The organism is Duganella sp. Root336D2 (assembly GCF_001425005.1).
In the GTDB taxonomy this organism is placed as follows: Bacteria; Pseudomonadota; Gammaproteobacteria; order Burkholderiales; family Burkholderiaceae_D; genus Rugamonas.
Window position 1 is genome coordinate 1 of record NZ_LMDB01000037.1, and the last position, 57,671, is coordinate 57,671.

48 protein-coding genes (1 of these 48 running past the window's edge) are annotated in these 57,671 nt (G+C 63.2%); 30 read left to right on the plus strand and 18 right to left on the minus strand.

Annotation, left to right across the window (positions count from 1 at the left end; translation table 11 throughout):
* The 4 genes from ASD07_RS31890 to ASD07_RS32430 all read left to right on the plus strand — a co-directional run.
* The coding region (locus ASD07_RS31890; RefSeq protein WP_229207278.1) for an RHS repeat domain-containing protein at nt 1-422 on the plus strand (422 nt) is incomplete at both ends.
* Between the two features lie 319 nt (nt 423-741).
* Nucleotides 742-965 (plus strand): hypothetical protein (locus ASD07_RS32420; protein WP_373922100.1); only part of this gene is annotated, 224 nt, incomplete at its 3' end.
* Between the two features lie 41 nt (nt 966-1,006).
* Nucleotides 1,007-1,321, plus strand: a 315-nt coding sequence (locus ASD07_RS32425) for a hypothetical protein (protein WP_373922101.1), incomplete at its 3' end; no start/stop codon positions are given.
* 316 nt (nt 1,322-1,637) lie between these two features.
* Complete coding sequence (locus tag ASD07_RS32430) at nt 1,638-2,786, plus strand: RHS repeat-associated core domain-containing protein (RefSeq protein WP_373922102.1); 1,149 nt, start codon at nt 1,638-1,640, stop codon at nt 2,784-2,786.
* Between the two features lie 52 nt (nt 2,787-2,838).
* On the opposite strand, the gene ASD07_RS24415 is transcribed toward ASD07_RS32430, so the two are convergent.
* The 3 genes from ASD07_RS24415 to ASD07_RS24425 form a co-directional block, all read right to left on the minus strand.
* Nucleotides 2,839-4,374 carry an IS66 family transposase gene (locus ASD07_RS24415; RefSeq protein WP_373922103.1) on the minus strand — a complete coding sequence of 512 codons (1,536 nt, stop codon included), beginning with the start codon at nt 4,372-4,374 and terminating at the stop codon, nt 2,839-2,841.
* A gap of 78 nt (nt 4,375-4,452) precedes the next feature.
* A complete protein-coding gene (tnpB, locus tag ASD07_RS24420; RefSeq protein ID WP_055936472.1) occupies nt 4,453-4,800 on the minus strand; it encodes an IS66 family insertion sequence element accessory protein TnpB in 348 nt (115 codons plus the stop codon).
* Nucleotides 4,797-5,177: a transposase gene (locus ASD07_RS24425; RefSeq protein ID WP_055936475.1), complete on the minus strand. Its 381-nt coding sequence runs from the start codon at nt 5,175-5,177 to the stop codon at nt 4,797-4,799. The genes tnpB and ASD07_RS24425 overlap by 4 nt, the downstream gene beginning before the upstream one ends.
* 417 nt (nt 5,178-5,594) lie before the next feature.
* Between ASD07_RS24425 and ASD07_RS24430 the strand changes: the two genes are divergently transcribed.
* Nucleotides 5,595-6,371, plus strand: coding sequence for a pseudouridine synthase (locus ASD07_RS24430; RefSeq protein WP_055936478.1), 777 nt, complete (start codon nt 5,595-5,597; stop codon nt 6,369-6,371).
* Here ASD07_RS24430 and ASD07_RS24435 read toward each other — a convergent pair.
* Nucleotides 6,297-7,193, minus strand: a complete 897-nt coding sequence (locus tag ASD07_RS24435; protein WP_055936480.1) for a 5'-nucleotidase — start codon at nt 7,191-7,193, stop codon at nt 6,297-6,299. The two genes, ASD07_RS24430 and ASD07_RS24435, sit on opposite strands and share 75 nt — an antisense overlap.
* Nucleotides 7,194-7,314: 121 nt before the next feature.
* Here ASD07_RS24435 and ASD07_RS24440 point away from each other — a divergent pair, with 121 nt between their 5' ends.
* Together ASD07_RS24440 and ASD07_RS24445 are read left to right on the plus strand one after the other, a co-directional pair.
* Nucleotides 7,315-7,542 carry a hypothetical protein gene (locus tag ASD07_RS24440; RefSeq protein ID WP_156398173.1) on the plus strand — a complete coding sequence of 76 codons (228 nt, stop codon included), beginning with the start codon at nt 7,315-7,317 and terminating at the stop codon, nt 7,540-7,542.
* Nucleotides 7,543-7,581: 39 nt separating this feature from the next.
* Complete coding sequence (locus tag ASD07_RS24445; RefSeq protein WP_055936486.1) at nt 7,582-8,595, plus strand: YafY family protein; 1,014 nt, start codon at nt 7,582-7,584, stop codon at nt 8,593-8,595.
* Here ASD07_RS24445 and ASD07_RS24450 read toward each other — a convergent pair.
* Nucleotides 8,590-8,910, minus strand: a complete 321-nt coding sequence (locus ASD07_RS24450) for a hypothetical protein (protein WP_055936489.1) — start codon at nt 8,908-8,910, stop codon at nt 8,590-8,592. The two genes, ASD07_RS24445 and ASD07_RS24450, sit on opposite strands and share 6 nt — an antisense overlap.
* Before the next feature lie 145 nt (nt 8,911-9,055).
* Here ASD07_RS24450 and ASD07_RS24455 point away from each other — a divergent pair, with 145 nt between their 5' ends.
* From ASD07_RS24455 to ASD07_RS24470, 4 genes are read left to right on the plus strand one after another with little or no spacing between them, the layout of a single operon-like run.
* Nucleotides 9,056-10,378, plus strand: a complete 1,323-nt coding sequence (locus ASD07_RS24455; protein WP_055936492.1) for a BNR repeat-containing protein — start codon at nt 9,056-9,058, stop codon at nt 10,376-10,378.
* 29 nt (nt 10,379-10,407) lie between these two features.
* Nucleotides 10,408-13,242, plus strand: a complete 2,835-nt coding sequence (locus ASD07_RS24460; RefSeq protein ID WP_055936495.1) for a TonB-dependent receptor — start codon at nt 10,408-10,410, stop codon at nt 13,240-13,242.
* Between the two features lie 14 nt (nt 13,243-13,256).
* A complete protein-coding gene (locus tag ASD07_RS24465) occupies nt 13,257-14,390 on the plus strand; it encodes a glycoside hydrolase family 88 protein (protein WP_055936498.1) in 1,134 nt (377 codons plus the stop codon).
* Nucleotides 14,391-14,401: 11 nt separating this feature from the next.
* Entirely contained in the window at nt 14,402-15,661 is a 1,260-nt protein-coding gene (locus ASD07_RS24470; protein WP_055936501.1) for a DUF2264 domain-containing protein, read from the plus strand.
* A gap of 9 nt (nt 15,662-15,670) precedes the next feature.
* Here the strand turns inward: ASD07_RS24470 and ASD07_RS24475 are convergent, their stop codons facing one another.
* The 11 genes from ASD07_RS24475 to ASD07_RS24525 form a co-directional block, all read right to left on the minus strand.
* A complete protein-coding gene (locus tag ASD07_RS24475) occupies nt 15,671-16,618 on the minus strand; it encodes a LysR substrate-binding domain-containing protein (RefSeq protein ID WP_055936504.1) in 948 nt (315 codons plus the stop codon).
* Between the two features lie 32 nt (nt 16,619-16,650).
* Complete coding sequence (locus ASD07_RS24480) at nt 16,651-17,520, minus strand: SMP-30/gluconolactonase/LRE family protein (protein WP_055936507.1); 870 nt, start codon at nt 17,518-17,520, stop codon at nt 16,651-16,653.
* Nucleotides 17,498-18,151: a 2-dehydro-3-deoxy-6-phosphogalactonate aldolase gene (locus ASD07_RS24485; RefSeq protein WP_055936509.1), complete on the minus strand. Its 654-nt coding sequence runs from the start codon at nt 18,149-18,151 to the stop codon at nt 17,498-17,500. The genes ASD07_RS24480 and ASD07_RS24485 overlap by 23 nt, the downstream gene beginning before the upstream one ends.
* A gap of 1 nt (nt 18,152) precedes the next feature.
* The gene (locus tag ASD07_RS24490; RefSeq protein ID WP_055936512.1) at nt 18,153-19,103 is read right to left on the minus strand and encodes a 2-dehydro-3-deoxygalactonokinase; all 951 of its coding nucleotides are present in this window, start codon (nt 19,101-19,103) and stop codon (nt 18,153-18,155) included.
* A complete protein-coding gene (dgoD, locus tag ASD07_RS24495; protein WP_055936515.1) occupies nt 19,097-20,245 on the minus strand; it encodes a galactonate dehydratase in 1,149 nt (382 codons plus the stop codon). Before dgoD ends, ASD07_RS24490 begins: the two co-directional genes overlap by 7 nt.
* 102 nt (nt 20,246-20,347) lie before the next feature.
* Nucleotides 20,348-22,720 carry a beta-galactosidase gene (locus ASD07_RS24500; protein WP_055936518.1) on the minus strand — a complete coding sequence of 791 codons (2,373 nt, stop codon included), beginning with the start codon at nt 22,718-22,720 and terminating at the stop codon, nt 20,348-20,350.
* A complete protein-coding gene (locus tag ASD07_RS24505) occupies nt 22,717-25,863 on the minus strand; it encodes a glycoside hydrolase family 2 TIM barrel-domain containing protein (protein ID WP_055936521.1) in 3,147 nt (1,048 codons plus the stop codon). The genes ASD07_RS24500 and ASD07_RS24505 overlap by 4 nt, the downstream gene beginning before the upstream one ends.
* Before the next feature lie 118 nt (nt 25,864-25,981).
* Nucleotides 25,982-28,075, minus strand: coding sequence for a TonB-dependent siderophore receptor (locus ASD07_RS24510; RefSeq protein WP_082507552.1), 2,094 nt, complete (start codon nt 28,073-28,075; stop codon nt 25,982-25,984).
* A gap of 68 nt (nt 28,076-28,143) precedes the next feature.
* Nucleotides 28,144-28,479 (minus strand): hypothetical protein, encoded by a 336-nt coding sequence (locus tag ASD07_RS24515; protein ID WP_055936524.1) that lies wholly within the window; start codon nt 28,477-28,479, stop codon nt 28,144-28,146.
* A 58-nt stretch (nt 28,480-28,537) separates the two neighbouring features.
* The gene (locus ASD07_RS24520; protein WP_055936527.1) at nt 28,538-29,035 is read right to left on the minus strand and encodes a hypothetical protein; all 498 of its coding nucleotides are present in this window, start codon (nt 29,033-29,035) and stop codon (nt 28,538-28,540) included.
* A 2-nt stretch (nt 29,036-29,037) separates the two neighbouring features.
* Nucleotides 29,038-30,135 carry a sialidase family protein gene (locus tag ASD07_RS24525; protein ID WP_055936530.1) on the minus strand — a complete coding sequence of 366 codons (1,098 nt, stop codon included), beginning with the start codon at nt 30,133-30,135 and terminating at the stop codon, nt 29,038-29,040.
* 197 nt (nt 30,136-30,332) lie between these two features.
* Between ASD07_RS24525 and ASD07_RS24530 the strand changes: the two genes are divergently transcribed.
* The 18 genes from ASD07_RS24530 to ASD07_RS24615 all read left to right on the plus strand — a co-directional run bounded on the left by ASD07_RS24530 (nt 30,333) and on the right by ASD07_RS24615 (nt 54,544).
* Entirely contained in the window at nt 30,333-32,984 is a 2,652-nt protein-coding gene (locus ASD07_RS24530; protein ID WP_055936532.1) for a TonB-dependent receptor, read from the plus strand.
* A 6-nt stretch (nt 32,985-32,990) separates the two neighbouring features.
* Nucleotides 32,991-34,343 (plus strand): MFS transporter, encoded by a 1,353-nt coding sequence (locus ASD07_RS24535; protein ID WP_055936535.1) that lies wholly within the window; start codon nt 32,991-32,993, stop codon nt 34,341-34,343.
* A 2-nt stretch (nt 34,344-34,345) separates the two neighbouring features.
* Nucleotides 34,346-35,290 (plus strand): family 43 glycosylhydrolase, encoded by a 945-nt coding sequence (locus tag ASD07_RS24540; protein ID WP_055936538.1) that lies wholly within the window; start codon nt 34,346-34,348, stop codon nt 35,288-35,290.
* Nucleotides 35,291-35,296: 6 nt separating this feature from the next.
* The gene (locus tag ASD07_RS24545) at nt 35,297-36,277 is read left to right on the plus strand and encodes an aldose epimerase family protein (protein ID WP_055936541.1); all 981 of its coding nucleotides are present in this window, start codon (nt 35,297-35,299) and stop codon (nt 36,275-36,277) included.
* An 86-nt stretch (nt 36,278-36,363) separates the two neighbouring features.
* A complete protein-coding gene (locus ASD07_RS24550) occupies nt 36,364-38,103 on the plus strand; it encodes an IlvD/Edd family dehydratase (RefSeq protein ID WP_055936544.1) in 1,740 nt (579 codons plus the stop codon).
* Between the two features lie 9 nt (nt 38,104-38,112).
* Nucleotides 38,113-39,105 carry an AraD1 family protein gene (gene araD1, locus ASD07_RS24555; protein ID WP_055936547.1) on the plus strand — a complete coding sequence of 331 codons (993 nt, stop codon included), beginning with the start codon at nt 38,113-38,115 and terminating at the stop codon, nt 39,103-39,105.
* Complete coding sequence (locus ASD07_RS24560; RefSeq protein ID WP_055936550.1) at nt 39,102-40,673, plus strand: aldehyde dehydrogenase (NADP(+)); 1,572 nt, start codon at nt 39,102-39,104, stop codon at nt 40,671-40,673. The genes araD1 and ASD07_RS24560 overlap by 4 nt, the downstream gene beginning before the upstream one ends.
* Nucleotides 40,674-40,715: 42 nt before the next feature.
* Nucleotides 40,716-41,483, plus strand: a complete 768-nt coding sequence (locus ASD07_RS24565) for an SDR family NAD(P)-dependent oxidoreductase (RefSeq protein WP_055936553.1) — start codon at nt 40,716-40,718, stop codon at nt 41,481-41,483.
* A 108-nt stretch (nt 41,484-41,591) separates the two neighbouring features.
* Nucleotides 41,592-43,121: an alpha-N-arabinofuranosidase gene (locus ASD07_RS24570; RefSeq protein ID WP_055936556.1), complete on the plus strand. Its 1,530-nt coding sequence runs from the start codon at nt 41,592-41,594 to the stop codon at nt 43,119-43,121.
* Between the two features lies 1 nt (nt 43,122).
* Nucleotides 43,123-44,664 carry a glycoside hydrolase family 43 protein gene (locus ASD07_RS24575; RefSeq protein ID WP_082507553.1) on the plus strand — a complete coding sequence of 514 codons (1,542 nt, stop codon included), beginning with the start codon at nt 43,123-43,125 and terminating at the stop codon, nt 44,662-44,664.
* A gap of 2 nt (nt 44,665-44,666) precedes the next feature.
* Nucleotides 44,667-45,668 carry an arabinan endo-1,5-alpha-L-arabinosidase gene (locus ASD07_RS24580; protein ID WP_055936559.1) on the plus strand — a complete coding sequence of 334 codons (1,002 nt, stop codon included), beginning with the start codon at nt 44,667-44,669 and terminating at the stop codon, nt 45,666-45,668.
* Nucleotides 45,665-48,028, plus strand: coding sequence for a glycoside hydrolase family 127 protein (locus tag ASD07_RS24585; RefSeq protein ID WP_055936562.1), 2,364 nt, complete (start codon nt 45,665-45,667; stop codon nt 48,026-48,028). Before ASD07_RS24580 ends, ASD07_RS24585 begins: the two co-directional genes overlap by 4 nt.
* Nucleotides 48,029-48,117: 89 nt before the next feature.
* Entirely contained in the window at nt 48,118-49,080 is a 963-nt protein-coding gene (locus ASD07_RS24590) for an ABC transporter substrate-binding protein (RefSeq protein ID WP_055936565.1), read from the plus strand.
* On the plus strand, nt 49,080-50,624 hold the full coding sequence (locus ASD07_RS24595) for a sugar ABC transporter ATP-binding protein (protein ID WP_055936569.1): 1,545 nt from the start codon (nt 49,080-49,082) through the stop codon (nt 50,622-50,624). Before ASD07_RS24590 ends, ASD07_RS24595 begins: the two co-directional genes overlap by 1 nt.
* The gene (locus ASD07_RS24600) at nt 50,621-51,640 is read left to right on the plus strand and encodes an ABC transporter permease (RefSeq protein WP_055936572.1); all 1,020 of its coding nucleotides are present in this window, start codon (nt 50,621-50,623) and stop codon (nt 51,638-51,640) included. Before ASD07_RS24595 ends, ASD07_RS24600 begins: the two co-directional genes overlap by 4 nt.
* Nucleotides 51,637-52,590: a galactofuranose ABC transporter, permease protein YjfF gene (yjfF, locus tag ASD07_RS24605; protein ID WP_055936575.1), complete on the plus strand. Its 954-nt coding sequence runs from the start codon at nt 51,637-51,639 to the stop codon at nt 52,588-52,590. The genes ASD07_RS24600 and yjfF overlap by 4 nt, the downstream gene beginning before the upstream one ends.
* Before the next feature lie 11 nt (nt 52,591-52,601).
* Nucleotides 52,602-53,558 (plus strand): glycoside hydrolase family 43 protein, encoded by a 957-nt coding sequence (locus tag ASD07_RS24610; RefSeq protein ID WP_055936578.1) that lies wholly within the window; start codon nt 52,602-52,604, stop codon nt 53,556-53,558.
* 44 nt (nt 53,559-53,602) lie between these two features.
* Nucleotides 53,603-54,544 (plus strand): LysR family transcriptional regulator, encoded by a 942-nt coding sequence (locus ASD07_RS24615; protein WP_055937505.1) that lies wholly within the window; start codon nt 53,603-53,605, stop codon nt 54,542-54,544.
* Nucleotide 54,545: 1 nt separating this feature from the next.
* On the opposite strand, the gene ASD07_RS24620 is transcribed toward ASD07_RS24615, so the two are convergent.
* Together ASD07_RS24620 and mdtH are read right to left on the minus strand one after the other, a co-directional pair.
* A complete protein-coding gene (locus ASD07_RS24620; protein ID WP_055936581.1) occupies nt 54,546-55,424 on the minus strand; it encodes an SMP-30/gluconolactonase/LRE family protein in 879 nt (292 codons plus the stop codon).
* Between the two features lie 138 nt (nt 55,425-55,562).
* The gene (gene mdtH, locus ASD07_RS24625) at nt 55,563-56,762 is read right to left on the minus strand and encodes a multidrug efflux MFS transporter MdtH (RefSeq protein WP_055936584.1); all 1,200 of its coding nucleotides are present in this window, start codon (nt 56,760-56,762) and stop codon (nt 55,563-55,565) included.
* Between the two features lie 90 nt (nt 56,763-56,852).
* On the opposite strand from mdtH, the gene ASD07_RS24630 reads away from it, so the two are divergent.
* Nucleotides 56,853-57,671 carry the 5' portion of a LysR family transcriptional regulator gene (locus ASD07_RS24630; RefSeq protein ID WP_055936587.1) on the plus strand. It continues 60 nt past the right edge of the window, so 819 of the gene's 879 nt are visible here — the first part of the coding sequence; its start codon is at nt 56,853-56,855; the stop codon falls past the right edge of the window.

A 57,671-nucleotide genomic window follows, 5' to 3' on the forward strand; every position in this document is an offset into this window, starting at 1 on the left:
CCGGCTACGACGCCAACAACAACGTGSTGWCGGTGGAGCAGAAGGGCGGCAGCACGCGCACTTCGAGCTACACCTTCGACCGCTTYGACCGCCAGATCACGCACACCGACGCCTTCGGCGCCAAGGTATCGAGCACCTACGAYGCCAACGGCAACAAGCTGTCCACCCTGACCCAGGATGGRCAGGTRACCCGYTACGGCTACGAYGTGCTGAAYCGCCTGACCTCGGTGGTSGGCAARTCGGGCGTGACCAGCTACAGCTACGACCGCTCCAGCCTGGAAACGCGCATCGACTACAACAACGGCGTGGCCAGCGTCTTCAATTACGACAAGGCCGGCCGCGTCAGCAGCGTGCTGCACCAGAAAGGCGGCAGCAACCTGTCGCGYACYGATTACGAGTACGACAGCAACGGCAACCGCAAGNGGCAAGTCGGGCGTGACCAGCTACAGCTACGACCGCTCCAGCCTGGAAACGCGCATCGACTACAACAACGGCGTGGCCAGCGTCTTCAAYTACGACAAGGCCGGCCGCGTCAGCAGCGTGCTGCACCAGAAAGGCGGCAGCAACCTGTCGCGYACYGATTACGAGTACGACAGCAACGGCAACCGCAAGAAGGAGACCATCAACCGCGTCGCCGGCGCCCAGGTCACCAGCTACGACTACGACGGCGCCGACCGCCTGACCCGAACCGTGACCGCCAGCGCCGCCAAGTCGGTTGCCACCGACTTCGGCCTGGACGCCATGGCCAACCGCCTGACCGAAACCGTGACCACCACGGCAAACGGCGGCGCGCCAACGGTGAGCAAGCGCACCTCGACCTACGGCTCMCGCAACGAGCTGAAGACCATCGACGATGGCAGCGGCGYGATCACCACGCTGAACTACGACGGCGAAGGCAACCTGACCGAGAAGAAGCAGGGCAGCGACAGCACCATCTACCGCTACAACGGCAACGACAACCTGATNCGCCGCCAAGTCGGTTGCCACCGACTTCGGCCTGGACGCCATGGCCAACCGCCTGACCGAAACCGTGACCACCACGGCAAACGGCRGCGCGCCAACGGTGAGCAAGCGCACCTCGACCTACGGCTCACGCAACGAGCTGAAGACCATCGACGACGGCAGCGGCGTGATCACCACGCTGAACTACGACGGCGAAGGCAACCTGACSGAGAAGAAGCAGGGCAGCGACAGCACCATCTACCGCTACAACGGCAACGACAACCTGATCTCGGTCGCACGCAACGGCACCATGCTGGGCCGCTACAGCAACGACCACCTTGGCCTGCGCATCGAGAAGGAAGCCAAGGACCCGTTGCAGNGGCGTGATCACCACGCTGAACTACGACGGCGAAGGCAACCTGACCGAGAAGAAGCAGGGCAGCGACAGCACCATCTACCGCTACAACGGCAACGACAATCTGATCTCGGTCGCCCGCAACGGCACCATGCTGGGCCGCTACAGCAACGACCACGCCGGCCTGCGTATCGAGAAGGAGGCCAAGGACCCACTGCAGCCGGGCGCACCACCGGTCAAGCTGCGCACCCTGTGGGACGGCCGCAATGCCTTCCAGGACCGTGACAGTGGCGGCGAAGTCATCGCACGCTACGATAACGACGGCCGCCACCCGGTCGGCATGTGGCACCGCGACGACGGCAGCCAGGCACTGCACCGCGACGCGTTGGGCTCGATCGTTGCCACCACCGACGGCACCGGCAAGCTGAAGAGTGAAATTGTTTACGACGCCTTCGGCAACATCACCGAATCGACCGGTCAGAGCGCCAACAAGTTCGGCTACACCGGTCACCAGATGGATGCAGAGACCGGCCTGATTTACTTCCAGGCCCGTTACTACGACCCGCAACTGGGCCGATTCATCACACAAGACCCGTACGAAGGCGAGTGGCGCACTCCGCTGTCGCTGCACCATTACCTCTATGCGTATGGGAATCCAACCGTCTATGTCGACCTGAATGGTTACGAATCGATCTTCGCCAACATTGACAAGGCTGCCGAGGGTTGTGGGGCCTTTTCTTGCGCTGGGTGGGCGTTAGCCAAGGGAGCATACGCAGCAGCGACTTTTGGCTTTGCTACTGTGCATGACCCAGTACGGGATTTGTACGACGAAGGACAGATCAGCGGCGGCCAATATGCAGCACGTGGAATAGGCGGCGGCGCCGCTATCGTAGCCGTCAACGTCGCAGGCGTTGCCATAGGCGGAGTTGGTGCCAGTTCTGTGACCTCGCTGGGAAGCAAGGCGTTGATCGGGGCCGGGGTTGGTGGCCTCACGGCTGGCGGGACCGATGCGACGACTCAAGGGATTAACATAGCTGCAGGGTTGCAGGAGAATTATGATGTTCGACGCACTGTCATTGCGACCGGCGCAGGTGTTGGGTTCGGCGGCGCGGCACCTTTAGTAGGGCCGATTGTAGGGAAAGTTGCTGCAACAGAAACAGTGCGTAAGACGGCTGAAGCAGTTAATTCTGCCGCCCAAAGTGTAAGAAAGGCTACCAAGGAACTGCTGACACGAGAAAGCGGAGACCTTGGTATTGGTGGTTCGCGGCTATCTAATAAGAGTGTGCCTGCGGAACAATCCATTCCGTCATGGAAATTGACCGTTGGGGCAAAACTCGATAGTGACGGCGATAAAATAGGGCATGCATTCGTTTCAGTTCGTCCGCCCGAAGGTCCTGCTGTTACGAGAGGATTATGGCCGTTGAAATCCGATGGAATCCCTGGGTTCGATAACTTGACTGATGTAAGCGTCAACGCAGCGCCGTCTTGAGCGCCACGCTACTTTAACCGATGATGTTCCCAACACCGCTGGGAAGCGGAGTTTAAACGCCGGCGAATTTGTCGGCGCAGTTCCAGGGCAGGAAGTCGTCCACCCGATTCACAGGATGGTCGGCGATATGGGTCAGCACGTAGCGCAGCCAGGCCTCGGGGTCGACACCGTTAAGCTTGGCCGTTCCGATCAGGCCATACATGGCGGCAGCGCGTTCGCCGCCACTGTCTGCACCTGCAAACAGGAAGTTGCGACGACCCAGGGCCACGCCGCGCAAGGCTCGCTCGGCGGCGGAGTTGTCGATCTCGATGCGGCCGTCATCGCAGTAGCGCGTCAGCGCCGGCCACAGTTTGAGCGAGTAAAGGATGGCGGCCGCCGTATCGGACTTGCGCGACAGCGTAGCGAGCGTGGCGTGCAGCCATCGTTCGAGGTCGTCGAGCAGTGGCCTGGCATGTTGCTGGCGAGTGGTGCACCGCTCGTCGGGCGGTTTTCCCCGTATGCTGTCTTCAATGGCATACAGCTCGCCGATCCGGCGTAGCGCTTCGGTCGTCAGGGCCGATGGCCGCGCTGCATGCAGATCATAAAATTTGCGCCGGGCATGTGCCCAGCACGCGGCTTCGAGCACTTGGCCGCTTTCGTAAATGGCATTGAAGCCGGCATATGCATCGGCCTGCAAGATGCCGCGAAAGTTGGCCAGGTGTGCCTGCGGGTGTTCGCCTTTGCGGTCGGGCGTATAGGCAAACCATACCGCTGGCGGCGAGCTGTCGCCGCTGGTACGGTCATCGCGCACGTAGGTCCAAAGACGCGCCGTGCGCGTCTTGCCATTGCCAGGCGCCAGGACCGGCAGCGGCGTGTCGTCGGCATGTAGTTTCGTAGCCGCGAACACGTGGCGACGTAAGGCATCGACCAGTGGGCGCAGCAGTGCTCCGGCGGCGCCGACCCAGCTGGCCAGCACAGCGCGCTCCAAGTCCACACCTTCGCGAGCGTACATGGTGCTCTGGCGATATAAAGGGATGTGGTCGGCGAACTTGGCGACCAGCACGTGCGCCAGCAGGCCTGGGCCGGCCATGCCACGCTCAATCGGTCGGCTGGCGGCCGGTGCCTGCACGATGACGTCGCAGCAGGCACAGGCCAGCTTGGGACGCACGTGGCGGATCACGCGGAAGCTGGCCGGCACATATTCAAGCTGCTCTGACACGCTCTCGCCCAGCTGCTTCAGCTTCCCGCCGCATGCCGGGCAGGCGTCACTGGCCGGCATCTGCACCCGTTCTTCGCGCGGCAAGTGTGGCGGCAGTGGCTTGCGTTCGACCTTCCTGCGCGGTGCCACTTCCGTTGGCGCTTGTGCTTCCGCAATGGCGGCTTCGGCTTCCAGGTCTTCCAGCTGCAGTTCCAGTTGTTCGATTTGCTGGTCCAGCTTTTCCGAACGGCGGCCAAACTGCATGCGTTTCAGCTTGGCCAGCACCAGCTTCAGATGCTCGATCTCGGCCGCTCGGGTGGACAGTTCCGCGCTCAGATGTGCAACCTTCGCTTCGCTGGCAGCCAGCGCCGCATCGCGCGCTGCCAACGCAATCTCTTTCGCCAGCAGCATGGCTTTGAGCGCTTCGATGTCGTTTGGGAGTTCGGCGGCGTTGAGCATGTGGCCTAGTTTACGCAGATCGTGCCACGTTTACAAGGCCGACTGCGGCCGCCAGGTACGTTCCGGCCGGCGCCAGTCGATACCCTCCAACAGCATCGACAACTGGGCCTGGGTCAGCGCCACACTGCCGCTGTTGGCCTGCGGCCAGATAAAGCGCCCACGCTCCAGGCGTTTGGCCAGCAGGCATAAGCCGTCGCCGGTCCACCACAGCAGCTTGATCAAGTCGCCGCGCCGGCCACGGAACACAAACACGTGGCCGCTGAACGGATCTTCTTCCAATGCGGTTTGAACTTTCGCAGCCAGGCCGTTGAAACCACTGCGCATGTCCGTGGCGCCGGCGGCGAGCCAAACCTTCGTTCCCGCAGGCAGACCGATCATCGCAGTACACGCTCCAGCACTTGGGCGAGCGTGGTGGCGTCGGCTTGCCCCTCGATACGCAACCGCACGCGCCCGATCTCCAGCGTGATGTTGCTGGTGGCTGTAGCCGCCTCCGGCTCCGACGATGATGCCGCCATCACTACCGGCAGCAGCTTGCTGCCTTGGGCCGGCGCACCGGCCACCAGCTCCGCTGATTCGAATTGCCGGCGCCAGGTGAACACCTGGTTTGCGTTAACGCCGTGCTCGCGTGCTATGCGTGCCACCGACGCACCAGGCTGTGAAGCTAACTGCACCAGCGAACGCTTGAACTCCAGGGAATGCTGGCGATACTTCCCGCGCGGACCGCGCTGAATGACTGGTCGAAAATTTGTGTCCATAATCGAATTTGTGGGCACAACTGCTGTGCCAAAATTCAATCATGCTGGGACGAAATTATCCCGTCCAGACGGTACTCATAAGACGCTTACNTGTGTCCATAATCGAATTTGTGGGCACAACTGCTGTGCCAAAATTCAATCATGCTGGGACGAAATTATCCCGTCCAGACGGTACTCATAAGACGCTTACGTTGAAGATATGGCCCTGAACTTCACCGTCGCCGCTTAGGCGCAGGCTGCCGGAGGAAGTCCCGCCTGTCGCAAGACGCTCCAGGTAGGCATTCAAGGCTGGGTAGCTCATCGCAGGCTCCTCGGGGTAACGTGGGAGCCCAGTCTACGCCGCGGCCGCCGCACAAGTGAACGAAGGTTTCGGCATATCCAACTGCGTCTGCCGCATGTGGGAGAATACCGCCTGCAATGAAACAGAATCCCCTGACAGAAATCTACCGCGACGATTGGCTGCTGGCAGTGCACAAACCGGCCGGCCTGCTGGTGCATCGCAGCCCGATCGATCCGCATGAAACCGAATTCGCCTTGCAGTATGCGCGCGAGATGAATGGCGGCGAGTATGTGTACGCCGTGCATCGGCTGGACCGGCCCACCTCCGGCTTGCTCGTGTTCGCGCGCGACCAACAGACGGCCAGCGTGCTTGGTAAGGCGTTCATGGCCGGCGCAGTACACAAACGCTACCTCGCCATGGTGCGCGGCTGGGCGCCGGACGACGGTATCATCGACCATCCGCTGCGCGAAGAACCGGAAGACCGCCGCTGCAAGGACGAGGAAGCGCCGATTCGCGAGGCGGTGACGCGTTTCCGCCGCCTGGCGACGACCGAGATCCCGGTCGCCATTGAAGGCTACAGCAGCAGCCGTTACAGCCTGGTGGAGCTATTTCCTGAAACCGGCCGCCGCCACCAGTTGCGGCGCCATATGAAGCACATCAGCCATCCGATCATCGGAGATGCCAACCATGGGCGCGGGCGCCACAACCGCTATTTCGCGGAGCGCTTCGGCCTTGGGCGCCTGATGCTGGCGGCTGTCGGCATGTCGTTCAAACATCCGGTGCCGGGCGGGCTGCTGGAGCTCAGCGCCGCACCGGAAGCCAGCTTCCTGCAGGTGCTGTCAATTTTCCCCCGCGATAGCGGCATTCGCGATGCCGTAGGGGACGTGCCCGGTTGGGACGAACTCGCGCGCTGAATCGCAATGCATGGTCTGGTCGTCGAAGAAGATATCGGCGCCAAAGGCCTTGAGGAAGGCGCCCTTCGGCATGCCGCCGAGGAATAGCGCTTCGTCGATACGGATATCCCAGGCGCGCAAAGTGCGGATCACCCGTTCGTGCGCCGGCGCCGAGCGGGCGGTGACCAGGGCGGTGCGGATCGGTGCATCGTCGGCGCCGTGCGCTGCCTGGATCGCGTGCAGCGCGCCGAGGAAATTCTTGAACGGGCCGCCAGGCATCGGGTCGCGCGCGGCTTCCCTTTCATTGCGCGCAAAGGCGTCCAGGCCAAGCTGCTTGTAGATACGTTCGGAATCGTCGGAGAACAGCACGGCATCGCCGTCGAAGGCAATGCGCAGCTGGCCGCTGTCGTCCTCGCGGTGCGAGGGCAGGATGGTGGCCGCGGCATGGCCCTGGGCCAGCGATTCGCGCACGTCGTCCGGATTGGTGGACAGGAACAGCTGCGCGCCGAAGGCTTCCACATAACGGTGGGTGCTGGCGCCGGAGCAGAAGGCGGCGCGCCTGATGTCGAGCTGGTAGTGCTCGATGGAGTTGAAAATCCGGATGCCGGTGTCGGCGCTGTTGCGCGACAAGAGCACCACTTCCACCAGCGGCGCAGTGGGCGCGTCCTGGTTCAGGGCCAGCAGCTTGCGCACCAGGTTGAAGGCAGGACCGGGCTCCAGCACCACATGTTCGTTCTCGCGCTGGTGGGCGCAGTAGGCGGCCACTCCCTGGGATTCGAAGATGGCGTGGCTTTCGTCCAGTTGGAACAGGGCCCGCGATGAAATAGCGACGACTAGCTTCATATTTCCTCCTTTTGCTTATTGTCGCAGACGCTGCGACAGCTTGTGTCGCACGGCCTGCGACATAGGCTGTCGCAGCGGCGCCCAATACTGCTGCATCGTCAGTGAGTTCAGGAGGGGCAGTTTGGGAGATGGAAAATTCACCATGGGCGAAATCGCGGGCGCCATCGATTTCGTGCGGGGGCTGAATGCCGCGCGCAGCGGCTTGCTGGCTTGCCCCGTGTCGCGCCTGCAGGTCCGGTTCCGCCTGGGCTACCGGCGCGCCTGCGAGCTGGCAGGGCGGCTGGAGGAAATGGATGTGTGGGAGATCGTGGTTACGCCGAGCGGATTGCGGGGTGCGCGGTTCAAATAATTGCTACAATGAAATTTTTGACAACCTGGCATTTATCGGATGGCTTCCAAAGATTCCATGTTCCGGCAGTGGAATATGCTGCGGCTGGTACCGCGCGCACCACTCAGCATTACGGTTGCCGAGATTACCGAGCGCCTGGCCCAGGCTGAGTATCCGATCGACAAGCGCACGGTCGAACGCGACCTGAAGGCGCTGGAATCGCTGTTCCCTTTGCTGGTCGATGAATCGGCCAAGCCATTCAAGTGGAGCTGGCGGCGCGATGGCGCGATTTTCAGCCTGCCTGGCATGTCGGTGCCGGAGGCGCTGACGCTGACGATGGTTGAGCAGCACTTGCAGCGGCAGCTTCCGCCTTCGACGCTGGACGCACTGCAGCCGCATTTTTCGGCCGCTGCCCAGACCTTGGCGGCGATCGACGACCGTGCGCAAACCAAGGCCTGGCTGGGCAAGGTGCGCAGCATTCCATCGGCGCAGCCCTTGCTGCCGGCGGAAGTGGATGAACAATCCCAGCGCACGGTCTACGATGCGCTGATGAAGGACCGCCAGCTCAGGCTGCATTACCAGAAGCGCGATGGCAGTGCGCTGACTGTCTATGACGCGGTCCATCCGCTGGCCATCGTGCAGAAGGCCGGCACGGTTTACCTGGTCTGCATGTTTTCCGACTATGCGGATGCGCGCACTATTGCGCTGCATCGCGTGAAGCAGGCGGAGATGCTTTACCTGCAGGCGCGCCGCAAGGAGGGCTTCGATATCGATGCTTTCATCGCCCAGGGACAGTTCGGCATTGCAAACGGCGGCGAGATCAGGCTGCAGGCGGTCTTCGCCCGTGCGGCCGGCGAGCACCTGGCGGAAACGCCCTTGAGTAAAGACCAGGTACTGTACAGCGAATCGGCCGATCATCTGCGCTTGATCGCCACGGTACCGCGCACCCGCGCGCTGACCTGGTGGCTGCTCGGCTTTGGTGACGGTGTCGTGGTCCATGAGCCAGCGGACCTGAGGGACGAAATCAAACAGACCGCCCAGCGTATGGCTGCGGCATACCAGGACAAGTCATGACTTGCGGTGAGGCGACTTGCCCCGCAGCCGCCGCCACAGGCCGATCAGCCATTCGATGAAGGCCGCCATCGGTTTGCGCAGGAAAGGAATGTCGTAAGACAGCAGCAGCAAGCCGACTGGCACGTCCTCCACGCCGACGATCGGCATATACGGCGCCAGTATCCCGACTGCGATCAGCGCCAGGGCCAGGGGAATCCGCACCCAGCGCGCGCGGTCGGAGCGCCCCCATTCGATGAAGCGCCTGGCCTTGCCCGGTACTTCATGTTCAAGATCGTCGACCGCACGGTCGAGCTGACGTTTTCCTTCCTTAGCCATGCGGCCATCTTACTGCGCCTCGGCCTTGCGGAGCGCCCGGCTCAAGGTATATGGTTTTGATCTAGAAACTGCGAAAGAATATATAGGTTCCGCATTTCGTTTTCCCTAGAATGGTTTCGGCTTCATTAATGATTGCAACGAGACCATGAAATCTATTGCGAGGAAATGGAGGGCAGTGGCTGCGGCGATGTGCGCCGCGCTGTGCATTCCAGCCGCGCAGGCAATCGAAGTCAAACAATCCATCATTGGTCCGGGTTGGGCCAACAATTCGGTCAACGTGACCGTCTTCCGCAAGAATTCCCTCGTAACCCATAAAAACGTGCAATACGCGGCCTATTACGATGCCGAGCGTTATGTGGTGCTTGCCAGGCGCCGCGTGGGGGCGAGCGGGTGGACCGTCCAGCGCAGCCAGTACCAGGGCAAGGCTGAAGATGCGCACAATGGCATCAGCATCATGGTCGATGGTGCGGGCTACCTGCATGCGGCGTGGGACCAGCACGACAATCCGCTGCGCTATGCCCGCAGCAGGGCGCCGGGCGGGCTGGCGCTGGGCCCGCAGCAGGCGATGGTGGGGCGCGATGAGCAGGCCGTGAGCTATCCGGAGTTCTATCGCCTGCCGGATGGCGACCTGCTATTCCTGTATCGCGACGGCGCTTCGGGGCGCGGCAACCTGGTGATGAACCGCTATCGCCGGGCCAGCGCGAAGTGGGAACGCCTGCAGGACAATCTGATCGACGGTGAAGGGCAGCGCAATGCGTACTGGCAGGCGCATGCCGACAGCCGGGGCCTGCTGCACCTGTCCTGGGTGTGGCGCGAGTCGCCGGACGTGGCGAGCAACCATGACCTGGCCTATGCCCGCTCGCGCGACGGCGGCAAGAGCTGGGAGCATGCGGACGGCATACCGTACACGCTTCCCATTACCGCGGCCAGTGCGGAGTATGCCTTGCGCATCCCGCAGCGCAGTGAATTGATCAACCAGACTTCGATGGCGGCCGATAGCAAAGGCCATCCTTATATCGCAACTTACTGGCGGGATCCGGATAGTGCGACTCCCCAGTATCGCGTGGTCTTCCATACGGGGCAGCGCTGGGAGGTACGTACCCTGCCGCTGCACAAGGCGGCGTTCAGCCTGTCGGGCGGCGGCACGAAACGCATTTCGATGGCGCGGCCGCAGCTGCTGCTGGCCGACCGGGGCGGCTTGCTGGTATTTCGCGACGAAGAGCGCGGCAGCAAGGTGTCGCTCGCGCTCATCAAGGATTTCCAGTCTTTCCAGTGGTCCGTACACGACTTGTCCGAAGCTTCGGTCGGGGAATGGGAGCCGACCTTCGACAGCGAGTTGTGGAAGTCGCACCGCATCCTGAGCCTGTTTGTTCAGACTGTGGCGCAAGTGGACGGGGAGGGCGTTGCGCAACGGCCGGCAGAACCGGTACGAGTGCTGGACTGGGAGGTGTCAAAGCTGTTTCGTTAAATAAGAAGTTAATACGGGAGACATACAAAATGAAGAAGAAAGTAATGGCAACGCTGGTGCCTTTGGCATTGGCGGCGGCATATGGTCCAGGGGCCATGGCGCAGGAGGCAGCGCAAGCGCCGAACGTGGGTGCAGAGAATACCGTGGTGGTAACGGGCTTTCGTTCCAGCTTGCAGAAGGCCTTGAACCTGAAAGCCCAGGCAATCGGCGTGCGCGATTCCATCGTGGCGGAGGATATCGGCAAGTTCCCCGAGTCGAACGTGGCCGAATCGCTGCAGCGTGTGCCGGGCATTATCCTGAACCGCGATGAGAGCTCGGCCGAGGGCCAGCGCATTTCGATTCGCGGCTTGCCGACCGAGTATTCCGTCACCACCCTGAACGGGGCACCGGTGAATACCACCAGTACTGGTTCCATCGGCAACGCGGCGCGTGGCTTCAACTACGATGTGTTTGCGTCCGAGCTCTTTGGCCGCGTGGACTTCTTCAAATCGCCGCTGTCCGAACTGCCGGAAGGCGGCATGGGCGGCGTGGTGGACTTGCAGTCGCCGCGCCCGTTCGACAATCCCAAAGGTGCCGTGCGCTACGCGGTAACTGCGGCGTACAACACCATGTCCGAAAAGACCGACCCCGCAGCCTTCGGCCTGTTCTCCAAGACCTGGGGCAACTGGGGCTTCCTGATTGGCGGTGCGCATTCAAAGGCCATGAACAACCGCTCCGGCTTCGAGGCGACCGGCGGCTACAACAGCTCGGCGCGCGGCAGCAAGTCGCCAGTGCAGGGCAACTTCGCGATGCAGCTCGATTACGACGATCCGCGCGCCAACCTGTCCGGCTACACGCGCGAACAGGTGGATAACGCGCTGCTGCCGCGCATTTACCGTTTCTATGGTTCGTCCAATGACCGCAGCCGCGACGGGCTGGTTTCGTCGCTGCAGTACAAGGACAGCACGCTGAATGTCAGCCTGGATACCATGTACTCCAAGCTGAAGAATTCGCGCGACGAACTGTATTACGGCATCCTGATCCGCAACAGCAAAACGACCAACCCGAGCGCGCCGCCGGGTACCGCTGGTCACAACGGGCTGGTGCCGATCGATGTTCGCATTGACCCCGGTTCGAACCTGTTGACCGGCACTTTCGGCAATACTTCGTACAGCAGCGGCGTTACCTACAGCGAGGACGAAACGAAGTTCAGCTATGCGTCGCTGAACGCCAACTGGAAAGCCAATGACCGGCTGGCGCTGACTGCGCAACTGAGCGCCAACAGCAGCAAGGCGCAAAGCTACCAGGACACCCTGTCGGGCCAGATCTTCGGCGTCACCTCCACCATCGACTACGGCAGCGACCATGTCTATCCGTCGCTGTCTTCCACCAGCGACTACCTGAATCCGGCCAACTACTCCGGCTTCGGTATCGGCACCGGCCTGACGCGAGAAACCGACCGCGGACGCCAGGGCCGCGTGATTGCCGACTGGGACTACAACTTGTGGGGCGACTGGACCGGCCACCTGAAAACGGGCCTGGTCTATGTCGAAACCGAGAAGGGCGTCCACAAACGCAACGCCACTTCGGACGTGACGACCAAGTTGAATAGCATGGGCAACGCCAGCATGCGCCAGGGCATGGTATTCGACCTGCCGATCAGTAAGCTGGATATGGGCGCCGGCTGGCCGCATCAATTCGGCACTTTCACGCGCGGCTACACCTACTCGACCTTCGACCCGCTGGCCTACAACACCGAAGCGACCTTCACCCCGGCCCAAAGTTTCACCGCGACCGAGAAGGTGGCTTCGGGCTTCGTGCAGTCCGACTTCAAGGGCGAAGTGCTGGGCCATGGGCTGCGCTTGAATGCCGGCGTGCGCTATTCCCGCACCGACCTGGATATCGATAACTTCAAGAAGACTGGCGCGGGCGGTACCTACCAGCCTAACCGGGAGAGCGGCTCCTACAGCAACGTGCTGCCCGCCGTCAGCGCTGCGCTGGATGTGACTGAAGACCTGATGTGGCGTGCCTCTTTCGGCAAGACCATTTCGCGTGCATCGCTGTCGATTATCGCCGCGCAAACCGTGGTGCCGAACCCGTTCGACAACTCGGCTACGGCGGGCAACCCGAACCTGCGCCCGCAGCAGTCGAAGAATATGGACACCAGCCTGGAATGGTATTTCCGCAAGGGGAGCCTGCTGTCGGCGGCATATTTCCGCAAGGTGCTGACCGATGCCACGGTGTCCAGCACGGCCCAGACCACGTTCGGTGCATTGGGCCTGCCCGATACCGCAATGGGTGCGATTTTCTATGGTCCGGATGGGCGGGTGGACCCGAACCTGCCGATGACGCTGCGCACTTACAGCAACGCCGGCCGCCAGGTGCTGAAGGGCTACGAGCTGTCGTACCAGCAGGATTTCGACTTCCTGCCTGCGCCATACAAGGGCTTTGGCATGCTGGCCAGCTATACCCACATCGATCCGTTCAACAGCCAAAAGTGGATCACCAATGCTGGCCGGGAGATCGAGGTCAATTCGGTGCCGAAGTATGCCTACAGCACCACCGCATATTACGAAAATGGGCCGCTGGCAATTCGCTTCTCGTACAACTACAAGGGACGCAGCCTGCACGGCGACAATCCGAAGAACAACGGCGATGACCTGATCCGCTGGCGCGCGGCACGCGGCTACCTGGACGGGAATATCAGCTACAAGATCAACGACAGCCTGGAGCTGCGGCTGGATGCGCTGAACCTGTCGAACACACTGTCGTATGACTATTTCGAGGATGCCACCGGCCAGTACGGCAGCGGCAGGAAGACACGCATGGATTATGCGAAGTACGACGGCCGGACCATCAAGATCGGCCTGCGCGGCAAGCTGTGACAGGATCCGAAAACATGAAGCTCATACTGATTGTCCTGCTGGCCGCGCTGGGCGGCTGCGCCTCAACGCAGCAGCAGCAGCAGCCGGCGCCGCCGCGACAGGAAGTCGTCGCCGTCATCGACAAGGTCAACACCTACTGGCAAGCCAACACGCCGGCCAGGGAATGGTCATTCTGGAATGTGGCGGCATACCATACCGGCAATATGGAGGCCTACCGCATCACCGGCAACCAGGCCTATCTGAAGTACTCGCTGGACTGGGCGCAGCATAACCAGTGGCAGGGCGCGAAATCGCCGGACAAGAGCCAGTGGAAGCTGGCCTATGGCGAGACCGACGATCATGTGCTGTTCGGCGACTGGCAGATCTGCTTCCAGACGTACGCGGATCTCTACCAGCTCGAAAAGGACCCAGCCCGCATCGCCCGCGCCCGCGAGGTGATGGAATACCAGATGTCCACCGCGCGCAACGATTACTGGTGGTGGGCGGATGGCCTGTACATGGTGATGCCGGTGATGACAAAGTTGTACAACATCACTGGCAACCCGCAGTACCTGGAGAAGCTGCACGAGTATTTCCAGTACTCGAACAGCATCATGTACGACAAGAATGAAGAGCTGTATTACCGCGATGCTCGCTATGTGTACCCGGCGCATAAGAGCGTCAACGGCCGCAAGGACTTCTGGGCGCGCGGCGATGGCTGGGTGTTTGCCGGCTTGGCGAAAGTGCTGCACGATTTGCCGAGGGATGCGCCGCACCGCGAGGAGTATGTACGCAAGTTCCAGGGCATGGCGGCGGCGCTGAAAAAAGCGCAGCAGGAAGAGGGCTACTGGACGCGCAGCCTGCTCGATCCGCAGCATGCACCGGGGCCGGAGACAAGCGGAACGGCATTCTTCACTTACGGCTATTTGTGGGGCATCAATAATGGCTTGCTTGGCAGGGGCGAGTACGCGCCGGTGGCGCTTAAAGGCTGGGGCTACCTGACGCGCACCGCGCTGCAGCCGGACGGCAAAATCGGCTATGTGCAGCCGATCGGCGATCGCGCGATAGCGGGGCAGGTCGTGGACAGGAATTCCACTTCGCACTTCGGCGTCGGGGCCTACCTGCTGGCCGCAGCCGAAATGGTGCGCTACATCGACAAGAATAAATAAGGAGCGGCAGGATGGAACGAAGGAACTTCATGCGCGGCATGCTGGCGGGCGGTGCCGCGGCGGCCGCGCCGGCCGTGTCGCTGGCGACCGGTGCGGCTGCGGCGGCCACTGGCGGCGACCGCGCCTACATGGTCGCCTTGCTGCAGAAGATGGCAGATCCGGTGCTGGCCAACATGGCGAAGGGAGAACTGAAAAAGAAATTCGCACTGGAACTGAGTCCCACATGGGATGGCCGTGATCCCGGCGTCGCGTATCTTGAGTGCTTTGGCCGCCTGATCGCCGGCCTGGCGCCGTGGCTCGCGCTGCCCGACGACGACAGCGCAGAAGGCCGTACCCGCAGGCGCCTGCGCGAACAGGCGCTGCAAAGCTATACCAACTCCGTCGATCCGAAATCGCCGGACTACTTGTTGTGGAAAGGTCCGGGCCAGACGCTGGTGGACTCCGCCTATTTCACCAATGCCCTGATGCGCGCGCCCAAAGCGCTGTGGGAGCCCTTGGATGCCGCCACCAAACAGCGCATCATCGAAGAGGTCAAGAGCCTGCGCCGCATCGAGCCGCCATACATCAACTGGATGCTGTTCGCGGCCATGAATGAGGCTTTCCTGCTCTCGATCGGCGAGCAGTACGACCCGATGCGCATGAACGTGGCGATCCGCAAAGTCAACGAATGGTATGTGGGCGACGGCTGGATCAAGGATGGCGAGGCCTTCCATTTCGACTACTACAACTCCTTCGTGATGTACCCGATGCTGGTGGAGATTCTTGAAGTGCTGGCCAAGGCAAATGGCCCGTTCTGGAACGGCAAGCCCGCCGACCTGCTGGCGCAGGCGCAAAAACGCATGCAACGCTATGGCGAGCACCTGGAGCGCTTTATCTCGCCGCAGGGCACCTTCCCGCCGATCGGGCGTTCGCTGACTTACCGCACCGCGGCCTTCCAGCCGTTGGCGCTGCTGGCCTGGCGCAAGCAGTTGCCGGCCAGCCTGCCCGAAGGACAGGTGCGTGCGGCGCTGGCGAGCGTACATAAGGCGATCTGGTCGGAGCCGGGCAATTTCACCAAGGACGGCTACCTGACCATCGGCTTTGCAGGACACCAGCCGGAGCTGGGCGACTGGTACTCGAACAATGGCAGCATGTATATCGCTGCATCGAGCTTCCTGGCGCTGGGCCTGCCAGCCGGCGATTCCTACTGGACCTCGCCGGCGCAGGACTGGACACAGAAGAAGGCCTTCGGGGGCAAGAAATTCCCGAAGGACTACCATGTCGCTTATTGAGGGCGGGAGTCAGCGCCGGTAGCGTGCCTGCGCAGCCTCGCGCAGCGCTACCAGCATGGCTTCCGCGCCAGGCGACAGGCGGTGGCGCTTGCGGGTGACGATGCCGTACATGTCCATGCGCAGGCCCAGGTCCCAGGGCAGCACGGCCAGCAGGCCTGCATCGAGGTAAGGGCGCACGGTTTCTTCCGGCATGGCGGCGATCATGCGGCTGCCAGGCAGCAGGTTGACCACCACCGGCATGGCCAGCGTCTCCACCACTTCGGTCGGCGGCTCCAGGCCTTGCGACAGGAACATCGATGTCAGGCGGTCGCGCAGGATACTGCCGGCCGGCGGCAGCACCCAAGGCTCGCGCGCCAGGTCGGCCAGTTGCAGGTCCTTGCGGCCGACAAAAGGGTGGTCGGCTGCGGCAATCAGGCTATGCGGTTCGTCGGTGAGCGGCTCGAAATTGAATTCCGAGGCGACATTGGAGTCGAGCAGGCGCCCGATCACCAGGTCGAATTCGCCGGCGCGCATGCGTTCCACCAGGATCTTGGAGGTGTCGACGGTAATCGACACCTGCACCTTGGCGGTCCGGCTTTTCAGCAGCTTGACCGCGTCGGTGACCAGGCCGGCGGAGGGCGTCAGGACCGTACCGATGGAGACGCGGCCGGAAAGTCCCGATACCAGCTCCATCACTTCCTGGTGCGCCGCATCCATTTCGGCCAGTGCGGTGCCGGCACGCCGTATCATCACTTCGCCGTACCAGGTCGGCACCACGCCGCGCGGCAGGCGCTCGAACAATTGGACGTTCAGGGCGTGCTCTATCTCGCCCAGCAGTTTGGAGGCCGCGGGCTGGGTGAGGTTTGCCGCCTGTGCTGCATGCAGGATCGAGCGGTGCCGGCCCAATTCGACCAGAAGCACCAGGTGGCGCGTTTTCAGGTGGGACCTTACGAATCGGTCCGAGCGTGGATCTGACATGCGGACAATAATAGGGCCGCTCCCCCGCAGCGTCAATCAGCGGCGTCGTCAAACAGGGACGGGGCCAATCCCTGCACGCCGGCTATCTCCATGGTGTGCAGGCCGCCGTCAAGCGCGCCCGCCGCCAGGTGTTCCAAGTGCGCTCCGCCGAAGGCTGGCCGCGACGGCTGCGATGCCGGCAACGGTAGTTCGCGCAGCAGTGTACCGTCAGCCGCAAATTGCGCCAGGCGGCCGCGCCTTCCTTCTTCGCGCAGCGCAATCCATACGTTGGCTGCGGCATCCAGCGTGAGTCCGCCGATGCGGGCGGCGCCCAGGCTGGCGAAGCGGTTGATTCTACCCACTTCGGCGCGAGCCGGGTCGTAAGTAGTTTCCAGTAGTTCGCGGCCGTCGCCGCCGGCGAAATACAGCGTGCCGCCGTCGGGGCTGAAACCAATGCCATGCGCGGCGGCGACGGTCGGAAGCGCGAGCCGGCGCAAGCCGAAACGTTGCGAGTATTGGTAAAAGCTGCCAATGGGCGGGGAATCGGGATTCAGGTTGCCGGTGCCAAGGACGAAATTGCCGTGGCGGTCGGCGCAGCCGTCGCTGATGCGCGTGCGCGCTTCGGCCGGATCGACGGCGGCGACGGCGAGCGGCAGGCGGCGTGCCAGTTTCAGGGCGCCGGGCGGGGTGCGCTCGGCCAGGTACAGCCATTTGTCGAGGCCCAGCAACAGCTTGCCGCTGCGGCAAAATGCGAATGCTGCAAGGTGTTCCGGCAGGCGGCTGTTTTCAGGAGGCCCCTTGCCGCGCCAGGCCTTCAAGGCCGGTGTGGCGGCATCGCTCCACCACCAGCAGCCGTCATGCCAGAGCAGGGCGCCGATGCTGGCGGAGCAAAGGGCTGCTTCAGGCTGGACTTGCTGTTCCATCCTGCCTCCAGGCGGAAACGAAGCTGCGTGCGCGTTCGGCTACGGCGGCGGCATCCAGGCCAGGCTGGTACAGTGCGGAACCGAGGCCAAAACCGGTGGCGCCGGCGGCACGCCAGGTGGCCATGCTGCCAGGGGTGACGCCGCCGACCGGCAGCAGCGGCAGGGCTGGCGGCAGCACGGCGCGCATGGCACGCATGACGTTTGGCGTCACCAGTTCGGCCGGGAACAGCTTGAGCGCGTCGGCGCCGGCATGGGCGGCGGCGAAGGCTTCGGTCGGCGTGGCAGCGCCTGGTACGCAGTACATGCCGGCGGCCTTGGCGGCGCGGATCACAGCAGTGTCCGAATGCGGCATCACAATCAGTGCACCGCCGGAGTCGCGCACCTGCTGCACTGCGGTAGCAGTCAGCACCGTGCCGGCGCCCAGTACGGCGTCGTCCGGCAGGCTGCGCGCCAGGCGCGCGATGGAATCCAGCGGCTGCGGGGAGTTCAGCGGAACTTCGATCAGGCGGAAGCCGGCTTCGTACAAGGCGGCGCCGATGGCTTCCACCTCATGTGGCTGGACGCCGCGCAGGATCGCTACCAGCGGCAGCGCCCTGAAGGCGGATTCGAAAGGCGATGATGTTGCGTTCATATCAATCCTTGAGCATGCCGGCCGCGCGTGCCAGGTGGTACAGGCCGGCGGGAGCGGTGTTATCGAGCAGCAGCGGTGGCGCCGCATGGAAGCGTTGCAGGGCGAGCGCGTAACGCTGGCACAGCACCTGGCTGCCGACCAGGGCCAGCGGCGCGTTTGCCAGGCCGGCAGCAGCGCGCCACGCCAGGCCGGCGCGCAGTTCGTGGCCGACCAGCAGGCCGGAAAGGTAGTCTGCCAGCTCGCCGGCTGGGGCGCGGCCGGTGACGCCAAGCGTGCGCACTGCGAATATCTGGTGGCTCATGCCGAGGTGGCCATAGTCGCGCGCGGCGTCGACGCCCGCCGCAAACGCATGTTCGGCGAATGCGCCGCTGTCGCCCATCAGGCGGCCCAGCACGGAATGGCTGCGCAGCACGGCGAACAGTTCGCCCGTCATATGGGTCGCGAAGCGCATCAAGCGACCGTCATTCACCTGCGCCCATTTGGAATGGGTGCCGGGCAGGACGATGCAGGAAGCGTCGCGCAGCGCGGGATACAGCTGCAGGGCGCCCACCACCTGGGTTTCTTCGCCGCGCATCACGTCCGGCGGCAGGGTGCCATCGTCGTACAGTATGCCCGGCACGATGGAGATTTCGGCGCCGGGGGGGGGCAGCATGCCGGCGGCGAGTGCGGCGGCGTTGGCAGGGCATGCGGCGTAAGGCACGTCGCGCCAGCCGTGCTGGCTGCCGACCATGCCGCAGGCCAGCATCGGCAGGCGCGGATGGGCGGCCAGCCAGTCGCCGGCGATGCCGTCCAGTGCCGCGGTGAAGGCGGGCACGCCGGACAGGGTGGACGCGCCATGGCCGTTGCTGCGTTCGGCCAGCACTTTGCCGCCGGGGCCGAGCAGGAAGGCGCGCAGGCTGGTGCTGCCCCAGTCTAGACCGAGCAGGCTGGCGGTGGCGGCGTGATTCACCATTCCGCTACGCTGCCGTCAGGATGGCGCCACAGCGGATTGCTCCAGTCGGGCGCATTGCGGCTGGCTTCAAGCACGCGCTGTTCGTCGACCACCACGCCCAGGCCAGGCTTCGGCAGCGGCTTGATAAAGCCGTTCTCGATCTTGAAGTCTTCCTTGTTGACCACGTAGTCGAGCAATTCGCCGCCCTTGTTGTAGTGGATGCCCATGCTTTGCTCCTGCAGCACGGCGTTGTACGAAACGAAGTCCACGTGCAGGCAGGCCGCCAATGCCACGGGGCCAAGCGGGCAGTGCGGGGCCAGGGCGATGTCGTAGGCTTCCGCCATGCCGGCGATCTTCAGGCATTCGGAGATGCCGCCGGCGTGCGACAGGTCGGGCTGCACGATCGAGATGCCGCCGGCCTGGAATACGTTCTTGAATTCGAAACGCGAGAACATGCGTTCACCCGCTGCCAGCGGGATCGAGGTGGACTCTGCCAGGCGCGGGTAATACTCGGCCTGCTCCGCCAGGACCGGTTCTTCGACGAACAGGGGGCGGTAAGGTTCCAGTTCGCGCAGCAGCGCTTTGGCCATCGGCGCGCTGACGCGGCCATGGAAGTCGATGCCGAATTCAATCTGGTTGCCGAAGGCTTCGCGGATTTCCGCGATGCGCGCCACGGCGGCATCCACGGCGGCGGAGCTTTCGATGATGCCAAATTCCTCGGTGCCGTTCATCTTGAAGGTGTCGAAGCCGGCTTCGCGCAGGGTCTTGATGCCGGCGATGACGTCGGCCGGCCGGTCGCCGCCTACCCAGCTATAGGTTTTCATGCGGTCGCGTACCAGGCCGCCAAGCAGCTCGTACACCGGCACGCCAAGCGCCTTGCCCTTGATGTCCCACAACGCCTGGTCGATACCTGCGATCGCGCTCATCAGGATGGCACCGCCGCGATAAAAACCGCCGCGGTACATCACTTGCCACAAGTCGTTGATGCGGCGCGGGTCCTGGCCAACCAGGTATTGCGAGAATTCGTGGACCGCCGTTTCCACGGTGCGCGCCTTGCCTTCGATGACCGGTTCGCCCCAGCCGACGATGCCTTCGTCGGTTTCAATCTTGAGCAGCATCCAGCGCGGTGGGATGCGGTATGTGGTCAGTTTTGTGATCTTCATTTTTGTTCGTTAGTGAAGTGGTAAGGCAAGTCTATCGTGGCGAGCTAGTTCAGAAATATGAGAAATTTATCGGTATGTATATCGATTGGGCATAGCGCCATATCATTCGCCCGGATCCACCAGTTGCGCGCCGACATAGGCATTGAAGCGGCGGATACGGCCCGTCACCTTGTCGTCTCCCTGGCGCGGCGTATAGCGGATGCCGGCCACTTCGACGGTCTTCTCCAGGTCGATCACCAGGCGGTGCGGGTGGGCCGGCGCCGGGGCTTTGCCTGCCAAAGCGGTGTGCCAGAAATCGCTGGCCTGGCCGTTGATGGCGTTCAGGGCCTGGCCGTCTTCGCGCCGGCCTTCCTCGCTGCTTACATAGGCGATAGTCCAGGAAGACTGGTTGATCGGCTGGCCTTTGGCGTCCAGCAGCGAGATCTCGGCCACCGCCGCATATTGCTTGCCGTCGAAGGCGTCCAGCGATTCGAGGCAGAACTGGCGCCCGCTGACCGGGGCGGTAAAACGCACGTCCTGGGTGGCGCTGCCGGGCTGGAACTGGCCGCTGTGGGCTGGCGCGACGCCTGCCAGCTTCGGCTTGGACTTGTTCGGTGGGCGGGGCAGGTCGCGTTCCGGCTGCAGGCGGTCGAGGATCGGCGTTTCCAGACCGCGCAGTTCGGCGCGCTGGGGGCCGGTCAGGTCGAGCACGACGACTTCATTGCGGCCGCGTTTCAGCCAGGGTCCGGGCAGGTACATGGTTTGTGTCGGCCCGATGCTCCAGTAGCGGCCCAGGCAGCGGCCGTTGATCCAGACCACGCCCTGACCCCAGGCCGACATGTCGAGGAAAGTGTCTGCGGGTTGTCTGGCGTCGAAACTGCCGCGCCAGAACGCGGGGCCGCGCGCGCGTTGCTGTTTCCATCGCAGCGGCGGCAGTACGCCGTCGGCATCGAAGTCGATGGCGCGGATCTCCCAGTTTTCGAGTGCCAGCGGGTTGCCGCCTTTGGGCTGGAATTGCACCGGCCCGTGCAGGCCTTTGCGGTCGTGCACTTCGGGGCCGAAATTGACGCGGGCAATCGTGTATAGCAGGATCTCCAGCGTGGCCGGCTTGTCGCGCGCCGGCAGTTCGATGCCGAAGCGGCGGTGGCGGGTGTCGAAAGTGCCAACCAGCCTGCCGTCAATGTGGACCCAGGCCAGGTCGCGCACTTTGGCGGCGGACAATTTGCCGGCAGGACCCGCAGGCAGCGTGACGCGGTAGGAAACCAGGCCGCGGCTGATGTCGTAGTGCTCGATCGGTTGCGGCGATACGTCGCGTATCGCTTCTTGCGGCAGGCTGGCGAAGACCGCGGCGGATTCCTTGAGCGTGAAGGCTGGTATCGCCATCACCGGCTGGCGCGCCGGTGGCGGCGGCAGGGTTTCGCCGGGCCGGAGGAATGGCTCAATGCCTTTGCGGTAGGCCAGGAATTTCTCGCCGACCCATCCGGCTTCGCCGATCGGGGCATCGTAGTCGTAGCTGCTGGTGTCCGGGCGGAACGGACGGTCGCAGCCGCCCCACAGGCCGAAGGTGGTGCCGCCGTGCGCCATGTACAGGCTGAAGGATCCGCCCATCCTGAGCATCTGCTGGATGTCGGCGACCGCCTTGGTGGCGGCGCCGCGGCGGTGCGGGTTGCCCCAGGTGTCGAACCAGCCGGAGTAGTATTCGCCGCACATCAGCGGACCTTGCTGCACCGCCTGCAGGGCCTTGAAGCCGGCGTCGGGGTCGGTGCCGAAGTTCGCCACCGAGAACAGCTCGGGGATGTGGGTGCGCGGGACGGCGTTGGTCGGATTGCACTGGAACAGGGGGACGTCGAATTGCGCGTCGAGCAGGGCCTGGCGCATGGTGCGCATGTATTCCAGGTCGTCGCTGAAGAAGCCGTATTCGTTTTCGACCTGCACCATCAGGATCGGGCCGCCGCGCGTTATCTGCTGCGCGGCCAGCACGCGGCCGACTTCCGCCAGCCAGCGCCGGGCTGGCTTCATGAAGGCTTCGTCGCGGGTGCGCAGGAAGGTGTCGCTGCTGCTCTTTTTCAGCAGCCACCATGGCAGGCCGCCCATTTCCCATTCGGCGCAGGCGTAAGGGCCGGGGCGCAGGATGACCCACAGTCCCTCCGCCTGGGCCAGGCGGCAGAATTCGGCGGCGTCGCGCTGGCCGCTCCAGTCGTAGCGGCCTTCGCGCCATTCGTGGTAGTTCCAGAACAGGTAGGCGCAGACGGTATTCAGGCCCATGGCCTTGATGGCTTTCAGGCGGTGCTGCCAGTATTCGCGCGGTACGCGGGCGAAGTGCATTTCACCGCAGCGTATCTGCAGCGCTTTTCCGTCGAGCAGGAAGTCGTCCTTGCCGATGCTGAAGCGCGCGTTGGCTGCGGCGTGCACGGTGGCGGACATCGGCAGCAGGGCCGCCCCGGCGGTGGCGGCGGCGGCACCGGCCAGCACTCGGCGGCGGTATGGGTTGGTCATTGCGCGGCTCCTTGCGGTGCGATGGTGAACTGGTAGGTGGTCGGCTCCAGCTTGATGCGGTATTGCGTGTGCGGCCGGCCGACCTGGCTCCAGCCGGTGTCGCCGCCGACGCCAGTCTGCACTGCGTCGACCATCAGCGAGCCGTCGCCGTGCGGGCGGATGTCGGAGCTGTGCCAGGTGCCGCGCGGGCGCGGATACAGGTCTTCGTAAGGGAAAGCCAGGGCGTTGACCGATAACGGCTGCGTGCCGCGCAGCTGCAGTCCGGTGCCGGCGCCTTTCAGCGTCAGCCAGCGCACGCCGGTCTTGTTGCCGCTTTCCTGCGGACGGATATAGTCGTGATACTGGTCGGCCAGTTTGCCGCTGTAGCGGCCGAGCGGGGCGCCGGTAATGCGGTCGCTGTAAGATTCCTGCGGTCCGCGGCCGTACCATTCAAGCGTATCCAGCGCTGGATTGCTGTCGAATCGCATGCCGATGCGGAGCGGATCCGGCAGGTCGCCGCGCAACGGGGCGAAGGTGGCGGTGACTTGCACTGCGCCTTTGCTGTCCATGCGGTAGGTGGCGTCCCAGCGCGCGGAGCCGGCGCCGAAGATGTATTCGACGTGCACCGCGTCCTGCAGGATATCGAAGGCGCGGACATTGCGCTGTTCGCTGAATTGCTTCCAGATCGCGTGCGTTTTGCCGAGGCCCGTGCCGAGGTCGTTTTCAGTCAGTGCGCGCCAGAAGTTGGGCATGCCGCCGGTCAGCAACTGCTTGCCGCCAGCTGAATAGGCCAGCCTGCCGCTCGCCGCGTCGACCGCCAGCACTGCATCGCCTGCACGCAGTTCGACGCCGCTTCCTGCGCGCACCGGTGACACCCAGCCGCCCGAGGCCGTCACGGCGGCAGCGGATGGCGCCTGGAGCACGAACTGGCTGAAGCCGAGCACCATACCGGCCGGGACGCCGCGAATGGCGCCGGGGCGGGCTTTGGCACGCAGCGTCAGCACATATTCGTAGCGCGGATCACGCTCGAGCTTCGGCAGGACCAGCGCCACGTCAGCCGAAGACTGCGCGGGCGCATTGACGCCGGCCAGCGAGCCGCCGGCAAGCTGTATTCCGTCGCGCGCAACCGACCAGTCGAAATCAAACCCGGACAGGTCGGCGAAATCATAGCGGTTTACCACCCGCAACCGCCCCGCAGCCGGATCGCCCTCGAACACCACGGGCGAATAAACCTTCTGCACCTCGTAATACTCCGGGTCGGGCGTGCGGTCGGCCTGGATCAGGCCATCGCCCACTTCCGACATATCCTTGCGCGGATTCGGGCCATAATCCTCTCCCTGCGCCCAATAGCTGCGCCCCTGCTTGTCCTTCAACAGCATGGCCTGGTCGACCCAGTCCCAGATAAACCCGCCCTGCAGCTTGCGGTGCGAGCGGATCACCCGCCAGTAGTCCTCCATATTGCCAACGCTGTTGCCCATGGCATGCACATACTCGCACTGGATCATCGGCTGCTTGTAGCGCGGATCCTGCGCGTAGTCGATCATCTTTTCGATCGGGTCATACATCGGCGCATAGATGTCGACATAATCGTTCGGCAGATGCTCTTCGCCGATGGTGCCGTGGCCGAGGTAGCTGAGCAGCCGGTCCGGATCCTGCTCGCGCACCCATTTGGCAGCGCGTTCGAAGTTGGGACCGGTGCCGGCCTCATTCCCCAGCGACCACAGGATCACGCTGGGGTGGTTGCGGTCGCGCTGCACCATGCGGCTGACGCGGTCCAGGTGCGCCGCCGCCCAATAGGGCTGGTAGCCGAGCTGTATCTTCTCGCGTTCGCCCGGGATGTGCCGCACGCGGTCGCCCATGCCCATGTACTCGTGGGATTCGATGTTCGCCTCGTCCATCACATACAGGCCGTATTCGTCCGCCAGGTCGTACCAGCGCGGATCGTTCGGATAGTGAGAGGTGCGGACGGCGTTGATATTGGCCTGCTTCATCAGCTCCATATCCTTGCGCATCGATTCTTCCGACATCACGTGGAAAGTGTGTGGATCGTGCTCGTGGCGGTTGACGCCCTTGATCATTATGCGCTTGCCGTTGACGCGTACTTCGCCGTCCTTCACCTCCACGGTGCGGAAGCCGACCACGCGCGAAGTAGAGGAGACCAGCGCACCTTTGGCATCATGGAATTCAAGCAGCAGGCGGTACAGGTTTGGCGTCTCTGCCGACCACTGGCGCACGCCCGGCACTGTGCCGTGCAGCGCTTCGGCCTTGCCGGCGGTGACTGCGGTTTCCAGCGACAGCACGGCCTTCCCGCCATCCAGCAGGGTGGCTGTCAGCTTGCCTTGGGCGGCCCCCGCAAACTCGGGCTGCAGCGTGAATTCGCCGTCGCGGTAAGAGGACTTGTCCAGGGTAGCGCGCACCGCGTAGTCGCGCAGGTGGGCTTTTTGCTCGGCATACAGGTAGACGCTGCGCTCGATGCCGGAGACGCGCCAGAAATCCTGGTCCTCGAGGTAGGAGCCGTCGGCGAAGCGATACAGTTCGATGGCGACCACGTTGCTGCCGGGGCGCAGGAAGCGCGTCAACTTGAATTCGGAAGGCAGCTTGGAGTCTTCCGAGTAGCCAACTTTCCGGCCATTGACCCAGATGTAGTAAGCCGCACCGGCCGCACCGATATGCAGGAAGACATCGCGACCATCCCAGTTAGCCGGCAGGTCGAAGTTGCGGCGGTACGAACCCACTTCGTTCATGCTGTGCAGGATGTAAGGCTGGTTGGGCGGGAAAGGGTAGTCGCTGTTGTTGAACAGCGGCTGGCCATAGCCCTGCGCCTGCATCATGCCCGGGACCTGGATGGTCTTCCAGCGGCTGACGTCGAAGCCGGGCTTGTAAAAGTCCACCGGCCGCGATTCCGGCGTGCGCGAGTAGGCGAACGACCAGGTGCCATCGAGCGAGAGGAAATACTGCGAAGCCGCCTTGTCGCCCTTCAGCGCAAGGTCGCGCCGCTCGAAGTTGAAAAAGGTGGTTTTCATCGGCTCGCGGTTCACTTGAACCACTTCCGGTTGCTCCCATTCGGCATGCTTGGTAGCGGGAGCTGCGCTGGCGGCCAGGGGGAAGGCTGCCGCCAGCGCGCTGGCCAGGGCCAGCAGGGCGGGGAATCGCGGTGTCGTCATCGGTGTCTCGTAGTTTTGTGTGTTGGACGGTATCCGGCAGCACAATCCTACGGTCGACAGCAATAGCTTACCAATGGCTTATTTCGCGGCTCCTATATCGGTTTGATATACCGCTTCCTTAAAGCCTGAAGGTCAGGCCGGCATACACCGAACGGCCCATCCCGCGCACGCCGGTCCCATAGGGAACGCCGTTCAGCGCCATGGTCATGCCCTGGCCGACATAAGCGCCGCCCAAAGGAAGCTCATAGCGCCGGTCGAACAGGTTTTCCACGCCGAAGTCCAGCTGCACTTTGTTCCAGCCATAGCTGGTGCGCAGGGCTGCCAGTGCGTAGCCGCCGGTTCGCAGCTCGTTGTGCAGGCTGGAGACGCGATCCTTCGACGTGACGGCCTGCAGCTCCAGCACATTGCTCCAGGCGCCGAGGCGATGGTTCAGCGCCAGGCGGGTGTTCAGCGGCATCATGTTGTACAGCCTGTCGCCGGTGCTGCGGTTCTCGCCGCGCACGTAGTTGACCAGCATGTCGCCCGACAAGGTGCCGTAGCCGCCCGATGCCAGTGCGGCATGCGCCGATACCTCGGTGCCGTACAGGCGTGCATCGACGTTGGCGAAGCGCAGGTTGACGAACAGGTTCGGCTTGCAGGTGGTGAGGCAGCGCGCGTCGATGTAGTCGTTGACCCTGGTGTAGAAAGGCGAAATGGCGAAGGACCATTTCTCCTGTGCAGGATCGTGCCATTCGATGCTGCCGGTGGCCATATGCGCCACTTCCGGCCGCAGCGATGGATCGCCGACATAGCCGTTGCCGTCGCCGGCGATATTCACCATGGCCATCGCCATGCCCCCGGTCGACCAGGTGTAGCGCTCATACAGGTTCGGTGAGCGGGTCTTGCGGGCGTAGCCGAACTTGACGGTCATGTCCTGCGAGGGCACGTAGCGCGCCTGGGCGGTCAGGTCCAGGTTATGGTCGTCGCGTTTGCGGTCGAGGGCGTTGAAGGCCGAAGCATCCTTGTTATAGCCGGAGTTATAGCCTTGCACCTTCCCGGTATCGCTGGTGACCAGTTCACCGCGCACGCCGAACTGGGTGAACCAGGCCGGATTCCAGCGGCGGTCCCATTCCGCGAAGGCGCCAAGGCGGTCGCGCTGGCCGTCGCGGATATTCCAGAAGGTGTCCGGCGCCATGCCGCCGCCGGAAGGATCCCACCAGTCGTCCAGCCGGTAGCGGCGATAGTCGGCGCCGACGCGCAGGGTATCGGGCTGCGACAGCGGGATGGTGGCCTTGACCGAGAGGCCGGTGTTCTTGCCTTCGGTATCCATCGGCATGCCGGGAATGTTCTTCTTGGCGCCGTACCAGAACTGCTTGTCGGGGCCGAAGTTCATCGCGTGGCGGGTGTGTTCGTGGTAGGCGCGGCCTTCCAGCGTGCCCCAGCCGAAGCGTTCGAGGTAGCGCAGGTTGGCCTGCTCGCTGTCGTTGCGGGTCAGGTCCATGCGCTGGTTGGGGAAGCCCTGGTAGGGCATGCGCTGCACGCCGAGCTTGAGTTCCAGCAGGCGCGCTTCGGAGCGCATGGCCAGGGTCAGCGAATGATTGCGGGAATCATAGGCGGAGGAACCGATTTCCTTGCCGCTGCCGTCTTCGTAATTGTGCGCCTTGATCGCGGCGCCGCGATAGCTGGCAGAGAACGTGTCGCTGGCCATGGTCGCGGCCAGGCTGGCGTCACGCACGTTGCCGTTGCCGCGGTAGACAAAGGTGGCCTGGCCTTCAAGCAGCTGCTTGCCGGCTTCTGCGAATTTCGGGTCGGCGGAGCGGACGCGAATGGTGCCGCCGACACTGTCGCCGCCGACGCTGACGGGCGTAATGCCAGGCAGCACCTGGATCGATTCAACTTGCGATGGCGCGATATACGACAGCGCGGGATTCATGTGGTTGGCGCAGGCCGATACCAGGTCCATGCCGTCGACCTGGATGCGCAGGCGGTCGTCCGCCAGGCCGCGGATCGAGGGCAGGCCGGATACGCCGCCGCCGCTGACCATGCTGACGCCGGCCACGGATTGCAGCAGGTTTGCGGTATCGCTGGGGAAGCCTTTCTTGCTGACGTCTACTTGCATGACGTCGGGGTTGGTACCGGTGATGATGACGCTGGGGAGGGTGGTTTGCGCGTAGCAGGGAAGGGCGGTAGCAACAGACATTGCAAGCAGGTGCTTGCGTAACTGCGGATTCATTTTTATTCTCCGGTGTGACGTATCGTGCGCCGCCGGGGGCGGCGGCGCAGCTGGAATAAGAGCAGGTGTCACACTGCGGATGGAGGTCCACGCGCCTGGTGCGGCAGATGGGATTCGCCATCGTACTGCGCCGCGATGATGGCGGTCCGAGGACCTGTGAGGTCGTGCGGTGCGGGAGCGGAGGGCCTGTTGTAGCCTGGTGCCGTGGCCGGTGCGCTGCATAGCGTGCACTGGGTGAAGCAGTCCGTCATCCCATGTTGGTCGTGGCCGTCGTGATGTTCCGCGCATGCTGCGTGATCCATCATCGGCATCGCTGCCTGCGCTGCGGCTGCGTAGCCTTGCAGTGCCACATACAGCAGCAACAGCAGGGTGACGAAGCGGCGAGTGGTGCAGTGCGAGAACATGTGCCCATCGTAGCGATTGGGCTGTTGTCAAACCATGAACTCGGTCAAGTTTTCGCGATTAACGCATCTTTTCAATCAGGGCGGGCGTGATGACGCCGGAGTGCGCGATGCGCTGCCCCTGTGCGTCGTACCAGTAGCTGCGCGGTTTTTCGCCGCGCCAGCGTGGATCGATGGCGTAGCGCAAGCGCTCCGGCGCCAATTCGCCGAAGCTCCAGGCATCGGCCAGCAGGTCAATGCCCGACAGGCGCTTCTTGACCATTTGCGACAGGGCCGCGTCGGACAGCGGGTCGGTGGTGATGGTGACGATGTCGAAGCCAGGGCTGGCGGCTCGCGCTTTCGACAGCACATCAAGGCTGTGCTGGCAGAATTCGCAATCCATGGACCAGACCAGGACCACGAAGGGCTTGCCTTTGTGGCTGGCGGCGATCTGCTCGACGCTTTGCGGGTCGAAGGATTTCAGGCCGGCAGCGTAGGCGGATGGCGAAGCCGCCAGCGCGGCCAGGGCCGCGATGGCTGTCGCCACGACTGCGGCGGCAAGTGGGTGGAGCATTTTCATGATCAGTCCTCGAGTTTGCGAACAACGATGCCTTCATCGGCGGTACGCCACAGCAGCCAAAGCTCGGCGCCGCGGCGCATGATGTGCGGATGGTCGGAGCCGCCCTGCGTGGTGGCGACGGTATGCTTGCTCCAGTTTGCGCCGCCGTCGGGCGACACCTGGGTGTGGATGGCGGTGGCCTTGCCATCGAATTCCTTCCAGGCGACGGCGACGCGCTGGCCGGCCGCAGCTACTTCTGCATGCTCCGCCTGCGGGCCGCCAAGGCGCATCAACTGCCCGTTCCCCGAATAGAACACGCCGCCTTCTTCGCCGGCGGCGCTGAACCAGGCCTGGTGGCGCTGGCCCTTGCCGTCGAAGGCCAGCGAGGGGCCGTGGTGCGGGCAGGCGTCGATCTTCCAGCCGTCCTCCGTTGCGCGCGCTGGCGCGGCGGGCAGTCCATTGGCCGGCAGCCAGGCCACCGCATGGTCGCGGATGTTCGGTTCGAAGATGTGGCGCCACATGGCCGCGACCCGTCCATCGGGCGCCAGTGCGGTGGCGATGCGGCAGCATTCGCAGCTGTGGTCGGCCAATTTGGCGTCGTCACCGAAACTGGCGCCGCCGTCGCTGGAGACGGCGTAATAGACCGCGATGCCGCGATAGGGGCGCTGCGCCGCCTGGGCGGCATCCTTGTCGCGCTGGTCCAGCCAGGCCAGGAAGATGCGGCCTTGCGGGTCGACCTGGATCTCGTCGAAGCGGTGGCCGCTCGGGGCACGGTCGCGCTGCACGGTGTACGGGGCCGAAAAGGTCTGCCCGCCGTCCAGCGACCGGATGAAGCGGATATTGCCACTGTGGTGTTTGCCCAACGCCTGGGTGTAGCTCAGATAGAGCTGGCCTTGCGGGCCGATGGCGATTTTGGGGCGGGTTTCGCCGCTCGCTTCCACCGTTTCCGGCTTGGGCAGCACCTGGCGCGCAGGCGTCCAGCTGCGGCCTTCGTCGGCGCTCGATTGCAGCACGATGCCGTTGTCGCCGGTGTGGGCAACCCACAAGCGGCCCTGCTGGTCAAAGGCGCCCGAGGTACCAAGGGCGGAAGCGGCAAGGGCCGCCAGGAGTGTCAGGTTCATGTCGCGAGGTGGCTGGATGGGTATTGCCAGTCATAATCCTGCATGTCCCATACCTCTTTCCATGACCCAGATCAACCGGAACGTGATATCGATTTTGATATCGAACTTTGAAAAAAATTGATTAGTTTGTTCTCGGTGATTTACCTAAGATAAGTTTCAAGACCAAGTAGCTTACAAAAACTATAGTCAGGAGACTTATGAAGCGCCACGCATACGAGCCTGGGCAGGCTGCGCCTCGCCGCCCGGTTGCACTCAAGGTATCTGTCGCCGCACTGGCCGGCATCGGCTTATTCAGCGCCATTCCCTCCACCGCGCAGCAGGCGCCCGAAAGCGAGGTCGCAGTAGTGCAGGTGAGCGGCGTGCGTGCCGCGGCCCAAAGCTCGCTCGCTATCAAGCAGAAGGCTGACAATGTTGTCGATTCCATCGTCGCCGACGATATCGGCAAATTCCCTGATACCAACGTGGCGCAAACCCTGGCGCGCATCCCCGGCATCCAGGTCCGCCGCGACGCCGGCGAGGCGAATTCGGTCCTGATCCGCGGCCTGCCCGGCATTGCTACCATGCTCAATGGCCGCGAAATGTTCACCACGACCGGCCGTTATATCCAGTTGGCCGATATCCCGTCCACCATGCTGCAGCGCGTGGATGTGTATAAATCCCAAAGCCCGGAACTGGTCGAAGGCGGCATCGCCGGCGCGATCGATGTGCGCACCAACCGCCCCTTCGATTTCAAAGGCTTTACGCTGAGCGCCAACGGTGGCGTGAAGAACCAGGACAAGGCGCACAAGACCGACCCTGAAGCCAATGGCCTGGTTTCGAACCGCTGGAAAACCGGGTACGGCGAAATCGGCGCCCTGTTCGGCGTGTCCTATGTCCGTAACAACTTCCACGAAGAGCGCAGTTTCAATACCTTCCCGATCTCCAAGGACTGGCTGCTGCCAAACCTGACCGCACCCGACCTGGTCGGCATGCAGGGCATTTACGGCGAGCGCAAACGCACTGCCGAGAACTTCGCCCTCCAATGGCGCCCGAACAAGGACACCGAGATTTACGCCGAAGGCTTCTATTCGCGCTACAGGAACCAGGACGAAACCGACTTCTTCGTCGGCTTGCCGTGGTGGGCGGACGGTTCCGGCATCGGCGGCACCAAGATTCCCGGCACCGACCAACTGGACGAACTGACGTCGCACAACGCCAACACCATCCTGTCGACCCAGGTGCGCGCTTCCCGCAACACCACCTGGCAGAGCGCGATCGGCGCCAAATGGCATGCCGCACCCGGCCTGCGCCTGAGCACCGAGCTGGCGCGCACCAAGTCGAAATACGACTGGCGCAACCCGATCCTCGATACGATGGTCACCGTGCCGGATGTCTTCCTGAAGACCAATGTCAACGGCGGCGCTTTCATGCGCTACGGCGGCATGGACATGACCGATCCGAAGAACGTCTACCTGTTCCAGTACTTCGACCGCTACGGCAACGACAAGGGTGCGTCCACCGACTGGCGTGCCGACGCAAGCTACACGCCGGACGGCAACGGCATCTTCCAGGAATTCAGTGCCGGCGTACGCTTCAACAAGCGCGATGCGGAATCGATCAAGTCGGTCGAGGGCAGCGCCGGCGCGCCGGATGCGTTCAATCCGGCCACCCGCGTCTCCGCGGCAAGCCAGCCGGGCATGAGCTGCACCAACCGCGAGCTGTCGCAAAACTATGGCACTGCCTACTGGTACACGCCTTGCGCCGGCTTCCTGTTGAATAACACGGGCGATGTGCGCAAGGCCGTCACCGGTTCCAGCACCGCCAAGGCGCTCGACCAGGGCTCCTTCTTCTCTGTCAATGAGAAAAACATCGCCTTCTACGGCAAGGCGCGCCTGGGCTTCGACATCGGCGGCCTGCCTGTCGACGGCGTTGTAGGTGTGCGCGTGTCCAAAACCGACTCTGACCTGCTGGGCTACAGCATGGTCAACGGCGTGCCGGTCGCCACACCGAAAGACAGTTCCGGAACCGATACGCTGCCTAGCGCCTCGTTCAAGGCGACGCTGCGCAAGGACCTGATTGCACGCCTGGCATACGCCAAGACGCTGAGCCGCCCTGAGTTTTCCCAGCTCAATCCGGGAACCGCGTATGTGAACTCGAACGGCACTACGGTGCAGGCCTCCGCCTCAGGTGGCAACCCGGACCTGAAACCGGTGACCGGCCAGAACCTCGATGCAGCGCTGGAATGGTATTTCGCGCCGGCCGCCATGGTGAGCGGCACAGTGTTCCGCCACAATTTCGACGGCTACATCGTCAGCCGCGCCGTGCCTGAGGTCTACCAGGGTATCAACTACCTGACCGGCCGCCCATTCAATACCGATAGCGGCCACCTGCAAGGCGCCGAGCTGGCATACCAGCAGTTCTATGACAAGCTGCCGGGCTGGCTCAGTGGTTTCGGCACGCAGTTGAACTACACCTATATGGAAGGCGAAGTGACGGCGGCTGCGGTCGGACCGGGCAAACTGCCTTTCCCTGGCATGTCGAAAAACTCGTATAACATTGTGCTGTTGTATGAGAAGTACGGCATTTCGGGCCGCCTGGCGTATAACTGGCGTTCGAAATTTACGCAGGTTTATGGCGATACTTCGGCAATGCGCGGTACTGCCCCCCAGCGCAACCTGGTCGCCGCCGCTACCAGCAGCCTGGATGGTTCGCTCAGCTACAAGTTCAGCCCGAACCTGTCGCTGACGCTTAGCGGAACCAACCTGCTGAACTTCAAATACAAGGACTACTGGACCGACGCCAGCGTGTATCCACGCGATATCCGCCGCTACGACCGTACCGTAGGCCTGATGCTGAACTGGAAGAACTGATTTACCATGCAAAAGCAAAAGATGTCGGTGCTCGAAAAGGCGGGCTTTGGGGCGGGGGATGCGGCGCTCAATGTCGTGATTTCCTCGATGATGCTGATCATTACCTACTTCTACACCGACATCTATGGCTTGCGCACGCAAGACCTGGCGCTGTTGTTCGTGCTGGTCAAGGTAGTGGGAGCGGTGGCTGACCTCACCATGGGCCAGATCACCGACCGCTTCACCAGCCGTTTCGGGCGCTACCGTCCCTACCTGCTGTGGCTCGCGGTCCCTTATGGCGTAAGTATCCTTTTCGTGTTCTCCACGCCGGACTGGGGCTATGACGCCAAGCTGGTATGGGCATATTCCACCTACATCATCATGACGGTGATGACAGCGGGTGTCGGCATTCCCTATATTTCCCTGCCAAGCGCACTGACCAGCGATCCGAAGGAAAGCCTGTCGGCCAATGGCTACCGGCTGTTCTTCGCCAAGATCGGCGCCTTCCTGGTCACCATCGTGGTGCCCCTGCTGTCCGAACGCTGGGGCGAGGGCAGCGCTGCGCACGGCTACCAGATGGCGATGGCGGTGATGGCGGTGCTGGGCGTGGCGCTGTTCCTGTTCTGCTTCTTCACCACCACCGAGCGCGTACACCATGTGGTGGTACGCCAGTCCCTCGGCGAGCAGTTGAATGTACTGATGAAAAATGACCAGTGGCTGATCCTGTGCGGCGTTTGCGTGACCGGCACCATCGGCTACGTGGTGCGAGGTTCGGTGGCGATCTATTACGCCAAGTATTACCTGGGCCTGAATACGGCGCAGGTCTCCGCCTTCCTCTCCACCGGCGTGGTGGCGGCCATCCTGTCGATGATCGCTTCAACCTGGATCACCAAGGTCTATTGCAAGGTCAAACTGTTCCGCTGGACCCAGCTGGTCGTGGCGGCCATCAGCGTGGCGATCTACCTGCTGGTCAAGCCGGGCGATGTGATGCTGGCCTTCGTGCTGTTCTTCGCGCTGTCCTTCATCGTCGACTTGCATGCGCCGGTGTTCTGGTCCGCCATCGGCGAAACCATCGATTACGGCCAGGTCAAGACCGGCAAACGCGTGTCCGGCTTTGCCTTCGGCGGCATCTCGGTGTGCCAGAAGGCGGGCATGGCGATCGCCGGCGGCCTGGTGGGCATCCTGCTGACCTATTTCAACTATGTGCCCAACCAGGCGCAATCCGAATTCGCACTGAACGGCATCGCCCTGATGCTGTCGGTGATTCCAGGCTTCTTCCACTTGCTCATGGGGCTGTTGATGTTCGCCTACCGCATCAGCGACGAATACTACGGCACCGTGAAAGAGAGCATGAAGTCCCATGGCTACGTAAGCGCTTGAATATGCAAAAACTGACTCCCCTGATCGAGCAGCGCGCCGATCCTTACATCGTTCGCCACGGCGACGGCTATTACTACTTTACGGCCTCGGTGCCGCAATACGACCGCATCGAATTGCGCCGCGCTACCAGCATCGAGGGCTTGCGCGATGCGCCGGCCGTGGACGTTTGGCACAAGCCGGACACCGGCGCCTATAGTGAATTGATCTGGGCGCCGGAACTGCACTACAACCAGGGTGCCTGGTACGTCTATTTCGCCGCTGCGCCCAGCCGCGAGATCAAGTACCAGCTGTTCCAGCACCGCATGTACGCGATCCGCAACAAGAATGCCAATCCGCTGGAAGGCGAATGGGAGTTCATGGGCCAGGTCGATTCCGGGATCGACACCTTCTGCCTGGATGCGACCACCTTCACCCACAAGGGCAAGCTGTACTATCTGTGGGCGCAGAAGGACTATGACATCGAGGGCAATTCCAACCTCTACATCGCCCAGATGGAGACGCCGTGGCAGATCAAGGGCAAGCCCGTGATGCTGACCAGGCCGGAATTCGACTGGGAGATCCGCGGCTTCCGGGTCAACGAAGGCCCCTCTGTCCTGCAGCGCAACGGCAAAGTGTTCATCAGCTATTCCGCCAGCGCTACCGACGAGAACTACGCCATGGGCCTGCTGTGGGCCGGCGCCGATGCGGACCTGCTGGACCCTGAGGCGTGGACCAAGTCGCAGGAGCCGGTACTGCAAACCTGCTTCGAGCACGGCATCTACGGCCCTGGCCATAACAGCTTCACCGTGGACGCGGACGGAAATGTGCTGCTGGTGTACCATGCCCGCACGTACACGGAAATCGTCGGCGATCCGCTGTGGAACCCGGACCGCCATACTTTCGTCAAGCCGCTGCGCTGGGATGCGCAGGGCATGCCCGTCTTCGGACGACCATCTGTTATCGAGTAATCACACATGATCCAGAGCGCGCCATTCGGCCACGCACCGGACGGCTCGCCGCTGTCCCTGTTCACCCTGACCAATGCCCAAGGCATGGAGGTCAGGATCACCAATTACGGCGGTATCGTCACCCATATCTTTGCGCCGGACCGCGACGGGCAATTGGCCAACATCACGCTGGGTTTCGGGACGGCGGCCGAGTATTTCGGCCGTTCACCTTATTTCGGCGCCTTGATCGGGCGTTGCGGCAATCGCATTGCGCAGGGCCGCTTTACATTGGACGGCGTCGAGCACCAGCTATCCGTCAATGACGGCAACAATCACCTGCATGGCGGCGCGCAGGGCTTCGACAAGGTTGTCTGGGACGCTGCCGTGGAAGGCGACGCCCTGGTGCTGCGCTACCGCAGCGTCGATGGGGAGCAGGGCTATCCCGGCAACCTGGACGTGCAGGCGACTTACACGCTGGACGACGATGGCGCGCTGACGGTTGACCTGCGCGCCAGCACCGACCGCGCCACGCCGGTCAACCTGACGCACCACGCCTATTTCAACCTGGCCGGCAGCGGCACCATCAACGACCACGAGATGTGGATCGATGCACCGCATTACACGCCGGTCGACCAAGGCTTGATACCAACCGGCGAACTGGCTCCGGTAGCCGGAACGCCGTTCGATTTCAGCGCGCCGCGCGCGATTGGCGATGCGGTGTATGACCATAACTTCGCGTTGGCGCCGGCGCCGGGAATGCGCTGCGCGGTACGGGTGCGCGAGCCGGGCTCCGGGCGCCAGTTGGAAGTACTCACTCACCAGCCGGGCATCCAGTTCTACAGCGGGAATTTCCTCGACGGCGCGCTGGGCTTCCCCTACCGCGGCGGCTTTTGCCTGGAGCCGCAGCACTTCCCTGACGCGCCCAATAAACCCCGGTTCCCGAGCGTGATCCTGCGCCCTGGAGAGGTGTACCGCAACACGCTGGCTTTCCGTTTTTCGCGATACTGATTTCGATATTGGTATCGACAAATAAGTCATTAGAAATATATTGCTCTGAGCCGTAACATTTCCTCCATCGATAAGCGGAGGAATCCATGTCAGAGACAAAGAAAACGATAAAACTGCGCTCGGCCGAATGGTTCGGGACGCAGGACAAAAACGGCTTCATGTACCGAAGCTGGATGAAGAACCAGGGCATCCCTGACCACGAATTCCGCGGCAAGCCAATCATCGGCATCTGCAATACCTGGTCCGAGCTGACCCCGTGCAATGCCCACTTCCGCCAGCTCGCGGAGCACGTCAAGAAGGGCATCCTGGAGGCGGGCGGCTACCCGGTTGAATTCCCGGTGTTCTCCAACGGCGAATCCAACCTGCGCCCAACGGCCATGCTGACCCGTAACCTGGCCAGCATGGACGTGGAAGAATCCATCCGCGGCAATCCGATGGATGCCGTGGTCCTGCTGGTGGGCTGCGACAAGACCACCCCGGCGCTGTTGATGGGCGCCGCTTCCGTCGACCTGCCGACCATCGTCGTGACCGGCGGCCCTATGCTGAACGGTAAATTGAACGGCAAGGACATCGGCTCCGGCACCGCCGTGTGGCAGCTGCACGAGCAGGTCAAGGCCGGCGAAATCACCATGCACCAGTTCATGTCGGCGGAAGCGGGCATGTCGCGTTCCGCCGGCACCTGCAACACCATGGGCACCGCCTCCACCATGGCCTGCATGGCCGAATCGCTGGGCACTTCGCTGCCGCACAATGCCGCGATCCCTGCGGTCGATGCGCGCCGTTACGTGCTGGCGCATATGTCCGGCATCCGTATCGTCGAAATGGTGTGGGAAGACCTGCGCCTGTCCAAGATCCTCAAACGCGAAAACTTCGAGAACGCGATCCGCGTCAACGCCGCCATCGGCGGGTCGACCAACGCCGTGATCCACCTGAAAGCGATTGCCGGCCGTATCGGCGTGCCGCTGGAACTGGAAGACTGGACCAAGGTTGGCAAAGGCATGCCGACCATCGTCGACCTGATGCCGTCCGGCCGCTACCTGATGGAAGAGTTCTACTACGCCGGCGGCCTGCCGGGCGTGATTCGCCGCATGGGCGAAGCTGAGCTGCTGCCGCATCCGCAAGCGCTGACCGTCAACGGCAGGACCATCGGCGAGAACTGTGCCGAAGCGCCGATCTATAACGACGAAGTGATCCGCCAGATCGACAACCCGCTGATTGCCGACGGCGGCATCTGCATCCTGCGCGGCAACCTGGCGCCGCGCGGCGCGGTGCTGAAACCTTCCGCCGCTTCGCCGCACCTGATGCAGCACCGTGGCAAGGCCGTCGTGTTCGAGAATTTCGACCACTACAAGGAACGCATCATCGATCCGGACCTGGAGGTTGACGAGAACTCGATCCTGGTGATGAAGAACTGCGGCCCGAAAGGTTATCCGGGCATGGCGGAAGTGGGCAATATGGGCCTGCCGCCCAAGCTGCTGGCCAAGGGCATCAAGGACATGGTGCGCATTTCCGATGCGCGCATGAGCGGTACGGCTTACGGCACCGTGGTGCTGCACGTCGCTCCGGAGGCGATGGCCGGCGGCCCCCTCGGCGCCGTCAAGGATGGCGACTGGATCGAACTCGATTGCGCCAACAACAAGCTGCAGCTTGAAATCAGCGACGAGGAAATGACGGCGCGCCTGGCCGAGCGCGCTGCGCAGCAGGAGCCGCCCAAGTCCGGCTACCAGCAACTGTATATCGACCACGTGTTGCAGGCCGACGAAGGCTGCGACTTCGACTTCCTGGTTGGCTGCCGCGGTTCCGCCGTGCCGCGCCATTCGCACTAAGGAGACCATATGCTGCTCGTACAATTCACCAACGAAGGCGGTTCCCGCCGCGTAGCCTCGCTTGACGGCGATACGCTGCGCGTGCTGGACGGCGTCTACACCACCTATGAACTGGCGCAGCGCGCCATCAGCCGCGGCAAGGGCCTGGCCGAAGTGGCGCAAGCTGCCATCGGTACCACGGTCGCCAGCTACGAAGCCGTGGCAAGCGCCGGCCGCATCCTGCCGCCGCTGGACCACGTCGACCCGGCGCACTGCTATGTGACCGGCACCGGCCTGACCCACCTCGGCAGCGCCGATGCGCGCGACGCCATGCACCGCAAGATCGGCGGCGACATGGAAACGCTGAGCGATTCCATGAAGATGTTCCGCCTTGGCGTGGAAGGCGGCAAGCCTGCTGAGGGCCAGCGCGGCGTGCAGCCTGAATGGTTCTACAAGGGCGACGGTTCGATCGTGGCCGCCAGCGGCCAGGCGCTGGCCATGCCGGAGTTCTCGCTCGATGGCGGCGAAGAGCCTGAGATTGCCGGCCTGTATGTGATCGGGGAAGATGGCCAGCCTTATCGCCTCGGCTTCGCTATCGGCAACGAGTTTTCCGATCACGTGACCGAGCGCCAGAACTACCTCTACCTCGCGCATTCCAAGCTGCGCAACTGCGGCCTGGGACCGGCACTGCGCGTGGGCGAGCTGCCGCAGCATATCGACGGCGCCTCGCGCATCGTCGGCAAGGATGGCGCGGTACGCTGGCAGAAGGCCTTTGTCAGCGGCGAACAGAATATGTCGCACACCATCGCCAACCTGGAATACCATCACTTCAAGTACGGGCTGTTCTGCCGCCCTGGCGATGTGCACATCCATTTCTTCGGCACTGCCACCCTGAGCTTCGCAGACGGCATCTCCGTGCAGCCGGGCGAAACCTTTGAAGTCGAAGCCCCATCTTTTGGTCCAGCGCTGCGCAATCCGCTGCGCGTGCAGGAATCCCGTTACAAGAAAGTGAGCCAACTATGACGATTACCGGCCAGGCCATGATTGGCGGCGTTGCCGTGCGCGGGGAGGGCGGCTCGCAGCGCGCCTTCAATCCCGGCACCGAGCAGCAGTTCGGCGAGGAATTCAACGCGGTCAGCGTGGAACAGGTGAACGAAGCCTGCCGCCTGGCCGGCGCTGCCTTCGATACCTTCCGCTCCTCCAGCGATGCCGCGCGTGCGGATCTGCTGGACGCGATTGCACGCAACATCGTCGACCTCGGCACAGAGCTGATCGAGCGCGCCATGGCGGAAACCGGCTTGCCGCAAGCCCGCCTGGAAGGCGAACGTGCCCGCACCTGCAACCAGCTGAAGATGTTTGCCACGCTGCTGCGCGAAGGTTCCTGGTGCGACCCGCGCATCGATGTCGCCCTGCCGACCCGCACTCCGCCGCGCGCGGACCTGCGCTACCGCCTGATCGGCGTCGGTCCGGTCGCAGTGTTCGGCGCCTCCAACTTCCCGCTGGCGTTCTCGGTTGCCGGCGGCGACACCGCTTCCGCGCTGGCCGCGGGCTGCCCGGTCGTGGTCAAGGCGCACTCCGCCCACCCTGGGACTTCGGAGCTGGTGGCGCGTGCCGTGGTTGCGGCAGTTGCCCAATGCGGTTTGCCGGCCGGCGTATTCGCCCTGCTGACCGGCAGCGGCAGCCATATCGGCCAGACGCTGGTGGCCCATCCTGCCATCCAGGCGGTTGGCTTTACCGGCTCCCGTGGCGGCGGCACCGCGCTGATGGCCACCGCCGCGGCGCGCAAGCAGCCAATTCCCGTATATGCGGAAATGAGCAGCATTAACCCGGTGTTCCTGCTGCCGGAAGCACTGGCAGGCCGTCCGGACAGCATTGCCGTCGGCTTCGCAGCCTCGCTGACGCTGGGTGTCGGGCAGTTCTGCACCAATCCCGGCCTGGTGCTGGGCATTGAAGGCCCGGGCCTGGAGCGCTTCTGCTCCAGTGCCGCGCAAGCGTTGGCGGGCGTCGCGCCGGGCACCATGCTGAGCGCCGGTATTGCCGGCGCCTACCAGCGCGGCGTGCAGGCGCTGGCTTCGCACGGCGACGTGGAAACCGTCACCGCTACGTCGCATTCAGGCTGCAAGGGCGGTGCGGCGCTGTTCCGCACCGGTGCGCAGGCTTTCCTGTCGCAGCACGCGCTGTCGGACGAAGTGTTTGGACCGGCTTCGCTGGTGATTGCCTGCCGCGATATCGACGAAATGATCGCCGTGGCGGAGCACCTGGAAGGGCAGTTGACCGCAACCTTGCAGATGGCCGACGGCGATGCAGGGGCGGCGCGCAAGCTGTTGCCTGTGCTGGAGCGCAAGGCTGGGCGCATCCTGGCTAACGGTTACCCAACCGGCGTGGAAGTGACCAGCGCCATGGTGCACGGTGGTCCATTCCCGTCCACTTCGGACGGCCGCAGCACCTCGGTCGGCACGGCGGCGATCTACCGCTTCCTGCGCGCGGTGTGCTACCAGGACTTGCCGGCCGCGCTGCTGCCACCGGTGCTGCAGGATGCAAATCCCGGCAATACCTGGCGTCGCCGCGACGGCGTTCTTGGCCAGCACTAAAGAGGCTTACCGGTTCTAAAAAAGAAAAAAACTGGAGACACTATGACAATCACTGCCAACTACCCGAGCCTGCAAGGCAAACGGGTATTTGTCACCGGCGGCGGCACCGGCATCGGCGCCAGCATCGTTGCAGCCTTTGCGCAGCAGGGCGCCGTGGTGGCGTTCGTGGATATCGCGGCCGACGCCAGCAGCGCCCTGTGCGATGCAGTCGCTGCGGGCGGCGCGCCGCGGCCCCGGTTCCGTGCTTGCGACATCACTGATATCCCGGCATTGCAGCGTACGATGAAGGAGTTTGCCGCTGAGATGGGGGACTTCGACGTCCTGGTCAACAACGCTGCCAACGACCAGCGCCATAGCGTCGAAGACGTGACCCCGGAGTACTGGGACACGCGCATCGCCATCAACCAGCGCCCCCTGTTCTTCACCTGCCAGGCAGTCCTGCCGGGCATGAAGAAAAAGGGCTGCGGCTCCATCATCAACATCAGCTCCATCTCCTGGCACGCCAAAGGTGGCGGCTACCCTGTCTACGCTACCGCCAAAGCCGCATCGCACGGCCTGACGCGCGGCATGGCGCGCGACCTGGGCAAGCACAACGTGCGCGTCAACACCGTTACGCCGGGCTGGGTCATGACCCAGCGCCAGGTCGACCTGTGGGTCGATAAGGCGGCGGAGGAAGAAATCGCCCGCAACCAGTGCCTGCCGGGCAAGCTGCTGCCGGAGCATATCGCTGCCATGTGCCTGTTCCTGGGCGCGGACGACAGCGCCATGTGCACCGCGCAGGATTTTATCGTCGACGCAGGCTGGGTCTGAGCACGCACCGCACCGAACCGCGGCTTACCGCCCCAGGCAAGCAGAAAATCATGATGCAGCCACGCGGCCGCTTCGTTGCGGTATTCAAACAATAATCAAGGAGATGCTATGAAGAAGACGATGATCGCGTTGGCCATGCTCGCCGCAGGCCTTGCGCAAGCTGCCACCACGGTAAAGATCGATACCGCCAAACCCGGTCCGGTAATCAACAAGGACGTCTATGGCCAGTTTGCCGAGCACCTTGGGTCCGGCATCTACGGCGGCATGTGGGTAGGCCCGAAATCAAAGATTCCCAATACGCGCGGCTGGCGCAATGACGTGATCGGCGCGCTGAAGAACCTGCACGTGCCGCTGGTGCGCTGGCCGGGCGGCTGCTTCGCCGACGAATACCATTGGCGCGAAGGCATCGGCCCGCGCAACAAGCGCCCGGTCAAGATCAACACCATGTGGGGCGGGGTGGACGAGGACAATGCCGTCGGCACCCATGAATTCTTTGACCTGGTCGAACAAATCGGCGCGGACGCCTACGTGAACGGCAACCTGGGCACCGGCTCACCGCAGGAAATGGCGGAATGGCTGGAGTACATGACGTCGGATAACAAGTCGACCCTGCCGGAGCTGCGCCGCAAGAACGGCCGCGACAAGCCGTTCAAAGTCGCCTATTTCGCCGTCGGTAACGAGGCCTGGGGCTGCGGCGGCAATATGAAGCCGGAATACTACGCAAACCTGTACCGCCAGAGCGCCACCTTCCTCAAGACCCCGCCGGCGGGCCGTCCGAAGTTCGTCGCCAGCGGCGGCAATGACAGCGACACCAGCTGGACCGATGAGTTGAGCAAGTCGGCCAAGAATATGACGGACGGCATCAGCTTCCACTACTACACCATCCCGACCGGAAAATGGGAAGTGAAAGGGGCGGCGACTGGCTTCCCTGCCAACGAATGGTTCTCGACCCTGCAGGCGACCATGCGCATGGAAGACCATATCCGCAGCAACGTGGCGGTCCTCGACAAGAACGATCCCGAGAAAAAGCTTGGTTTCTACGTCGATGAATGGGGCACCTGGTATGACGTCGAGAAGGGCACCAATGCTGGCTTCCTGTACCAGCAGAACACCCTGCGCGACGCAGTGGTTGCGGCGTTGAACTTCAATATCTTCCACGATCACGCCGACCGCGTTCGCATGACCAATATCGCGCAGATGGTCAATGTGCTACAGGCCATGGTGTTGACCGACAACGAGAAGATGCTGCTGACCCCAACCTACCACGCCTACGAGATGTATGTGCCGTTCCAGGGAGCGACCACCTTGCCGCTGTCCCTGGAAGGCAACCGCAAGTATGCCTCCGGCGACAAGAGCATCCCGCAGGTGAGTGCTTCGGCGGCACGCGGCAAGGACGGCAAGGTCTATGTGGCGCTGGTAAATACCCACCCAAGCGTTGCGGAAGAAGTCAGCATCGCCGGCGTGGGCGAGGGCAAGGCCAGCGCTCGCGTGCTGACCGCCAATGAAATGGACGCGCATAATACTTTCGCCAAGCCGGATGCTGTAAAGCCGGCACCGATCGCCGTGCAGGCCAGCGGCGGCAAGCTGACCGTGAAGATGCCTGCCAAGTCTGTCGTAGTGGTGGCAATCGGGGGCTGAGATGGAGAACATCTCCGTGCAGCGCCGCATGCTGCTGCGTACGGCGGCAGCGGGCGCGGTGATGGCAACGGTCGGCGGCTGTGGCGGTGGCGGTGGCGGTGGATCGTCGTCGGCGACTGCCCCTGCCGCTGCGCCGCCAGTCACGCCGCCGGTGGTGCAGCCAAGCACCACGGTCGCGTTCACCGGCGTCTCGGTGCACGACCCATCGGTCATCAAGGCGGCCGAAACCTATTATGTGTTCGGTTCCCACCTGGCGGCGGCCAGGAGCACCGACTGGATGAACTGGACCAGGATTGCGGATGGCGTGAATGCCGGCAATCCGCTGTTCAACAATGTGACGGCCGCCTTGTCCGAGGCATTGGCTTGGGCGCAGGCGGACACGTTGTGGGCACCCGATGTGGCCAGGCTGGATGACGGTAAGTTCTACATGTACTACTGCGCCTGCAAAGGCGACTCGCCGCGTTCCGCCCTCGGCCTGGCGGTGGCGGACAAGGTAGATGGACCTTACGTCAACAAGCAGCTCTTGCTGAAATCTGGCATGTGGGGCGAGGCCAGCCCGGATGGCACCGTCTACGATGCGACGAAGCACCCGAACGTGGTAGACCCGAACGTCTTCCGCGATAACGGTGGCAAGTTGTGGATGGTGTACGGCTCCTACTCTGGCGGCATCTTCATCATGGAGATGAACCCGGCGACTGGCCTGCAGAAGCCGGCCCAGGGCTATGGCAGGCACCTGATGGGCGGCAACCATGCGCGCATCGAGGGCGCTTACATCCTGTACAGCCCTGACAGCAAGTACTACTACCTGTTCGTATCATTCGGCGGGCTGGATGCCAACGGCGGCTACAACATCCGCGTCTCCCGTTCCCTGAACCCGGACGGGCCCTACGTGGATGGCGCAGGAACCGACATGGCGACCGTCAAAGCCAATCCGGCGTTGCCGTTGTTCGATGATGCCAGTATCGCACCGCATGGCCAGAAACTGATGGGCAACCACCAGTACGTATTGGCAAGCGGCGAGACCGGTACTGCCCTGGGCTACGTGTCGCCTGGCCATAACTCGGCCTATTACGATGTAGCCGCGGGCAAGTACTTCCTGGTCTTCCATGCCCGTTTCCCGGGGCAGGGCGAGGCGCACGAGGTGCGCGTGCACGAAATGTTCATCAACGTCGATGGCTGGCCGGTCGTCGCCCCGTTCCGGTACGTACCGCTGTCGAAAAACGCAATTACGCTGTCGGCGGACGTCAGCGCGGCTGATGCTGCCGGTATCTACAAGGTGATCAACCACGGCAAAGACATTTCGGCGGTCATCAAGCAATCGCAGGTCGTGACCCTGGCGGCTGGGGGGGCTGTGAGCGGTGCAATCGCCGGCAACTGGAGCCACTTGGGCGGTAACAAGGTCAGCATCGTGTCGACCGACGGCACGGCCTACAATGGCGTTTTGTCGCGCCAGTGGAACACCAATGGCAATGCCTTCGAAGTGACCTTCACCGTGCAGTCGAAGGCTGGCGTTTCGCTTTGGGGCGCGAGGATGGGGAACTGATTATGAACAAATGGATTCTTTGCGCTGGCCTGCTGCTGGCGCAGATGGTGCAAGCGAGCCAGGTGAGCGTGCATGACCCGGTGATGGCGAAGCAGGGCGATACCTATTACCTGTATTCGACCGGGCCGGGCATCACCTTTTACAGTTCGAAAGACATGTTGAACTGGAGGCCGGAAGGCCGCATCTTCACTGGTCATCCGGCAGCCGCAACCAAGGCGGCGCCGGGCTTTGACGACCATGTGTGGGCGCCGGATATCCAGCATCACAACGGCAAATACCTGCTGTACTATTCCGTCTCCGCATTCGGCAAGAACACTTCGGCAATCGGCGTAACGGTCAACAGGACGCTGGACCCGCGCTCTCCCGACTACAAATGGGAAGACAAGGGTATTGTCGTGCAGTCGGTGCCGGGGCGCGACCTCTGGAATGCGATCGATTCCAATGTGGTGGAGGACGAGAAGGGAACGGGCTGGATGGCGTTCGGTTCTTTCTGGGGTGGAATCAAACTGGTCAAATTGAACGAGGCCTGGACGCGCCCGGCCGAACCGCAAGTCTGGAGCACCATCGCCGCCCGCGAGCGCCCGGCCTTCGTGAAGGATGACAGCGGAGGCCCGGCGGAGATCGAAGCCCCCTTCATCTTCCGCAAGAATGGCTGGTACTACCTGTTTGCCTCGTGGGGACTATGCTGCCAGAAGGCGAAGAGTACATACCACGTCGTCGTTGGCCGTTCGCGCTCGGTCACCGGGCCATATCTCGACAAAGACGGGAAGGATATGGCGCTCGGTGGCGGCTCGCTGGTCGTGCAGGGCAACGCAAAGTGGAAGGCGCTCGGCCACAACAGTGCATATACTTTCGACGGCAAGGACGTGATGGTGCTGCATGCTTACGAAACGGCCGATAAATACCTTCAGAAGCTGAAGGTCATGGACATGCGCTGGGATAGCGCCGGCTGGCCCATGGTCGACACTTCGGACCTCGATAGCTACCAAAGCGTGCAGAAATGATCTTGCCTTCGCTCGCCTGCGCATTGCGACGGAGCGGCCTGGTGGCGCTGTTGGCTGCCGGCATACCGCTCGCCGTGGGTGCTGCCGAACTGTTCCCGCTACAGGATGTTCGGCTCCTTCCCAGTCCTTTCCTGCAAGCCCAGGAAACCAACCGCCGCTACCTGCTGGCGCTCGATGCAGACCGGTTGCTGGCGCCATTCCGGCGCGAGGCCGGACTGCCGCTGTCCAAGCCTTCGTACGGCAACTGGGAATCCAGCGGCCTCGATGGCCATATGGGAGGCCATTACCTCTCAGCTTTGTCATTGATGTGGGCTGCGACCGGCGACGGCACCGTATGCGAGCGCCTCGACTACTTCGTGCAGGAACTGAAGAAGGCGCAGGCGCCGGACGGCTACCTCGGTGGCATTCCCTCGGGTCGCGAGGCATGGAACGACGTCGCCAAGGGCAAGCTCCATGCCGACAATTTCTCGGTCAACGGCAAATGGGTCCCCTGGTATAACCTGCACAAGATCGCCGCCGGCCTGCGCGATGCCTGGCACTACGCGGGCAATGAAGACGCGCGACAGATGCTGGTGAAGTTTGCCGACTGGACGGTCGCCATGACCGGCGCCCTGAGCGACGAGCAGATGCAGGCCATGCTGCGCGCAGAGCATGGGGGGATGAACGAAGTGCTGGCCGACGTCTACCAACTGACGGGCGACCAGCGCTATCTCGCGGCTGCAAAGCGCTTTTCGCACCAGGCTGTCCTGCAGCCGCTTGCAGCGGGGCGCGACGAGCTGACCGGCATGCACGCCAATACCCAGATACCGAAGGTGATCGGCTTCGAACGCATCGCCGAACTGACCGGGGAACAGCAATGGCACAAGGCCGCCAGCTTCTTCTGGCGCACCGTGCATGACCACCGCACTGTCGCCATTGGCGGCAACAGCGTCAAGGAGCACTTCCACGACGACAAGGACTTTTCCTCGATGAGCGGCGAGGTGGAAGGGCCGGAAACCTGCAACACCTACAATATGCTCAAGCTCACGGAGCTGCTGTACCAGCGCGATCCGAGCGCGGCATACGGCGACTACTACGAGCGTGCGCTGTACAACCATATCCTGTCCTCGCAGCGCCCGGAAAGCGGCGGTTTCGTCTACTTCACACCGATGCGGCCCAACCACTACCGCGTCTATTCTGAAGTGGACAAGGGCATGTGGTGCTGCGTTGGCTCCGGCATCGAGAGCCACGCAAAATACGGTGAGTTCATCTACGCCCGCGATGGCGATGCGCTGCTGGTCAACCTGTTCATTCCCTCGCGCCTCGAGTGGCGCCAGAAGGGCGTTGTCCTGACCCAGTCCAGCCGCTTCCCCGACCAGGAAAACACCCGGCTGAGCGTCGACGGCGGCGGCAAGTTCACCCTGAAAGTTCGCTACCCGGGCTGGGTCGCTAAAGGGGCACTGACGCTGCGTTTGAACGGCAAGCCTGTGCCGGTGCACGCTGCACCTGGCGGCTACGTCGAGCTGACGCGCGACTGGCGCAAGGGCGACAAGGTCGACGTGCACCTGCCGATGCGCACCACGCTGGAGCAAATGCCCGACAAGTCGAACTATTACGCCGTGCTGCACGGCCCTATCGTGCTGGCCGCCAAGACTTCGCCGTTCCCCGGCGAGCGCCTTAACTTCATGGCGGACGGCTCGCGCATGGGCCATATCGCGCAAGGCCAGGTTTGCCCGCAGGAAGCGGCGCCGGTATTCGTCAGCGACAGCAAAGACTTCCTCAGCAAGTTCAAACCGGTACCGGGGCAGCCGCTGACGTTCACGGCGCCGGGACTGGTGCAAGGGAACGGTGCGAACCAGGTGCAGTTCATGCCTTTCTTCCGCTTGCACGATTCTCGTTACATGATCTACTGGCAGCAAACAACACCTGCCGGCTTGGCCGGCATGCGTTCGAAGGCTGCCGCTGCCGAAGCCGAGCGGCTGGCGCTCGATGTGCGCACCGTCGACCAGGTGGCGCCCGGCGAGCAGCAACCCGAATCGGATCATTTCTTCAAGGGGGAGGGCGCCGACGCCGGCCTGAATGGTACGCGGCACTGGCGCCACGCCAGCGGGTGGTTCAGCTACGAGCTGAAAGACCGCGATGGCTCCGCCCGGGTGCTGCGCCTGACCTTCGCTTCGGGCGATGCAGGCCGCAAGTTCGACGTACTGCTGAATGGCCGCCTGCTGCACGCGGTCACCATCGAGCGCAAGGGCGACGCTTTCTACGACCTGGACCTTCCGCTTCCGCATGGCGTGGCCGGCGAGGGCACGCTGGAAGTGAAGTTCGTCGCGCACCCGGGATCGCTGGCCGGAGGTTTGTATGGCCTGCGCCTGTTGCGATAACAAAATCGATATGGATCCTGCGAAAAAATGAATTAGATCGGCATGACGGATTCTCCTAATATTGACTTACTATAATTCAGGAGACCGGCATGACTCTCACCCGCAGGACTATTCTCGGCGGCGCGTTCGCCTTTGCCTTTGCTGCCTCGGGCAGCGTGTTCGCGGCCAAGCCGCTGGTGATGGGCTTTTCCCAGGTGGGCGCGGAAAGTGAATGGCGCTCCGCCAACACCGCCTCCATCAAAGACGCCGCCAGGCAGGCCGGTGTCACCCTCAAATTCGCCGACGCGCAGCAGAAGCAGGAAAACCAGGTCAAGGCAATCCGTTCCTTTATCGCCCAGCGCGTCGACGTGATCGCGTTTTCGCCGGTGGTGGAAACCGGCTGGGAAACCGTGCTGCGTGAAGCCAAGGCGGCCAGGATCCCGGTCATCCTGACTGACCGCGCCGTGAAAGTGGCGGATAAGTCGCTGTATGTGACCCTGATCGGGTCCGATTTCGTGGAAGAGGGCCGCCGCGCCGGGCGCTGGCTGGCCGAATACGCGGCCAAGGCGAACAAGCCTGTTCTGAACGTGGTTGAACTGCAGGGTACCGTAGGTTCGGCGCCTGCGCTGGACCGCAAGGCCGGTTTCGAAGAAGCCATCAAGGGCAACGCCAAACTGAAGGTGATCCGCACCCAGACCGGCGAATTCACCCGTGCCAAAGGGAAGGAAGTGATGGAAGCCTTCCTGAAAGCCCACGGCAAGGATATCAATGTGCTGTATGCGCACAACGACGACATGGCGATCGGCGCCATCCAGGCCATTGAGGAAGCTGGCCTGAAGCCAGGCAAGGACATCATCATCGTTTCCATCGACGGTGTGAAGGGCGCATTCCAGGCCATGATCGCCGGCAAGCTGAACGTGTCTGTCGAATGCAGCCCGCTGCTTGGTCCGCAACTGATGAAGGCAGCGCAGGACGTCGTTGCCGGCAAGCCTGTGGCGCCACGCATCGTGACCGAGGAGCGCGTGTTCCCGGCGGAAGTGGCGGCTAAAGAACTCCCTAACCGGAAATACTGATGGCTAACGCGGCGGCGGCGCCGGTGCTGGAGCTGTCCGGCATCCATAAGGCGTTCCCGGGCGTGAAGGCGCTGAGCGAGGCGGGGCTGCGGCTCTATCCTGGCGAGGTCCATACGCTGATGGGGCAGAATGGGGCGGGCAAGTCGACCCTGATCAAGGTGCTGACCGGCGTGCATGCGCCGGACCAGGGTCGCATCGCGCTGGAAGGCCGGGCGATACATCCGCGTTCGACGCTGGAGGCGCAGGAGCTCGGCATTTCCACCGTCTACCAGGAAGTGAACCTGTGCCCGAATCTGTCGGTGGCCGAGAATATCTTCATCGGCCGCTATCCGCGCAGATGGGGCATGGTCGATTGGGCCGCAATGCGGACGCGCGCGGCGGCCCTGCTGCGCGATCTGGAAATCGATATCGACGTGAGTGCGCCGTTATCGCATTACCCGCTGGCGATCCAGCAAATGGTGGCAATCTCGCGGGCCCTGAACATTTCTTCGCGTGTGCTGGTGCTGGACGAGCCCACCTCGAGCCTCGACGAGGCGGAGGTGCAGTTGCTGTTCCGCGTACTGCGCCGCTTGCGCGAGCAGGGCATGGCGATCCTGTTCGTGACACACTTCCTTGACCAGACCTACGCAATCTCGGACCGTATCACGGTGATGCGCAACGGCGAGAGGGAAGGGGAATATGCCGCGGCCGACCTTTCGCGCCTGGCATTGGTGAACAAGATGATTGGCAAGGCGGCGGATGCCGCCGACGCGGCCGAGGGCAGCGATACCGCGGTGCAGCGCAATGATGGAGCGCATGGCGCCGCAGCGTCGCGGGTGGTGCTCGAAACACGCGGCCTGGGCCGCAAGGGCGTGCTGCAGCCGATGGATTTGCAGGTGCGCGAGGGCGAAGTACTCGGGCTGGCCGGCCTGCTCGGCGCCGGCCGCACCGAGCTGGCGCGCCTGCTGTTCGGTGCAGACCGTGCGGACAAGGGCGATATCGCGATAGGCGACAAGGCGTACGGAACATTCGCCAATCCGCGCCAGGCGATTGCTGCGGGCATTGGCTTCTGCTCGGAAGACCGCAAGCTGGAAGGTGCCGTCCTGTCGCTCTCCGTGCGCGAAAACCTGGTGCTGGCATTGCAGGCGCGCCAGGGCATGCTGCGCGCCATCCCGCTGCACCGCCAGCGCGAACTGGCGGAAGAATATGTCAAGGCGCTCGGCATCCGTACTGCCAGCATCGAGACGCCGATCGGCACGCTTTCCGGCGGCAACCAGCAGAAGGTATTGCTGGCGCGCTGGCTGGCTACCGATCCGCGCCTGATGATCCTGGACGAACCAACGCGCGGCATCGACGTGCGCGCCAAGCAGGAAATCATGGATTACGTTACTACCTTGTGCAAGCGCGGCATGTCGCTGCTGTTTATCTCGTCCGAACTGCCGGAAGTACTGCGTGTCAGCGACCGCATGATCGTCATGCGCGACCGTGCCAGCTGCGGCGAATACCGGCGCGGCGAGCTGGATGAAACGACCGTCCTGCACGCCATCGCAGGGGAGGCAGCATGACGCACAATGTCGCCAACCTGGCCGCGCCTCCAGCGCCCGCCGCAACGAACGTGGCTTCGGGCCTGGGCGCGCGCTTGCTCGCCCACCCGCTGGCGCGCCCGCTCGGCGCGCTGATTGTTCTGCTGCTGGTTAACTTGTTCGCCGTGCCCGGCTTCTTTCAGCTGGAGGTGAAAAACGGCCACCTGTACGGTGCCATGGTCGACATCCTGAACCGCGCCGCACCTTTGATGCTGGCTGCCACCGGCATGACAATCGTCATCGCCATGCGCGGCATCGATATCTCAATCGGCGCTGTGGTGGCGCTGGCAGCAGCCGTCGCCTGCACCATGGCCGCCGCCGAACAGCCGTTGTGGCTGGCCTTCGCCGCCGCACTGGGCGCCGCCCTGCTGTGCGGCATCTGGAACGGCGTGCTGGTTGCCAGCCTTGGCCTGCAACCGATTGTTGCCACCCTGGTGCTGATGGTGGCTGGGCGCGGCCTGGCGCAACTGGTCACCGATGGCCAGATCATCACCGTCTACCGCGATGACTTCTTCGTGCTGGGCAGCGGCTACCTGCTTGGCCTGCCGGTCGCGCTGTACGTGGCGCTGGCGGTGGTGGCAGCCATCGCGCTGGCCATGCGCAGGACCGCCCTCGGCCTGTTCACGCAAGCGGTGGGCGTCAATCCGGTGGCAGCCCGCCTGGCCGGCATTCGCGCCGGCGCCCTGATCTTCGCCAGCTATGCCTTCTGCGCCGTATGCGCCGGCCTGGCAGGCCTGATCATCAGTTCCAACATCAAGAGCGCCGACGCCAATAATGCCGGCCTGCTACTGGAACTGGATGCCATCCTCGCCGTTACGCTGGGCGGCACCTCGCTGGCCGGCGGTAAATTCCACCTGGCCGGCAGCGTGATCGGCGCCCTGATCATCCAGACCCTCACCTATACCGTCTATTCCCTCGGTGTGCCGCCGGAAGTCAACCTCGTCGTCAAGTCGCTGGTGGTGTTCGCGGTCTGCCTGTCGCAAAGGAGCAAGGCATGACCCGCGCCCCGTACTTCACTTCCCTCGTTACGGTCGGCCTGCTGGCGGCCCTGCTGCTGGCGGGCGGCATTGCCTATCCAGGCTTCCTGTCGCTGCAGGTGATGCTCAACCTCCTGATCGACAACGCCTTCCTGCTGGTGATCGCCATCGGCATGAGCTTCGTCATCCTCTCCGGCGGCATCGACTTGTCGGTCGGCTCCGTGCTGGCGCTCAGCACCATGGTCGCTGCCTGGCTGCTGCATGCCGCGCACTGGCCGCCCGCGGCCGTGATGGCAGCGGTGCTCCTGATGGGCGTCGTGTTCGGCGCCGGCATGGGGGCCTTGATCCACTTCTTCCGCCTGCAACCCTTCATCGTCACGCTGGGGGGAATGTTCCTGGCGCGCGGCCTGTGCTACCTGATCAGCGTGAATTCGATCCCGATCGAAGATCCGGCATTTGTGGCGATCTCGCAGGCGCAGGTCGGCATCTTCGATGGCTTTGTCTCGCCCGGGGTGGTGATTGCGCTGGCACTGCTGGCAGTTGCGATGGTCGTGGCGCACCTGACACCATTCGGCCGCGCCGTCTATGCAGTGGGAGGCAACGAACAATCTGCGCACATGATGGGGCTCCCGGTGGGCGCCACCAAGGTTGCCGTGTACGCCATCAGCGGCGGCTGCGCCGCGCTGGCCGGGCTGCTGTTTGCGTTTTACATGCTGTCCGGCTATGGGCAGCATGCCCAGGGTACCGAGCTTGATGCGATCGCCGCGGTGGTGATCGGCGGGACGCTGCTGACGGGCGGCTACGGCTATGTGGCCGGCGCCTTGACCGGCGTTCTGGTGCTGGGCGCCATCCAGACCCTGATCGTGTTCGATGGCACGCTCAGTTCATGGTGGACCAAGATCGCCATCGGCATGCTGCTGTTCGCGTTCTGCGCGCTGCAAAGGCTGCTGGCCTGGAAACAGAAAAAATAAAAGGAGACTACATGTTCATGAAATCAGCCCTCGCTTCAGCACTTGCGACGCTGTGTACGCTGGCGCAAGCGGCCAATCCGCTTGTGACGAATATCTTCACCGCCGATCCGGCGGCGCTGGTCGACGGCAATCGCGTCTATCTGTATGTCGGCCATGACGAAGCTGCCCCGGAAGGCAAGGACTACCTGATGCGCGAATGGCGCGTACTGTCGTCATGCGACATGAAGAACTGGACCGATATGGGTTCGCCACTGAACGTGAAGACTTTCAAGTGGGCCAAGGCCGACGCCTGGGCTGCCGACATCACCAAGCGCAATGGCAAGTACTACTTCTACGCCCCGGTCGAGCACGATGCGAGCAAGCCGGGCAAAGCGATCGGCGTTGCCGTATCGGACAAGCCGGCCGGACCCTTCGTCGATGCACGCGGCAGTGCCCTGGTCACCAACGACATGACGAAGGAAAGCGATATTCCCTGGGACGACATCGACCCTGCGGTCTTCGTCGACAAGGATGGCCAGGCCTACCTGTACTGGGGCAACCGCGTGCTGAAATACGCCAGGCTGAAGCCGAACATGATTGAACTCGATGGCCCGATCCACACCGTGGGCATCGACAACTTCACCGAAGCGGCCTACCTGCACCGCCACGGCAAGACCTACTACCTGACCTACTCGCGCAACTTCCCAGAGGAGACAGCGTACGCCACCGGTCCAAGCGCCACCGGTCCCTGGACGTTCCGCGGCAAGATCATGGACATGAACAAGGTCGTGAAAACCATTCACCAGGCGGTGATCGATTTCAACGGCAAGTCCTACATTTTCTACCATAACGACAAGCTGCCAACCGGCGGTGAATTCCGCCGCTCGGTGGCGGTGGAAGAACTGCATTACAAGCCCGATGGCAGCATCGCCTTCATCCCGCAAACGGCCGAAGGTCCAGCCGCCAACCCAGCGCCGGGCTGCAAATGAAGCGCGACTTATTGGTCGATAACGGCGGTGGTATCATGCCCCGCATGACTACCCCGAATCCGAACTGGTTCCTGAAGGCGAGGTTAAAAACTCGTCAACTGTTGCTGATGATCGCGCTGGATGAACACCGCAACATCCACCGCGCAGCGGAGGAACTGCACATGACGCAGCCCGCCGCCTCCAAGCAGCTCAAGGACCTGGAGGACATGCTGGACGTGAAGCTGTTCGAGCGCCTGCCGCGCGGTATGGAGCCGACGCTGTACGGGGAGACCATGATCCGCCATGCCCGCATGGCGCTCACCAGCCTGGCCCTGGCGCATGACGACATCGTAACGCTGAAAGCCGGCCTGTCCGGCCAGGTGGAGGTGGGCGTGATCATGACTCCTGCCATGAACCTGCTGCCTAACGCCATCACCCGCGTCAAAAAGGAAGCGCCGCTGCTGCGCATCGGGGTGCAGGTGGAAGCCAGTAATGTGCTGATGGAGCTGCTGCAGCGCGGCACGCTGGACTTCATGATCGGCCGTATCCTGGAAAAGGAAAGCACGGCAGGCCTGGTGTATGAGGAGCTGACCGAAGAACCTGCATGCGCCGTGGTGCGCACAGGGCATCCGCTGCTGGCTCGCGAGAAGCTGCAGTTGAAGGATATTGCCAACCGCCCGTGGATCCTGCCGCCGCAGGGCAGTATCCTGCGCCACCGCTGCGACATGATGTTCCGCCGCGCCGGACTGGAGCCGCCGGTCGACGTGGTCGACACTACCTCCCAGCTGCTGATCACGGCGCTGCTGCAAAAGACCGACGCTCTGCATGTGATGCCGGTGGAAGTGGCGCGTTACTACGCCGACCTGAATGTGCTGTCCATCCTGCCGCTGGAACTGCCGTTCCGCATGGATGCTTTCGGCATCATCACCAAGGCCGACCACCTGATGTCGCCGGGCGCCAACCTGCTGTTGCAGGCTGTGCGCAGCGCGGCGAAAGAACTGTACTGAGTTAGCCGAAGGCGTTGGCCGGCAGGCCGGGTACGTCGATGCGGGCGCTGAAAAGGGCGCCCGCCAGCGGTTCCTGCGCCAACTGCTCCGTCGACAGGCCTTCGCGTGCGGTGGTGATGTACAGGGTGCGCAGGTCTTCACCGCCGAAAGCCAGCGAAGCAGGATGCGATGTCGGCAGCGGCACTTCGGCCAGCAGTTCGCCATCCGGGCAGAAACGGCATACGCGCTTGCCACCCCAGGTCGAGACCCAGATGCAGCCTTCGCTGTCGACCTGCATGCCGTCCGGCGAGCCGCCGTCGGTATAGCGGCGCCAGACTTCGCGCGTGCCAAGGCTGCCATCGGCGGCCAGCGGGTAGCGGTAAGTCACGTCGAGGAAGCTGTCCGAGTGATACAGCGCGCTGCCATCCGGTGCGAAGGTCGGGCCATTGCAGATGTGGTAGCCCTCGTCGGCCACGTGCAGGCTCTGGTCCTGGTTGAGGCGGAACAGCTTGCCCACTTTTTGCCTGTAGTCGGTATTGTGCATGGAGCCAAACCACAGGCGGCCGCTCGGGTCGACCTTGGCGTCGTTCAGGCGCTGGCCGGCGGCGCCATCGACCACGTGCGCCACTGCCTCGATGCGCAGCTCCGGTTCCAGCCAGAGGCGCACTACGCCGTCGCGCAGGCCCGCCATGAAACCATCGCCATCGCGGCGCGGCACCAGCCAGCAGATATAGTCCGGCAGCAGCCAGCTGCGATGCTCGTGTTTCGCCGCATCCCACGCATGCAGGATGCAACGCTTAAGGTCAACGAACAGCAGGCGGTCTTGCGCCGGCAGGTAGAGCGGGCCTTCGCCCAGCTCAGCGGCGAGGGGCAGGACGCATTGGGCGGTATAGGATTTCATCCTTGTATTCTATGCGGCGAAGGCGGGAACGCGCGATTCCTTTTTTCAGCCCAGCTATAACTAATTTGGCATGGGGTGACGATTGGAGAGAATCAAACGCGTTTTCGCGACCTACAATGAAGCACCCAACCAAAGTGTTTAGCCCGCCACTGGCGGGCTCTTTTTTTGTGGCGTGGCAGTAGCGGCAAGCACTGTCATTGTCAACAGTCCAATCGACGCCAGCACCAGCCAAGGCAAAGCGGGCGTGTGCACGGCGCGGCTCCAGTCCAGCAGCCAGCCGCCAGCCGTGTACCCGAACAGTCCACCGACGGCCAGGCCGAAGCGGCTCAGGCCCATGTAGCTGGCGCGGGCGGAGGGCAGGGCGTAGCGCGATACCAGCGACTCGCGTGCCGGTTCCGCCACCAGCGAGCCGGTATAGAACACGGCGATGCATACGAACATTGGTGCCAGTGAACGCGCTGCCGACATGGCCAGCACCGCGCAGCACATGATGCCGATACCGGCCAACAAGCGGGCCTCCAGCGACAGGTATCGCTCGCCGAAGCGTGCCATCGGATACAGGAGCGTCAGCGCCAGCACGGCATCCATTGCATACATCCAGGCCACGGTGCGTGGCGTGCCGGAAAGCCCGGTCAAGGTGACCGGCACCAGCATCATGAGCTGCACGGTCATGATGTAATAGCCGCTCAGTGTCAGCACCAGCGTCATGTAGGGTTTGTCGCGCAACGGAATGCGCATTGCCTTCGCGACTGAAGTGCCGGGCGTGGCGACACGGTAGGCCGGCAGCAGCCAGGCGTTGGCGAGTGCCGCCAGCACGAACACGGTGCAACCGGCCATACCGACCCAGTGGAAGTCGACGCCCAGCAGCAGGGTGCCGAGCAGCGCGCCCGCCACGGCGGAAACGCTTTCCTGCATCATCAGCTGCGAATAGAAGCGGGGACGTTCGGCAGGACGTGTCAGCTTCACTGCCAGCGCGCTTCGCGCCGGTTCGAACAGGCTGCCGCCCAGGCCCGACGCCACGCACGACAGCAGCAGCCATGCAGGGCTGCTTGCAAAGCCCATCAAGGCAAAGCCGCCTGCACGCAGCAACATGCCCGCGACAATCAGCGGCTTGGTGCCGTAACGGTCCGATAGCGAGCCGCCGAACAGCGCCAGGCCTTGCTGCGCCACCTGGCGCGCGCCAAGCGCCACGCCGACCGACGCGGCAGACCACTGCAATTGCCCGACGAAATGCAGGCCAATGATGGGGAATACCAGATAGAAGCCGCCCACGACCAGCACGTGGTCCACCATCAGAAACCGCTTGCCCAGCCACCTGGCCTGTTGTGCACCCGTCATTGCCTTCTCCTGGTTCGATGCAGGCATCTTAGGCGCGTGTCAGGCATAATTGAAGCCGTTATCTTGACATATTTCATATTGGATTTTCTTATGTCTCTTGGTTTCGACGACCTGGCACTGCTGGTGGAAATCGTGGAATGCGGGAGTTTCAGCCAGGCTGCTGCACGGCGCCGCTGGTCGCAACCGCAAGTGAGCCAGCGCGTGGCTGCGCTGGAGGAACAGTTGTCGGTGCAGTTATTCACGCGCCACCGGCGCGGCGCCTCACCCACGCCAGCCTGCCTGACTTTCCTCCCTGCGGCGCAGCAAGCGCTGACCGCGCTGGAAGCGGGGCGCCAGGCGGTGCAGGGCGCGCCGGCGCTGCCGCAGGTGACGCTGGCCAGCGTGCCCTCGATGGCAGCGCTGCTGTTCGGTCCTATCTTGCTCAAATTGGCCGATGCGCCACTGGAAATCCGCTGCAGCACGGACCATTCGCCCGTCATTATGGAAAAGCTGCTGACCGGGACTGTGCAACTGGGACTGGTCCTGAAATGTCCGGCGATCGCCGGCATTCACCTGGAGCGGCTGCAGGTTTCACCCATCGTCGCCGTGGTACGCCGCGGCCACCCGCTGACGCGGCGAGGACGCCTGCAACTGGCCGACGTCGCCAATGCGCGCCTGGCGCCGCAGTACTGGGGGGCGGGATGCGATGAGTTGATCAGGATGATCCGCGTCCACCGCTGCAGCGACAGTCCGATTCACGCGATCCAGCCCTCCAGCGCATCGATCCTGCTGGCGCAGGAGCATGGCTTTTTGACTTTCATGCCTGAGATGGCGGCTGCGCGCCAGCTCAAGCTGGGCAACCTGGTGAAACTGGAGATTGAGGATCTGCCGCGCTGGGAATGGGAGGCGATGGTGGCCTGGCGCAGCGGA

Bases quoted from the DNA above. Each gene is read 5' to 3' on its own strand.
- ASD07_RS24535 (WP_055936535.1), top strand. From the start codon at position 32,991: ATGCAAAAGCAAAAGATGTCGGTGCTCGAAAAGGCGGGCTTTGGGGCG.
- ASD07_RS24460 (WP_055936495.1), top strand. From the start codon at position 10,408: ATGAAGAAGAAAGTAATGGCAACGCTGGTGCCTTTGGCATTGGCGGCG.
- ASD07_RS24450 (WP_055936489.1), bottom strand. From the start codon at position 8,910: ATGGCTAAGGAAGGAAAACGTCAGCTCGACCGTGCGGTCGACGATCTT.
- ASD07_RS24500 (WP_055936518.1), bottom strand. From the start codon at position 22,720: ATGACCAACCCATACCGCCGCCGAGTGCTGGCCGGTGCCGCCGCCGCC.
- ASD07_RS24525 (WP_055936530.1), bottom strand. From the start codon at position 30,135: ATGAACCTGACACTCCTGGCGGCCCTTGCCGCTTCCGCCCTTGGTACC.
- ASD07_RS24545 (WP_055936541.1), top strand. From the start codon at position 35,297: ATGATCCAGAGCGCGCCATTCGGCCACGCACCGGACGGCTCGCCGCTG.
- ASD07_RS24485 (WP_055936509.1), bottom strand. From the start codon at position 18,151: ATGAACGCAACATCATCGCCTTTCGAATCCGCCTTCAGGGCGCTGCCG.
- ASD07_RS32430 (WP_373922102.1), top strand. From the start codon at position 1,638: ATGTGGCACCGCGACGACGGCAGCCAGGCACTGCACCGCGACGCGTTG.
- ASD07_RS24575 (WP_082507553.1), top strand. From the start codon at position 43,123: ATGGAGAACATCTCCGTGCAGCGCCGCATGCTGCTGCGTACGGCGGCA.
- ASD07_RS24590 (WP_055936565.1), top strand. From the start codon at position 48,118: ATGACTCTCACCCGCAGGACTATTCTCGGCGGCGCGTTCGCCTTTGCC.
- ASD07_RS24600 (WP_055936572.1), top strand. From the start codon at position 50,621: ATGACGCACAATGTCGCCAACCTGGCCGCGCCTCCAGCGCCCGCCGCA.
- ASD07_RS24570 (WP_055936556.1), top strand. From the start codon at position 41,592: ATGAAGAAGACGATGATCGCGTTGGCCATGCTCGCCGCAGGCCTTGCG.
- ASD07_RS24425 (WP_055936475.1), bottom strand. From the start codon at position 5,177: ATGGACACAAATTTTCGACCAGTCATTCAGCGCGGTCCGCGCGGGAAG.
- ASD07_RS24465 (WP_055936498.1), top strand. From the start codon at position 13,257: ATGAAGCTCATACTGATTGTCCTGCTGGCCGCGCTGGGCGGCTGCGCC.
- ASD07_RS24470 (WP_055936501.1), top strand. From the start codon at position 14,402: ATGGAACGAAGGAACTTCATGCGCGGCATGCTGGCGGGCGGTGCCGCG.
- ASD07_RS24520 (WP_055936527.1), bottom strand. From the start codon at position 29,035: ATGAAAATGCTCCACCCACTTGCCGCCGCAGTCGTGGCGACAGCCATC.
- tnpB (WP_055936472.1), bottom strand. From the start codon at position 4,800: ATGATCGGTCTGCCTGCGGGAACGAAGGTTTGGCTCGCCGCCGGCGCC.
- ASD07_RS24415 (WP_373922103.1), bottom strand. From the start codon at position 4,374: ATGCTGCTGGCGAAAGAGATTGCGTTGGCAGCGCGCGATGCGGCGCTG.
- ASD07_RS24455 (WP_055936492.1), top strand. From the start codon at position 9,056: ATGAAATCTATTGCGAGGAAATGGAGGGCAGTGGCTGCGGCGATGTGC.
- ASD07_RS24430 (WP_055936478.1), top strand. From the start codon at position 5,595: ATGAAACAGAATCCCCTGACAGAAATCTACCGCGACGATTGGCTGCTG.
- ASD07_RS24530 (WP_055936532.1), top strand. From the start codon at position 30,333: ATGAAGCGCCACGCATACGAGCCTGGGCAGGCTGCGCCTCGCCGCCCG.
- ASD07_RS24435 (WP_055936480.1), bottom strand. From the start codon at position 7,193: ATGAAGCTAGTCGTCGCTATTTCATCGCGGGCCCTGTTCCAACTGGAC.
- ASD07_RS24620 (WP_055936581.1), bottom strand. From the start codon at position 55,424: ATGAAATCCTATACCGCCCAATGCGTCCTGCCCCTCGCCGCTGAGCTG.
- ASD07_RS24560 (WP_055936550.1), top strand. From the start codon at position 39,102: ATGACGATTACCGGCCAGGCCATGATTGGCGGCGTTGCCGTGCGCGGG.
- ASD07_RS24490 (WP_055936512.1), bottom strand. From the start codon at position 19,103: ATGGTGAATCACGCCGCCACCGCCAGCCTGCTCGGTCTAGACTGGGGC.
- ASD07_RS24475 (WP_055936504.1), bottom strand. From the start codon at position 16,618: ATGTCAGATCCACGCTCGGACCGATTCGTAAGGTCCCACCTGAAAACG.
- ASD07_RS24540 (WP_055936538.1), top strand. From the start codon at position 34,346: ATGCAAAAACTGACTCCCCTGATCGAGCAGCGCGCCGATCCTTACATC.
- ASD07_RS24510 (WP_082507552.1), bottom strand. From the start codon at position 28,075: ATGAATCCGCAGTTACGCAAGCACCTGCTTGCAATGTCTGTTGCTACC.
- araD1 (WP_055936547.1), top strand. From the start codon at position 38,113: ATGCTGCTCGTACAATTCACCAACGAAGGCGGTTCCCGCCGCGTAGCC.
- mdtH (WP_055936584.1), bottom strand. From the start codon at position 56,762: ATGACGGGTGCACAACAGGCCAGGTGGCTGGGCAAGCGGTTTCTGATG.
- ASD07_RS24515 (WP_055936524.1), bottom strand. From the start codon at position 28,479: ATGTTCTCGCACTGCACCACTCGCCGCTTCGTCACCCTGCTGTTGCTG.
- ASD07_RS24505 (WP_055936521.1), bottom strand. From the start codon at position 25,863: ATGACGACACCGCGATTCCCCGCCCTGCTGGCCCTGGCCAGCGCGCTG.
- ASD07_RS24610 (WP_055936578.1), top strand. From the start codon at position 52,602: ATGTTCATGAAATCAGCCCTCGCTTCAGCACTTGCGACGCTGTGTACG.
- ASD07_RS24615 (WP_055937505.1), top strand. From the start codon at position 53,603: ATGACTACCCCGAATCCGAACTGGTTCCTGAAGGCGAGGTTAAAAACT.
- yjfF (WP_055936575.1), top strand. From the start codon at position 51,637: ATGACCCGCGCCCCGTACTTCACTTCCCTCGTTACGGTCGGCCTGCTG.
- ASD07_RS24585 (WP_055936562.1), top strand. From the start codon at position 45,665: ATGATCTTGCCTTCGCTCGCCTGCGCATTGCGACGGAGCGGCCTGGTG.
- ASD07_RS24445 (WP_055936486.1), top strand. From the start codon at position 7,582: ATGGCTTCCAAAGATTCCATGTTCCGGCAGTGGAATATGCTGCGGCTG.
- ASD07_RS24550 (WP_055936544.1), top strand. From the start codon at position 36,364: ATGTCAGAGACAAAGAAAACGATAAAACTGCGCTCGGCCGAATGGTTC.
- dgoD (WP_055936515.1), bottom strand. From the start codon at position 20,245: ATGAAGATCACAAAACTGACCACATACCGCATCCCACCGCGCTGGATG.
- ASD07_RS24565 (WP_055936553.1), top strand. From the start codon at position 40,716: ATGACAATCACTGCCAACTACCCGAGCCTGCAAGGCAAACGGGTATTT.
- ASD07_RS24580 (WP_055936559.1), top strand. From the start codon at position 44,667: ATGAACAAATGGATTCTTTGCGCTGGCCTGCTGCTGGCGCAGATGGTG.
- ASD07_RS24595 (WP_055936569.1), top strand. From the start codon at position 49,080: ATGGCTAACGCGGCGGCGGCGCCGGTGCTGGAGCTGTCCGGCATCCAT.
- ASD07_RS24480 (WP_055936507.1), bottom strand. From the start codon at position 17,520: ATGGAACAGCAAGTCCAGCCTGAAGCAGCCCTTTGCTCCGCCAGCATC.